53 protein-coding genes and 2 pseudogenes (2 of these 55 running past the window's edge) are annotated in these 57,671 nt (G+C 58.1%); 17 read left to right on the top strand and 38 right to left on the bottom strand.

Going from position 1 to position 57,671, the window contains the following annotated elements:
• Together galE and ACOYW2_RS09885 are read right to left on the bottom strand one after the other, a co-directional pair.
• Positions 1–859: the 5' portion of a UDP-glucose 4-epimerase GalE gene (gene galE / locus ACOYW2_RS09890; RefSeq protein ID WP_482770282.1), read on the bottom strand. 155 nt of this gene lie to the left of the window's left edge; 859 of the gene's 1,014 nt are visible here — the first part of the coding sequence; it begins with the start codon at positions 857–859; its stop codon lies off the left edge, out of view.
• A 62-nt stretch (positions 860–921) separates the two neighbouring features.
• On the bottom strand, positions 922–1,671 hold the full coding sequence (locus tag ACOYW2_RS09885; RefSeq protein ID WP_482422770.1) for a tyrosine-protein phosphatase: 750 nt from the start codon (positions 1,669–1,671) through the stop codon (positions 922–924).
• Positions 1,672–2,127: 456 nt separating this feature from the next.
• On the opposite strand from ACOYW2_RS09885, the gene ACOYW2_RS09880 reads away from it, so the two are divergent.
• The 4 genes from ACOYW2_RS09880 to ACOYW2_RS09865 all read left to right on the top strand — a co-directional run bounded on the left by ACOYW2_RS09880 (position 2,128) and on the right by ACOYW2_RS09865 (position 6,420).
• Positions 2,128–2,907 (top strand): enoyl-CoA hydratase/isomerase family protein, encoded by a 780-nt coding sequence (locus ACOYW2_RS09880; protein ID WP_482422769.1) that lies wholly within the window; start codon positions 2,128–2,130, stop codon positions 2,905–2,907.
• 447 nt (positions 2,908–3,354) lie between these two features.
• Positions 3,355–4,656: a phenylacetate--CoA ligase family protein gene (locus tag ACOYW2_RS09875; protein WP_482422768.1), complete on the top strand. Its 1,302-nt coding sequence runs from the start codon at positions 3,355–3,357 to the stop codon at positions 4,654–4,656.
• A 125-nt stretch (positions 4,657–4,781) separates the two neighbouring features.
• Positions 4,782–5,210: an ACT domain-containing protein gene (locus ACOYW2_RS09870; protein ID WP_482416464.1), complete on the top strand. Its 429-nt coding sequence runs from the start codon at positions 4,782–4,784 to the stop codon at positions 5,208–5,210.
• Between the two features lie 91 nt (positions 5,211–5,301).
• Entirely contained in the window at positions 5,302–6,420 is a 1,119-nt protein-coding gene (locus ACOYW2_RS09865; RefSeq protein ID WP_482770281.1) for a SprT-like domain-containing protein, read from the top strand.
• Between the two features lie 45 nt (positions 6,421–6,465).
• On the opposite strand, the gene ACOYW2_RS09860 is transcribed toward ACOYW2_RS09865, so the two are convergent.
• The 13 genes from ACOYW2_RS09860 to argC all read right to left on the bottom strand — a co-directional run bounded on the left by ACOYW2_RS09860 (position 6,466) and on the right by argC (position 19,335).
• Positions 6,466–6,801, bottom strand: coding sequence for a histidine triad nucleotide-binding protein (locus tag ACOYW2_RS09860; RefSeq protein WP_482416466.1), 336 nt, complete (start codon positions 6,799–6,801; stop codon positions 6,466–6,468).
• Between the two features lie 146 nt (positions 6,802–6,947).
• Positions 6,948–7,643 carry a leucyl/phenylalanyl-tRNA--protein transferase gene (gene aat, locus ACOYW2_RS09855; protein WP_482416467.1) on the bottom strand — a complete coding sequence of 232 codons (696 nt, stop codon included), beginning with the start codon at positions 7,641–7,643 and terminating at the stop codon, positions 6,948–6,950.
• Between the two features lie 12 nt (positions 7,644–7,655).
• Complete coding sequence (gene clpA, locus ACOYW2_RS09850) at positions 7,656–9,893, bottom strand: ATP-dependent Clp protease ATP-binding subunit ClpA (protein WP_482770280.1); 2,238 nt, start codon at positions 9,891–9,893, stop codon at positions 7,656–7,658.
• Positions 9,890–10,210: an ATP-dependent Clp protease adapter ClpS gene (gene clpS / locus ACOYW2_RS09845; RefSeq protein ID WP_180146447.1), complete on the bottom strand. Its 321-nt coding sequence runs from the start codon at positions 10,208–10,210 to the stop codon at positions 9,890–9,892. The genes clpA and clpS overlap by 4 nt, the downstream gene beginning before the upstream one ends.
• A gap of 171 nt (positions 10,211–10,381) precedes the next feature.
• Positions 10,382–12,907 (bottom strand): preprotein translocase subunit SecA, encoded by a 2,526-nt coding sequence (secA, locus tag ACOYW2_RS09840; protein ID WP_482770279.1) that lies wholly within the window; start codon positions 12,905–12,907, stop codon positions 10,382–10,384.
• 48 nt (positions 12,908–12,955) lie between these two features.
• Positions 12,956–13,762 (bottom strand): M23 family metallopeptidase, encoded by an 807-nt coding sequence (locus ACOYW2_RS09835; RefSeq protein WP_482770278.1) that lies wholly within the window; start codon positions 13,760–13,762, stop codon positions 12,956–12,958.
• 628 nt (positions 13,763–14,390) lie between these two features.
• Positions 14,391–15,677: a TRAP transporter large permease gene (locus ACOYW2_RS09830; RefSeq protein ID WP_482770277.1), complete on the bottom strand. Its 1,287-nt coding sequence runs from the start codon at positions 15,675–15,677 to the stop codon at positions 14,391–14,393.
• A complete protein-coding gene (locus ACOYW2_RS09825) occupies positions 15,667–16,179 on the bottom strand; it encodes a TRAP transporter small permease (RefSeq protein WP_482770276.1) in 513 nt (170 codons plus the stop codon). The genes ACOYW2_RS09830 and ACOYW2_RS09825 overlap by 11 nt, the downstream gene beginning before the upstream one ends.
• Before the next feature lie 101 nt (positions 16,180–16,280).
• Positions 16,281–16,523: a hypothetical protein gene (locus tag ACOYW2_RS09820; protein WP_482770275.1), complete on the bottom strand. Its 243-nt coding sequence runs from the start codon at positions 16,521–16,523 to the stop codon at positions 16,281–16,283.
• Entirely contained in the window at positions 16,514–17,110 is a 597-nt protein-coding gene (locus ACOYW2_RS09815) for a TRAP transporter substrate-binding protein (RefSeq protein ID WP_482771010.1), read from the bottom strand. The genes ACOYW2_RS09820 and ACOYW2_RS09815 overlap by 10 nt, the downstream gene beginning before the upstream one ends.
• A gap of 54 nt (positions 17,111–17,164) precedes the next feature.
• Entirely contained in the window at positions 17,165–17,413 is a 249-nt protein-coding gene (locus ACOYW2_RS09810) for a hypothetical protein (RefSeq protein WP_482770274.1), read from the bottom strand.
• 133 nt (positions 17,414–17,546) lie between these two features.
• Positions 17,547–18,167 (bottom strand): TetR/AcrR family transcriptional regulator, encoded by a 621-nt coding sequence (locus ACOYW2_RS09805; protein WP_482770273.1) that lies wholly within the window; start codon positions 18,165–18,167, stop codon positions 17,547–17,549.
• Positions 18,168–18,324: 157 nt separating this feature from the next.
• Positions 18,325–19,335: an N-acetyl-gamma-glutamyl-phosphate reductase gene (argC, locus tag ACOYW2_RS09800; protein WP_482770272.1), complete on the bottom strand. Its 1,011-nt coding sequence runs from the start codon at positions 19,333–19,335 to the stop codon at positions 18,325–18,327.
• Positions 19,336–19,985: 650 nt separating this feature from the next.
• Here argC and ACOYW2_RS09795 point away from each other — a divergent pair.
• The 3 genes from ACOYW2_RS09795 (at position 19,986) to ACOYW2_RS09785 (ending at position 21,877) form a co-directional block, all read left to right on the top strand.
• Complete coding sequence (locus tag ACOYW2_RS09795) at positions 19,986–20,342, top strand: hypothetical protein (protein ID WP_180146430.1); 357 nt, start codon at positions 19,986–19,988, stop codon at positions 20,340–20,342.
• Positions 20,343–20,474: 132 nt separating this feature from the next.
• On the top strand, positions 20,475–20,732 hold the full coding sequence (locus tag ACOYW2_RS09790; RefSeq protein ID WP_482416476.1) for a hypothetical protein: 258 nt from the start codon (positions 20,475–20,477) through the stop codon (positions 20,730–20,732).
• A gap of 80 nt (positions 20,733–20,812) precedes the next feature.
• Complete coding sequence (locus tag ACOYW2_RS09785; RefSeq protein ID WP_482770271.1) at positions 20,813–21,877, top strand: CapA family protein; 1,065 nt, start codon at positions 20,813–20,815, stop codon at positions 21,875–21,877.
• 95 nt (positions 21,878–21,972) lie between these two features.
• Here the strand turns inward: ACOYW2_RS09785 and ACOYW2_RS09780 are convergent, their stop codons facing one another.
• The 6 genes from ACOYW2_RS09780 to ACOYW2_RS09755 form a co-directional block, all read right to left on the bottom strand.
• A complete protein-coding gene (locus ACOYW2_RS09780; RefSeq protein WP_482422757.1) occupies positions 21,973–22,350 on the bottom strand; it encodes a NifB/NifX family molybdenum-iron cluster-binding protein in 378 nt (125 codons plus the stop codon).
• Positions 22,351–22,780: 430 nt separating this feature from the next.
• Positions 22,781–26,860: an AAA family ATPase gene (locus tag ACOYW2_RS09775; RefSeq protein ID WP_482770270.1), complete on the bottom strand. Its 4,080-nt coding sequence runs from the start codon at positions 26,858–26,860 to the stop codon at positions 22,781–22,783.
• Positions 26,861–26,862: 2 nt separating this feature from the next.
• A complete protein-coding gene (locus tag ACOYW2_RS09770; RefSeq protein ID WP_482422755.1) occupies positions 26,863–27,723 on the bottom strand; it encodes a serine/threonine protein kinase in 861 nt (286 codons plus the stop codon).
• Positions 27,724–28,066: 343 nt separating this feature from the next.
• On the bottom strand, positions 28,067–29,023 hold the full coding sequence (locus tag ACOYW2_RS09765; protein WP_482770269.1) for a tRNA dihydrouridine synthase: 957 nt from the start codon (positions 29,021–29,023) through the stop codon (positions 28,067–28,069).
• Positions 29,024–29,273: 250 nt separating this feature from the next.
• On the bottom strand, positions 29,274–30,137 hold the full coding sequence (locus ACOYW2_RS09760) for a rhomboid family intramembrane serine protease (RefSeq protein WP_482770268.1): 864 nt from the start codon (positions 30,135–30,137) through the stop codon (positions 29,274–29,276).
• Positions 30,138–30,412: 275 nt separating this feature from the next.
• Positions 30,413–30,730, bottom strand: coding sequence for a DUF6951 family protein (locus tag ACOYW2_RS09755; RefSeq protein ID WP_482416482.1), 318 nt, complete (start codon positions 30,728–30,730; stop codon positions 30,413–30,415).
• Positions 30,731–31,033: 303 nt separating this feature from the next.
• Between ACOYW2_RS09755 and ACOYW2_RS09750 the strand changes: the two are divergent.
• From ACOYW2_RS09750 to ACOYW2_RS09720, 7 genes and pseudogenes are all read left to right on the top strand, one after another.
• A pseudogene (locus tag ACOYW2_RS09750) lies at positions 31,034–31,465 on the top strand (hypothetical protein); the annotation flags it as partial.
• A 23-nt stretch (positions 31,466–31,488) separates the two neighbouring features.
• Complete coding sequence (locus ACOYW2_RS09745; RefSeq protein ID WP_482771119.1) at positions 31,489–31,734, top strand: hypothetical protein; 246 nt, start codon at positions 31,489–31,491, stop codon at positions 31,732–31,734.
• Positions 31,735–31,748: 14 nt separating this feature from the next.
• A complete protein-coding gene (locus ACOYW2_RS09740; RefSeq protein ID WP_482422754.1) occupies positions 31,749–32,309 on the top strand; it encodes a sodium-dependent transporter in 561 nt (186 codons plus the stop codon).
• On the top strand, positions 32,282–32,491 hold the full coding sequence (locus ACOYW2_RS09735) for a hypothetical protein (protein ID WP_482422753.1): 210 nt from the start codon (positions 32,282–32,284) through the stop codon (positions 32,489–32,491). Before ACOYW2_RS09740 ends, ACOYW2_RS09735 begins: the two co-directional genes overlap by 28 nt.
• A gap of 78 nt (positions 32,492–32,569) precedes the next feature.
• Positions 32,570–34,072 (top strand): sodium:solute symporter family protein, encoded by a 1,503-nt coding sequence (locus ACOYW2_RS09730; RefSeq protein ID WP_482770267.1) that lies wholly within the window; start codon positions 32,570–32,572, stop codon positions 34,070–34,072.
• A gap of 487 nt (positions 34,073–34,559) precedes the next feature.
• The gene (locus ACOYW2_RS09725) at positions 34,560–35,186 is read left to right on the top strand and encodes a hypothetical protein (protein ID WP_482770266.1); all 627 of its coding nucleotides are present in this window, start codon (positions 34,560–34,562) and stop codon (positions 35,184–35,186) included.
• Between the two features lie 43 nt (positions 35,187–35,229).
• Positions 35,230–36,510, top strand: coding sequence for a M28 family peptidase (locus tag ACOYW2_RS09720; RefSeq protein WP_482770265.1), 1,281 nt, complete (start codon positions 35,230–35,232; stop codon positions 36,508–36,510).
• 374 nt (positions 36,511–36,884) lie between these two features.
• Here ACOYW2_RS09720 and ACOYW2_RS09715 read toward each other — a convergent pair.
• The 10 genes and pseudogenes from ACOYW2_RS09715 to nifH all read right to left on the bottom strand — a co-directional run.
• Positions 36,885–37,538, bottom strand: a pseudogene (locus ACOYW2_RS09715) (flavodoxin family protein); the annotation flags it as partial.
• Positions 37,539–37,807: 269 nt separating this feature from the next.
• Complete coding sequence (locus tag ACOYW2_RS09710; RefSeq protein ID WP_482771009.1) at positions 37,808–38,260, bottom strand: GNAT family N-acetyltransferase; 453 nt, start codon at positions 38,258–38,260, stop codon at positions 37,808–37,810.
• Between the two features lie 4 nt (positions 38,261–38,264).
• Positions 38,265–38,498, bottom strand: coding sequence for a (2Fe-2S) ferredoxin domain-containing protein (locus ACOYW2_RS09705; RefSeq protein ID WP_482770264.1), 234 nt, complete (start codon positions 38,496–38,498; stop codon positions 38,265–38,267).
• Positions 38,499–38,667: 169 nt separating this feature from the next.
• On the bottom strand, positions 38,668–39,993 hold the full coding sequence (gene nifB / locus ACOYW2_RS09700) for a nitrogenase cofactor biosynthesis protein NifB (protein WP_482770263.1): 1,326 nt from the start codon (positions 39,991–39,993) through the stop codon (positions 38,668–38,670).
• Between the two features lie 312 nt (positions 39,994–40,305).
• On the bottom strand, positions 40,306–41,682 hold the full coding sequence (gene nifK, locus ACOYW2_RS09695) for a nitrogenase molybdenum-iron protein subunit beta (protein WP_482770262.1): 1,377 nt from the start codon (positions 41,680–41,682) through the stop codon (positions 40,306–40,308).
• Between the two features lie 40 nt (positions 41,683–41,722).
• The gene (locus tag ACOYW2_RS09690; RefSeq protein WP_482770261.1) at positions 41,723–42,121 is read right to left on the bottom strand and encodes a nitrogenase component 1; all 399 of its coding nucleotides are present in this window, start codon (positions 42,119–42,121) and stop codon (positions 41,723–41,725) included.
• Entirely contained in the window at positions 42,019–43,368 is a 1,350-nt protein-coding gene (locus ACOYW2_RS09685) for a nitrogenase component 1 (protein WP_482770260.1), read from the bottom strand. The genes ACOYW2_RS09690 and ACOYW2_RS09685 overlap by 103 nt, the downstream gene beginning before the upstream one ends.
• A gap of 60 nt (positions 43,369–43,428) precedes the next feature.
• Entirely contained in the window at positions 43,429–43,809 is a 381-nt protein-coding gene (locus ACOYW2_RS09680) for a P-II family nitrogen regulator (RefSeq protein ID WP_180146375.1), read from the bottom strand.
• Positions 43,806–44,162: a P-II family nitrogen regulator gene (locus tag ACOYW2_RS09675; protein WP_482416491.1), complete on the bottom strand. Its 357-nt coding sequence runs from the start codon at positions 44,160–44,162 to the stop codon at positions 43,806–43,808. The genes ACOYW2_RS09680 and ACOYW2_RS09675 overlap by 4 nt, the downstream gene beginning before the upstream one ends.
• 63 nt (positions 44,163–44,225) lie before the next feature.
• Complete coding sequence (nifH, locus tag ACOYW2_RS09670) at positions 44,226–45,125, bottom strand: nitrogenase iron protein (protein WP_482422742.1); 900 nt, start codon at positions 45,123–45,125, stop codon at positions 44,226–44,228.
• A 679-nt stretch (positions 45,126–45,804) separates the two neighbouring features.
• Between nifH and nifE the strand changes: the two genes are divergently transcribed.
• The 3 genes from nifE (at position 45,805) to ACOYW2_RS09655 (ending at position 49,979) form a co-directional block, all read left to right on the top strand.
• Entirely contained in the window at positions 45,805–47,160 is a 1,356-nt protein-coding gene (gene nifE / locus ACOYW2_RS09665) for a nitrogenase iron-molybdenum cofactor biosynthesis protein NifE (protein ID WP_482770259.1), read from the top strand.
• A 73-nt stretch (positions 47,161–47,233) separates the two neighbouring features.
• The gene (locus ACOYW2_RS09660; protein WP_482416493.1) at positions 47,234–48,592 is read left to right on the top strand and encodes a nitrogenase component 1; all 1,359 of its coding nucleotides are present in this window, start codon (positions 47,234–47,236) and stop codon (positions 48,590–48,592) included.
• A gap of 259 nt (positions 48,593–48,851) precedes the next feature.
• On the top strand, positions 48,852–49,979 hold the full coding sequence (locus ACOYW2_RS09655; protein WP_482770258.1) for a homocitrate synthase/isopropylmalate synthase family protein: 1,128 nt from the start codon (positions 48,852–48,854) through the stop codon (positions 49,977–49,979).
• Between the two features lie 399 nt (positions 49,980–50,378).
• On the opposite strand, the gene ACOYW2_RS09650 is transcribed toward ACOYW2_RS09655, so the two are convergent.
• The 7 genes from ACOYW2_RS09650 to ACOYW2_RS09620 form a co-directional block, all read right to left on the bottom strand.
• Positions 50,379–51,263 carry a hypothetical protein gene (locus tag ACOYW2_RS09650; RefSeq protein ID WP_482770257.1) on the bottom strand — a complete coding sequence of 295 codons (885 nt, stop codon included), beginning with the start codon at positions 51,261–51,263 and terminating at the stop codon, positions 50,379–50,381.
• A gap of 47 nt (positions 51,264–51,310) precedes the next feature.
• Positions 51,311–53,041: an amidohydrolase family protein gene (locus ACOYW2_RS09645; RefSeq protein ID WP_482770256.1), complete on the bottom strand. Its 1,731-nt coding sequence runs from the start codon at positions 53,039–53,041 to the stop codon at positions 51,311–51,313.
• A 252-nt stretch (positions 53,042–53,293) separates the two neighbouring features.
• The gene (locus tag ACOYW2_RS09640; protein ID WP_482422736.1) at positions 53,294–54,055 is read right to left on the bottom strand and encodes a hypothetical protein; all 762 of its coding nucleotides are present in this window, start codon (positions 54,053–54,055) and stop codon (positions 53,294–53,296) included.
• A gap of 96 nt (positions 54,056–54,151) precedes the next feature.
• Positions 54,152–54,466 (bottom strand): hypothetical protein, encoded by a 315-nt coding sequence (locus ACOYW2_RS09635; protein WP_482770255.1) that lies wholly within the window; start codon positions 54,464–54,466, stop codon positions 54,152–54,154.
• 127 nt (positions 54,467–54,593) lie between these two features.
• A complete protein-coding gene (locus ACOYW2_RS09630) occupies positions 54,594–55,592 on the bottom strand; it encodes an FAD-binding oxidoreductase (RefSeq protein ID WP_482770254.1) in 999 nt (332 codons plus the stop codon).
• The gene (locus ACOYW2_RS09625) at positions 55,589–56,953 is read right to left on the bottom strand and encodes a hypothetical protein (protein WP_482770253.1); all 1,365 of its coding nucleotides are present in this window, start codon (positions 56,951–56,953) and stop codon (positions 55,589–55,591) included. Before ACOYW2_RS09625 ends, ACOYW2_RS09630 begins: the two co-directional genes overlap by 4 nt.
• A gap of 22 nt (positions 56,954–56,975) precedes the next feature.
• Positions 56,976–57,671, bottom strand: partial view of a hypothetical protein gene (locus ACOYW2_RS09620; protein ID WP_482770252.1) — the 3' portion only. Its footprint extends 3,783 nt past the window's final position; the window shows 696 of its 4,479 coding nt (coding positions 3,784–4,479); its start codon lies off the right edge, out of view — the gene reads right to left on this strand; the stop codon is at positions 56,976–56,978.

Below are 57,671 nucleotides of genomic sequence, written 5' to 3'. Positions count from 1 at the left end.
CCACGTAGGGAACCGCTCTCCCCGAGGCGGCCTCAAAGGCTGCCACCATGTCCAGAACGCTGTATCCCTGGCCGGTGCCCAGGTTGTAGACATGAAGCCCCGGGGCTTCGTCGGTGGGCTTCAGGGCGCACAGATGGCCCTTGGCCAGATCCACCACGTGGATAAAATCCCTCACTCCGGTGCCGTCATGGGTGGGGTAATCGCTCCCGAAAACGCTCAGGCACTCCAGTTTTCCCACGGCGACCTGGGCAATATAGGGCATGAGGTTGTTGGGGATGCCATTGGGGTCTTCCCCGATGAGCCCGCTCTCATGGGCACCCACGGGGTTGAAATACCGAAGGAGCACCACGCGCCAGGAGCTGTCCGCCACCAAAAGGTCTTCGAGCATCTCTTCGACGATGAGTTTCGACCGGCCATAGGGATTGGTGGCGCTTCGCGGAAAGCTTTCGTCCATGGGGACCGTCTCCGGCTCTCCGTACACCGTGGCCGAAGAAGAAAAAATGATGTTCCTGACATCGGCCCTGTCCATGGCGTGGAGCAGGTTCAGGGTGCCGGAGAGGTTGTTCTGGTAGTAGGCCAGGGGCATCTCCACGGACTCGCCCACGGCCTTGAGCCCGGCAAAGTGGATCACAGCATCAAACCGATGGGAAGAAAACAGCGTATCCAGAACGGCTTCGTCCAGCAGGTCCCCCTCCACGAACTCCAGGGACTTGCCCGTCAAGCTCCGGACCCGGTGCAGGGACTCTTCCGAACTGTTGGACAGGTTGTCCACCACCGTGACCCGGTGGCCGGACTCAAGCAACTCCAAACAGGTGTGGCTGCCGATGTACCCGGCACCGCCTGTGACCAGTACATGCATAATCTATCCTCTCTGCCGTTGCCCCAAAGGCAAGGGCGTATCCGTATGGTTGATAAAGTAGGCTACAGCGCCCTGACAACGGAGGGAGAGCGGCCCTCCACAGGGCAATCTTCCACCACGGCCAGTGGGTTTTCCCTGACCAGCCTCAGGGCGGCCTTCTCACCGATAACCTTGGAGGCCGCCTTCACCCCGTCGCTCATATCCGGAGTCCGGTAATTCTCATCGTGGGCGTCCGAGCCCATGATATCCACCACGCCCTTCTTAAGAAGGTAGCGGGCACACGAAGCGATCTCCCGGCCAAAGGTTCCGGCCACGCTGTCTGCAGTAACCTGCACCAGGGAACCGGTCTCGGCAACCATCTCAAAGAGGCGATTCGGGTCCCTGATGATGCTCGGGTTTCGTTCCGGGTGGGCGATGATGGGATGAAGCCCCCGGTCAAGGTAGGCCCTTAAAATAGGCACCGCCACCCGCGGAAGATGGCTGCTGGGAAACTCCACCAGAAGGTACCGCGACCCGTTGATGGTAAAATCCTCCAGGTTGTCCGGCATGAAACCGGCCACCACCTCGGCCCCGGGTACCAGGGTCACCCCGATGCCCTCCTCCCGGAAGCGACGGTTGAGCTTGTCGATGAGGGGCCGATAGCAAAGGGCATCCAGAAGGTCCACCCCGGCGTGAAAGGTGGCGGCAATACAGGAGGTGCCCCCTTTGTCTGCCTGGGCAGCCATCACCAGGGTTTCGGCCATATCATCGGAGCCGTCGTCCACTCCGGGTAGTATATGGCAATGTATATCCGTCCAACGGGTATGCTGCATTGGGTAATATCCTCGTATCTCAACTGAAATCGCCGGCTGGCGTCAAGGCATGGCTCGGGCTGTCACAATAAATCAACACGAATGCAGGCGTCCCAAGCATCTGCGGTGCGGTCCACATGGCGGGATAGGGTCGTTTTCAAGGGCCGACCGTCGTCACTTCTGTACTAAATCCACCACGATTCAGTGTAACCACAACTTGCGATTACGGCAATACATTTTCTCCGAACAGCCCCGACTTTCGTGGGTTCGAACGACTCCCCCCGGTTCCCGCTCAGCTGTCGCATCGCAATATTTCTCTTTTCATGCCTCATAGTTTCCCTTATAGTCATACGTTGTTCAGGGTAAGGAATTGATGTCATGCCCATCGGACGCGTCCCGACGCAAAACACCGTATCTTTCGGCTCATGACTGAAACATAGTGCTACTCATCTTATCTATATCTTTCGGAGGTTCTTCATGTCTTACGAAACCATTCTTGTGACAGCGGAAAAAAACGTCGCCACCATCACCTTCAACCGCCCCAAGGCCCTGAACGCTTTGAACGACAAACTCCTCACCGAACTCTCCGCCGCCCTTGACGACATCGCCGCCCAGCAGGACATCCATGTGCTCGTGCTCACCGGGGCAGGGAACAAAGCCTTTGTGGCCGGCGCGGACATCACCGAACTCGCCACCCTGGACGCCGCACAGGGCAAAGCCTGCTCTGAAAAAGGCCACAAGGCCATCGGCAAACTCCAGGAGCTGGAAATTCCTGTCATCGCAGCCGTCAACGGGTTTGCCCTGGGCGGAGGCAGTGAAATGGCCCTGGCCTCTGATTTTATTTATGCGTCCGAAGCGGCAAAATTCGGCCTTCCGGAAATCACCCTCGGCCTCATCCCGGGCTACGGCGGCACCCAGAGACTCCCCAGAGCCATCGGCGCCAACCTTGCCAAGGAGATGATCCTCACCGGAAAGATGATCTCTGCAGCAGAGGCCAAAGAGATCGGCATGGTCAACAAGGTCGTGGCCCCCGAGGCCCTCATGGACGAGGTGATGAAGACCGCCGAGGCCATTGCGTCCAAGGGCCGCGTTCCGGTCCGTGCAGCCAAGAAAGCCGTCAACGAGGGGTTGAACGTGGACCTGCCTTCAGGGTGCGCCATTGAAGTGGAGGCCTTTGCTGCCTGCGTTTCCGGCAAAGATGCCAAAGAGGGCACCAGCGCCTTCCTTGAAAAACGCAAGCCTGTGTTCAACGCCTGATCCAAACCGGGCGGCGGGTCCCAGGCCCACACGCCCCTGTCGCGTCCTCGCCCGGCGGCTGTTCTCCGGCTTCCGGGCACCCACGCTCCAGAATCGGCCTGTTTCGCCCGGCAGCCCGCATGCCGCCGCCACCCGCCCTTGCCGTCCCCAGGGAACACCCTTTTCCCCCGTCCTTTAAGAAATACCCTCCATCCCGTTGTATGTGTTCATATTTCGGCCGTCCGATTTTATATTTGAAAAGTTTTTTTAAGTGACATTTGCAGGTGAATCATTTATGACCTGTTAACTGTAACGATATGATTGACACACACGGCCGTGACCCCATGGGACCCCGCCTTCCACACCAGCATCCGTCTGCGTACTTCTTACGGATACCCTGTGTTGTGATCCGGTTTTTTTGACGTCACGGTCACCACCCATACCCACCGTCGGGAGAGGACAGCTCGCATGATTTACGATATTGATTTTGAAACGATGCCGAGGGAAGCCTTGGAAGCGATTCAGCTCAGGCGACTTCAAACCACCCTTGAGAATGTCTACGCAAAGGTTCCCTTTTACCAGAAGCAGTTCAAAGAGGCAGGCATCGTCCCTGCGGACATCCGCTCTCTCAAAGACCTCTCCAAGCTTCCCTTTACCACCAAGCAGGACCTCAGGGACAACTACCCGTACGGGATGTTTGCCGTGCCCATGGAGAGCGTGGTACGCATTCACGCCTCCTCCGGTACCACCGGCGCGCCCACCGTGGTGGGATACACCCGTCGGGACATCGACAACTGGTCCGACCTCATGGCCCGTGCCCTCTGCGCAGGGGGCGCCACCCGAGGCGACATCATCCACAACGCCTACGGCTACGGACTGTTCACAGGCGGCCTGGGGGTCCACTACGGCGCCGAGAAACTCGGGGCATCCGTCATCCCCGTCTCAGGCGGCAACACCAAGCGCCAGATCGTCATCATGAAGGACTTCGGCCCCACCATCCTCACGGCTACGCCCTCCTACACCCTGCACCTGGCCGAAGTGGCCCAGGAGATGGGCTTCTCCTTTGCCGATCTGAACTTCAAGTTCGGCATCTTCGGTGCCGAGCCCTGGAGCGAAAGCATGAGGCGCGAGCTGGAAGAGACCCTGGGCATCGATGCCGTGGACATCTACGGCCTCAGCGAAGTGATGGGACCCGGTGTTGCCATCGAATGCCACGAAGCCAAAAACGGGCTCCACATTTTCGAGGACCACTTCATCCCCGAGATCATCGACCCCGTCACCGAAGAGCCCCTGCCCTACGGTGAGACCGGGGAGCTGGTGTTCACCTCCATCACCAAGGAGGCCTTCCCCATCATCCGTTACAGGACCCGGGACATCACCTCCCTGCACCCCGAGCCCTGCGTCTGCGGCCGAACGCACATCCGCATGAAGCGGGTCAGCGGCCGAACCGACGACATGCTCATCATCCGAGGGGTCAACGTCTTCCCCTCACAGATTGAAAGCGTTCTCATGAAGAGCTCGGATACCACTCCCCACTATCAGCTGGTGGTGGATCGCGAGAACACCCTCGACACCCTCACGGTGAAAGTGGAGGTGAGCGAAACCCTCTTTGCCGATGAGATCAGAATGCTCCAGACCACGGAGAAAAAAATCGCCAAGGATATCAAAGAATACCTCGGCGTGTCTGCCAAAGTGATGCTGGTGGAGCCGAAATCCATTGCCAGAAGTGAAGGAAAAGCGGTAAGAGTTATTGATAACCGGAAGCGATAAACCGATACGGACGGAGATAATCGGAGATCGGCCGACCCGGTATTCGGTTATCCCGGCCACACAGGTTGATCGACATAGCCATCACGTATTTTATTCATTACGATGCTCATGAAAGGAGGCCTTTGATGCGCGTTGAACAGATATCCATTTTCTTAGAGAACACCGGCGGGCGCATTGCCGAAGTGACCACGATTCTTTCTGCCGCCTCTGTGAATATCCGCGCACTCTCCCTGGCGGACACCACAGACTTCGGTGTGCTCAGGCTCATTGTCGACGACAATGAAGCAGCGGAAAAAGCCCTGAAGGAAAGCGGTTTCTCCGTTGGAAAAACCAGCGTGGCAGCCGTGGCTGTCGAAGACAAGCCCGGAGGCCTCAACCGCATCCTGATTCTCCTTGCCGATGCCGACATCAACGTGGAGTACATGTACGCCCTGCAGCAGAGCGGGGACCACGCGGTCATGATCTTCCGTTTCGACAACATCGACGACGCCGTGAAAGTCCTCGAAAAAGAGGGGATCCGCGTCTACAAGGCAAGTGAGGTCGCCTCGCTGTAAGCACGCAGGAGAGACACCCCGCGTTCCATGATTATTAAAAAAAGCGGCTCCCCTTGGGGAGCCGCTTTTTTCATTTGGAGTTACCCGCCCCATGGCTGAATCACATTCCCAACAGCCCTCGGCTGACCTTGAGCGCAAACTGCTCCACGGCCTTCACCTGGAGTGGACCTCTGCCCGCGATTGCAACGGAGACCCGGGGATCCTCAGCCTGCTCCCCCCGCTGTTTTCCCTCAACGATGCCAGGGGCACCCTGGCCCACTGGAACCTCAACCGCCGCGAGATCTCCTTCAGCCGCCATTTTATCCTCCACCATCCGTGGGATGCCGTCCGGGAAGTGCTCCTGCATGAAATGGCCCACCAGGCAGCCCATGAACTCTTCCATGCCAGGGAGGAGCCTCCCCATGGCCCGGGATTCCGCAAGGCCTGCGTGCTCCTCGGAGCCAACCCGAAAGCTTCGGGCACCTACCCCACCCTGCGGGAGCGGCTTGTTGCGGGCCACGCATCCCCGGAAGAGGCCCTTTCGCGACGCATCGAAAAGCTCTTTGCCCTGGCCAAAAGCAGCAACCCCCACGAGTCCGAAGCGGCCCTTGCCAAGGCCCAGGCTCTCATGGAAAAGCACCGCATCGACACCCCGGAGGCTGCCGAGCCCCAGGACGGGTACACCACCCTATTCCTGGGAAGCCCTGCCCTGCGCCACCACCGGGAGTTCTATGCCCTGGCCAACCTCCTTACCGAGCACTACTTTGTCCGCTGTGTCTGGGCCATGGCCTGCGTGGTGGACAAAGGGAAGATGGGCCGGGTATTGGAGGTGAGCGGGGCCCGCTCCCACGTGCTCACGGCGGAGTATGTCTACACCTTTATCCTGGACTTCATCGACCGCAGCTGGACAGAGCTCCAGAAAGAGAGGGGGCAAAAACTCGGGCGGCTACGCAAAAGCGACTATGCGGAAGGGGTTGTGGCGGGATTTTCACAAAAACTGGGGGCCGAGAAGATAAAACGGCCCACCTCTCTCCTCCCCGAGGTGGTCAAAGACCCGGTACTCGACGCTTACATCGAACAGCGCTACCCGAGGCTTGCCACCCGAAGCCGGAGGGTCCGACGGGTTGATACAGAGCTCATCGGACGAGGCAGGGAAGCGGGACGCCGCATGACCATCCGCCCGGGGCTCAACAAAAAAAGGGCACCCAAAGGTGCCCTTCTCACCGACTGATAAGCCGGTGCCGCTGTCTATCCGACGGCGGCACCGCATAAAAGATCAAGCGCGGTCAAACCCTCCCACGAGGTGCAGGTGAAGGTGGAACACCTCCTGGCCGCCGCCCTTCTCCACATTGAAAAATACACGGTATCCGGACTGGGCAGTCCCCTCTTTTTCGGCCAGTCCCCTGGCCACGGTCATCATCCGTCCGATAAGCGCTTCGTCACACGCCTCGATGTCATTAATGCTCCGGATGTGCTTGCGGGGAATAATGAGAAGGTGCACCGGGGCCTTGGGGTTGATGTCCCGGATGGCGATCATGTCCTCGTCTTCGTAGATAAACTCCGAAGGAATCTCTTTGCCGATAATTTTACAGAAAATGCAGTCAGCAGCCACAGCCTCTCCTTTCTCGTTTCCATTAGGATCATGCCAAGATTAAAAAGTACACATGACGAATTTGAGGCAGAGTTTCGTTATGTATCATTATTCGCAAAAAACGGCCCTGCAGCGCCTGAAAGACGCCGCCGCGCCGTTATGACAGGTCAACGTTCGTAAAACATATCCGCCCATGACCCGATGAGGTCATCGGCGGTGAGGGCCTCGTCCAGCTCCCTTAAAAACCGGCTCCTGGGAATCTCTTCGGCACCGAACCGCAGGAGGTGATCTGTGGTCACCTGGCAATCCACGAACCGGAACCCCTCCGCCTGCAGGAACCGCACAAGCCGGACAAAACAGACCTTGGACGCGTCTGATTTGCGGGAGAACATGGACTCCCCGAAAAAACCCCGCCCCAGGGAAACACCGTAGAGCCCGCCCACCAGTTCATCCCCGTCCCAGGCTTCCACGGAATGGGCATAGCCTTCGCGGTGAAGGGCCAGGTAGGCCGCCTGCATCTCGTCAACGATCCAGGTCCCATCCTCATCCCCCCGGGGCACCGACGCACAGTTTGAAATCACCTCGGCAAAGGCACGGTCCATGGTGACCCGGTACCGTCCCCGCTTCAAGGTCTTGCGCAGGGAACGGTTCACCACGAGTTTTTCGGGATAAAGGACCAGCCTGGGGTCGGGAGACCACCAGAGAATGGGTTCACCGGGACAATACCAGGGGAAAATGCCCATGGAATAGGCAAGGATCAGGCGTGGCACCGTCAGGTCACCGTCCAGGGCCAGCAGCCCGTCCTCACGGGAAAACTCAGGGGGTGGAAAGGTCAACTGCTCGGACAATTGGAACAACGGCATGCATCGTCACCTTTACGCGTAGCTGAAGGTGAGCTCATCACGCCGGAACCCGATGGTCACGGTGCCGCCCTTGGACAATTTGCCGAACAGCAGCTCGTCTGCCAACCGATCCTTGATGGTGGTCTGGATCAGGCGGCCCAGGGGCCTTGCCCCGTAATCGGGGTCATACCCCTTGACGGCGAGCCAGTTCCGCGCCTTGGGCGTCAGCTTGAGCTGCACTTTTCGCTCGGCGAGCTGGCCTTTCATCTCGGTCATGAACTTGTCCACGATCATCTCCATCACCCTTTCAGACAAGGGGTTGAATGTGATGATGGCGTCCAGGCGGTTGCGGAATTCAGGGCTGAAGATCCGTTCGATGGCCGAACGTCCCTTTCCCTCAATCTCGCTGTCCGGGCTTCCGAAGCCGATGGTCTTGGTGCTCATCTCCCGGGCCCCTGCGTTGGAGCTCATGAGGATAATCACGTTGCGGAAGTCGGCTTTTTTGCCGTTGTTGTCCGTCAGGGTGCCGTGGTCCATGACCTGAAGCAGGATGTTGATGAGGTCCGGATGGGCCTTTTCGATCTCGTCCATGAGCAGGACACAATGGGGGGTCTTGCGGATGCGCTCCGTAAGGAGCCCGCCCTGCTCAAAGCCCACATACCCCGGAGGGGCCCCGATAAGGCGTGCCACGGCATGTTTTTCCATGTACTCGCTCATGTCGAAGCGCAAAAACTCCACGCCCAGGTTAAGGGCCAGCTGTTTGGCCACTTCGGTTTTCCCGACGCCGGTGGGGCCGGAAAAAAGAAAGGAGCCGATGGGCTTGTCCGGAATGGAGAGCCCGGCGCGGGAGCGCTTGATGGCGGTGATGAGACCGCCCAGGGCTTCATCCTGACCAAAAATGGCGTGCTTCATGCGCTTGTCGAGGGTCTTGAGACGATCCCGATCGGATTTGGAGACGCTGCGCGCCGGAATCTTGGCGATGACGGCCACCACCTTCTCCATGTCGGAAACACGCACCTTGTGGGTGGCGTCCGCCTCGTCGAGGCGCTTGATCACCCCGGCCTCGTCGATGACGTCGATGGCCTTGTCCGGGAGATGGCGGTCGTTGAGCGTCAGCAGATCGGCTGCAGCCTCAATGGCCGCGGGGGTATACTCCACCTGATGGTGGGCCTCAAAGCGGTCCTTGAGTCCGTTTAAGATCTCCACGGTCTCGGCCACGCTGGGTTCGCTGATATCGATTTTTTCGAACCGGCGGGACAGGGCCCGGTCTTTTTCAAAGTTGTTCTTGAACTCTTCATAGGTGGTGGAGCCCATGCAGCGCAGCTCTCCGTTGCCCAGGACCGGCTTGAGCATGTTGGAGGCGTCGATGGACCCGCTGCTGGTGGCCCCGGCCCCCACAACGGTATGGATCTCATCGATATAGAGAATCACATTGGGAATGGCCTTCAGGGCTTCGATGACGCCCTTCATGCGCTTTTCAAAGTCTCCCCGGAACTTGGTGCCGGCAAGGACCGCAGGCAGGTCCAGGGAAAAAATACGCGTATCTTTCAAAGGCTCGGGCACCACACCTGAGGCCACCATCTGGCCGAGGCCTTCGGCAAGGGCGGTCTTTCCAACCCCGGGGTCCCCCACGAAGATGGGGTTGTTTTTCCGCCTGCGCAGCAGGACCTGGATGATGCGCTGCATCTCCTTGGTCCGCCCGATGAGGGGGTCCAGGCGCCCGTCAAGGGCCCGCTCCACAAGATCGACGGTGTAGAGCTTCAGGGGATCAGTCTCTTCCTTGTCGTCACGGGCCTCACCGCCTTCGGAACCGGGCTGTCCGTCTCCGGCCGGTGTCTGCTTCTGCTCCTGTTCATGGGAGATATAGCGAAGCACGGAGAGTCGGGTCACCCCTTCGGTTTCCAGGAAATAGCTGGCATGGGAGTCCCTCTCCTGGAAAATGGAGGCAATGACATCGCCCACCTCCACCTCTTTTTTCTCGGCAGAGCGCACATGGGATACGGCCCGTTGTATCACGCGCTGAAACCCTAAGGTCTGTTGGAGCACATAATCTTCGGAGCCTGCGAGTTTCTCGATCTTCTCCTGAAGGAAGGTGTCCACCTTGCTTTTGAGTTCAATGGTATCGCCGCCACAGCTTTCGATGATATCTATGCCTGTGGGATCATGGAGGATGGCAAACAGCACATGCTCTATGCAGACATATTCATGGCGTCGTTTTTTGGCTTCTCGAACTGCAAAGCCCAAGGTTGCGCTGAGTTCTCTGCTTATCATAGGTCGTTATTCTCCATAACGCTTCGCAAGGGGTAGCCGTTCTCCTCGGCCAGTTCATGGACGGTATCCACCTTGGTTTCAGCTACCTCGTACGTGTAAATACCGCACAATCCCTTGCCCTGGTGATGAACATGAAGCATGATCTCCGTCGCTTGTTCCTGCGATTTACGAAAAACCGTCATCAGGATATCCACCACAAAATCCATGGGAGTATAGTCATCGTTCACAAGGAAGACCCGGTACATGGGAGGCTCATTCAGCCTGGTGTCCCTGTCGACATCCAACTCTTCGTGCAGATCGGGATGATTCTCGGCCATTGGTCACTCATTCCCCCTGAAATCCTATGGTTAAAATTATAACACAGAACAAGGCAAAAAAGCATCGACGATCGCGAGGGCCAGGGGATCGGCTGAAGGGTAAAAATCCCCGCATACCTTTGCCCTTTAAGGGAATCATCGATGCTTCCGTTGAAAAAAATACCGCGAGGATCAGGACCTGCCACAGCATTTTTTGTATTTCTTGCCGCTTCCGCAGGGACACGGATCGTTTCGACCCACCTTGCTGTCCGCGCTGCGCGCGGGCTGCTTTGCAGCGCCGCTGTCTGTGTGGGAGTACGAAAGGTTGGCCTGGGTCCGCTCCGGATTGACCTCTTCCACCTGCTCGGGTTCGGCGATCTGAATCCGGAAAAGGATGGCCACCACCTCCTCCTGAATCCTGTCGATCATGGCCTGGAACATCTCAAAACCCTCTTTCTTGTAGACGATCAGCGGGTTCTGCTGGGCATAGCCCCTGAGGCCGACGCCCTCCTTGAGGTGGTCCATGGAGAGGAGGTGGTCTTTCCAGTGGTTATCCACGGTCTGGAGAATCACGTAACGCTCCAGCTGACGGAACTGATCTGTCCCGATGAGGGCCTCTTTGCCGTTCATGATACCCATGGCATGCGCCAGGACCTCTTCGGCCAGTTTCTCTTTGGTCAGGCCGTTGCCGGAGGCATCCACGGTGAGGGTGGTGTTGAAATGGCTCCCCATGAGCTGGGCAAAGGTCTCCCAGTCCCAGGATGCGGGGAGGGATTTTTCCACGGCGATGGCCGAGGCAATATCCCAGGCGATTCCTTCCACCATGCGCTCCACATCTTCATGGAGATCTCCGCCTCGCAACGCATCGCGTCGCTGACGGTAAATTACCTCGCGCTGTTTGTTCATCACGTCGTCATATTCGAGGATGTGCTTTCGAATATCGAAGTTATGGCCTTCCACTTTTCTCTGGGCGTTTTCAATGGCCCGGGAGATGAGCCGGTGTTCGATGGGCTCTCCGTCTTCGAGGCCGAGGCGCTCCATGATGGTGGTGATACGCTCCCCGCCGAAAATGCGCAGGAGGTCGTCCTCCAGGGAGAGGAAATAGCGGGAGAGACCCGGATCGCCCTGGCGACCGGAACGGCCCCTGAGCTGGTTGTCGATACGTCGACTGTCGTGGCGTTCGGTGCCGAGGATGTAGAGCCCCCCCAGCTCGGTGACGCCCTCGCCGAGGACGATGTCCGTGCCTCGGCCGGCCATGTTGGTGGAGATGGTCACCGCCCCTTTCTGGCCCGCCATGGCAACGATTTCCGCTTCCTTGCCGTGGTGCTTGGCGTTGAGGACCTCGTGCTTGACGCCCTTCTTGCTCAGTTTCTTGCTGAGCTGCTCGGACATGTCGATGGAGATGGTGCCCACAAGAACGGGCTGCCCTTTTCTGTTGACGCTGATGATCTCTTCGATGACCGCATCGAATTTTTCTTTGCGGGTCTTGTAGATCACGTCCGGCATGTCCTTGCGGAGCAGGGGTTTGTTGGTGGGGATCACCAGGCACTCGAGGCTGTAGATCTTCATGAACTCTTCGGCCTCGGTCATGGCCGTACCGGTCATGCCGCAGAGGGTGTCGTACATGCGGAAGTAGTTCTGGAAGGTGATGGACGCCAGGGTCTGGTTCTCGTTTTCGATGCGAACCTTCTCCTTGGCCTCCAGGGCCTGGTGAAGGCCTTCGCTGTAGCGGCGCCCTTCCATGAGACGGCCGGTGAACTCATCGACGATGACCACCTTGCCGTTTTTGACGATATAATCGGTATCGCGCTTAAAGGCCACATGGGCTTTCAGGGCCTGGTTCACGTGGTGAAGGATCTCGATGTTGGAGGGGTCAAAGAGGTTCTCCACATTGAGCTTCTCTTCAGCCTTCTGAACCCCCTCCTCGGTGAGGGTCACGCTGCGGCTCTTCTCGTCCAGGGTGTAATCCACCTCGTTTTTAAACAGGGGCATGATGCTGTCCACCAGCCCGTAAAGCTGGGTGGACTGCTCGGCAGGACCGGAGATGATAAGGGGCGTCCTGGCCTCGTCGATGAGGATACTGTCCACCTCATCCACAATGGCAAAATTAAGATCCCGCTGGACCAGCTGTTCCTTGGTGAACTTCATGTTGTCGCGGAGGTAATCGAAGCCGAATTCGTTGTTTGTGCCGTAGGTGATATCGGCGTTGTACGCGGCCTTTCTCTCGGCATCGTCCAGGCCGTGGACGATCTTGCCCACGGTGAGCCCCATGAAGCTGTAGAGCTGCCCCATCCACTCGGCGTCTCGGCTGGCCAGGTAGTCGTTGACGGTGACCACGTGGACCCCTTTGCCGGTGAGGGCATTGAGATAGGCCGGAAGGGTGGCCACCAGGGTCTTGCCCTCCCCTGTTTTCATCTCGGCGATCATGCCGTTGTGAAGGGCCATGCCACCGATGAGCTGGCAATCGTAGTGCCGCATTTCAAGGACCCTGCATGAGGCTTCCCTGACGGCTGCAAAGGCTTCGGGAAGCAGATCGTCCAGGGACTCTCCGTCGGCATACCGCTGCTTGAAGGCGGGGGTCAACGCCTGGAGTGCTGCATCATCCAGTGCTTTGTATGTGGCCTCGAAGGCGTTGATCTGCTCAACCACCTGGGCAAGGCGCTTGACCACACGGTCATTCTTTGTTCCAAACAGACGGGTCAGTAGTTTTATCAGCATCGGCTGCATTCCTCTCTCAGCGGGAAACCGTTTTCAATTTCACGATCATCAATTGATGGCCTTTCCACACGGACGGTTGCCATGTGTGGGACCGGGGGACGTCATGGGAGGCCCATGACGATGGGGGGACCTTCGGTGGCGGCTCACGTTGATCCTGTCAGCACGAGGGAAGCCCATGGACAGCCGGGATCCGGCATCCGCCACATAGTTGTACAAAACGGGGATAAAATCAAGGGAAAGGCGGTGGGGAACCCGGCAAAAAAAGTGAGCCCGGCGGGGATCTCGGTCAATCGAGGATATATTTCTCGGGATTAACCGGCATGCCGTTGAGATGCACCCTGAGTTAATGCAGGTGGGAGCCGTTATTCGCCCGGTATTTCCCATAAGGGCGATCTTGTCCCCACGCTTTACATGCTCCCCTTTTTTCTTCAAGGTTTTGGAGAGATGTCCGTAGCGCGTCAGCATGCCATGCCCATGGTCCAGGGAGACCATGATGCCCATGGAGCCGCGGGCCCCGGCGTAGGTCACCACCCCGTCGGCAGGCGCATAAATGGGGGTACCCACATGATTGGCGATGTCGTAGCCTTTGTGAAACCTCTTCTTGCCGGAGAAAGGAGAGACCCGAGGCCCGAACCGCGACGAAATCCAGCCCGTGGTGGGGCTGATGGAAGGCGTGGACTCCAGGATGGAGCGCTTTTCATCCAAAATATCGTACAACGAAGTGAAACGCCCCAGTTCCTCTTCGGCGGCCAGGCTCGTCTCCTGGATCTGCTCGGCCATTTCACGGACCAGGGCCTCGCCCTGTTCATGAATAATCAGGTTTGTATCGATGTCCCGGGGTGTTGCACCACCCACACCAAAAAGGCTGTCCCCCTTGGACGGGCTGCCCAGGTTGGCGATAGCGCGGTTTCCTGGAAGGTATGGGCCATGGCGACCCCTGAGCCGATGATCTCCGCAGGCAGAGGGCAGCAGCTGCTCTCTCGGCCTTGGCTGGACTCGCCTTGCGCTCCATGGAGAGGGAAAAGGCGTCGACGGATTTCTGGTGGCGAAAGGAGGCCCACTGGGAATAAAGGACAACGGAGAGCGTTGAGGAGAGTGCCGTAAGAAGGACGAGAAAGACAAGGATACCCCGTCCGGTCAAGGCAAGCTGGCGGAAGGGTTTCTTTCCGGAACCGACTATATAAAAGGTATAGCTGTGTTTCATAGACTCCACGGTGTCAACAGCCAGAAGCGAAACAAAACGCCCTGGAATAAGAATACTCTGGCAGGCCGAAGCCCTTGCGGCAAGATGTGCAGGGAGAGCGCACATCATTGTTATCAGGCTAATTTGCTACCATGGAGAGGTTCGGCTGTCAAGCATGGCGGACGGAAAAGCCGGACCGAGCCCCCCCTTTCCGTCCGCCGGAACGGCTTGTCCGGGCAAATCGTTTACTTCGTATATCATATGTTTTCAGGGACTTTATCCAAAGGCACCCACCGCAGGCTACCGAAGCAAACCGGGCAGCCACATCACAAGGCCCGGCACAAAGGTAATAAGAAACAATACCGCCAGCTGAATGAGGAGAAAAGGCATCACCGCCCGGGACACAAACACCAAGCCCCGGTTTGCAATGGAGCCGGTGATAAAAAGACTCACCCCCATGGGCGGCGTGCAGTATCCGATGGCCAGGTTCACGGTGAGGACCAGACCGAAATGCATCGGGTCCACGCCAAAATGCGGAAGCATGGGAATCAGGACCGGCCCCAGGATCAGGGTGGCAGAGATAATATCCATGAACATCCCGGTCACCAGCAGAAGCAGGTTCATCAGCAGGAGGAACCCCCAGCCCGACGAGACCGTCATCATCACCCCTTCTGTGATGCGCCCCGGGATGTTTTCAAAGGTGAGATAACGCCCGAAGCAGGTGGCTCCTGCCACGATGATCAAGAGGGTTGCCGAGGTCACGGCAGAACTGACGGTGATCTGCTTCAGCTCAGCAAGGTTCATGGACCGGTGAATGAAAAGCTCCACGGAAAATGCGTAGACACAGGCCACCACCGCCGCTTCATTGGCCGTGAAGATCCCGGAAAAGATTCCGCCGAATATGATCACCGGAAGCATAAGGGCCCAGAAGCCCTCCCTGAGCGCGCCCAGCACCTCCCTGGTATGGGGAACGGCACGCCGCTCCACCCGCCCGCCGCGACGGTGCAGGATCCCGGTGTAGAGACAGATCCCCCCCACAATAAGCACCCCGGGGACAAAGCCTGTGAGAAACAAGCCTTCCAGGGAGACATTGCTGATCATGCTGTACAGGATCATCCCGATACTCGGAGGGATAATCACCCCAAGATTGGGAGAGGTGGCCATGAGCCCCACCGTGTAGGACTCATCGTAGCCGTGATCCATGAGGGCCGGAACCATGAAACCACCGATGGCCACCACCGTCGCCACCGTGGAACCCGAGATGGCCCCAAACAAAGCGCAGGCCACCACCCCAGCCATGCCGAGCCCCCCGGGAAGCCAGCCCACCAGCACATCGGCCACCCGGATCAGCTTGGAGACAATGCTTCCGGCCGTCATGATGTTTCCGCAGAGAATAAAAAAAAGGACCACCACCAGGGCAAAGTTGTCCAGGCTTTTAAAGAGGGTCTGCACAAGAAGGAGCACGGGCAGATCTGTGAACAGGAGAAACCCTGCCGCCGCTGTAAAAAAGAGCGAAATTGCCACGGGAATATATGCAGCCATGCACCCCAGGAGAACAGAGAGGATGATCAGTTCGTTACTCCCCATGGTCACCTCCGGTCTCCCCTTTCCGGGGTCCCTTGAAAAGAGCCAGGGCCTGGGCGCAGGCACGAAGCCCCATGAGCCCGCCGGAAAGGGGAAGGATCCCGTAAAGCCAGGCCATGGGGATCTGCATGATAATGGTTTTCTGTCCGGTTCGGGCCTGAAGCCCCACCATCTTGGCACCGTACACAATAAGCACCCCGGCAAACACGAGGACGGCTGCGTATGAAAAGAGCAACAACGGTTTCTTAATCCTGGGAAAAAACTGAACAAGGGCGTCGATGCGTACCATGGCCCCGTTTTTCACGGCCCGGCTGCACCCAACAAAGGTGGTGTAAACGATGACCAGCCTGACCAGCTCTTCGGACCAGGCCAGGGAGTGGTTGAAACCATAGCGCAGGAACACGCTTGCAAAAAGCGCCCAAAGGGCCGCCATAACGGTAAGAAAGAGGGTCCACTCCTCAAAGGAGGTTACCACGCGGTCGATTTTATTCCACAAGGCAGTCATTACATATCCAAGCAAAGGGCTTAAGGGCTAAGGGCTAAGGGCTAAGGGCTAAGGGCTAAGGGCTAAGGGAAAAAACCAAAGCCCTGAGACCGGGGCAAGGGTTAGTTGGTGGTGTAGCCCAGGTGGTTTCGGACTTCGGAGAGGTAATCCTCCGGGCGATAGGTATCCCCGTCGCCCAGGCGGTTGATCTCCTCTTTCCATGCCTGGTGCACGGAATCGCCCTTCTCCTGGAGAAGCGCCATCTCCGCTTCAGGCAGGGTATAAAACGTCACCCCCTTTGCCCTGGCATCGGCAATCTGAGCCTCTTCCTGGCAACCGGCCCCTTCTCTGGATCTCAGCGGCATCCTCGGCGGCAACCACCTCGATAAAGGTGGCGCGAAGGTCCTCGGGCAGGCTCTCCAGCCATGCAGTTTGAACACCCTCCAGAAAACAGCCCCTGGGCGTAGTTGACCTGGGTATAGTGCTTGGCCACCTCGAATTTTTTCGTGATATTGCACACCATGGGGGTATGGTCCAGCCCGGTGATCACCCCCTGCTTGAGGGACACGGGCACATCCGGCCAGGGCATCACCACAGGGTTCAGGCCCCAGGCGTCGTACAGGGATTTGTTCACGCCGGCTTCGGCGATGCGAAACTTCACCTTTCCGGCCTCGGCAAGCTGCGTCACGGGGGTGGTGGTGGCCCAGCCGTAGCTTCCGTAGCCGGTGATGTCCAGTCCCGTGATGCCCTGATGGGCCATGGCACGCATGAAATGATCAAAGAGGGGCCCGCTTTTGATGAACCGGTCCAGCTTGTCAAAGCTGTTCACCAAAAAAGGAAGGTTGACCAGCCCGAACCGCGGCCCTAAGTTTGTGGCGGCCACCGAACTCACGGCCATGCCCTGTATGGCGCCCATCTGAAGCTGCCCCAGGACCTCTACCTCCCCTCCCAGAACCGAAAGGGGCCGGTAGTCGAAGTAGATCTTTCCCCCGGTCCGCTCCCAGCGTCACAATGGCAAACCCGGCAGATACTGCTTCATGAACGGGACGGAGTATTTGGATACAATGCAGCGGTATGTGGCCGTGGACGGGTCGAATCCGGGCTTCCATTGCTCCAGGGGCGAAGCGGCCTTGGTTGCCGCGGCCTTTTCCGGGGCCGCCTTCTTCCCGCCCCCGTTGTCCCCACTGCACCCCACCAGCACAAGCACCCCAAAGAGAGCTGCCATTACCGTCCACCCCAGACCCATTGCCTTCATTCTCTTCCCCACGCTCATTCTCCTTCGCTTTCCTGTATCGTGATTGCGCCCAAACAGGCTCGTGACCGTCGCCCACTTTATGACCGCCGGTCATTCACAGGCACAAAAAAGACAGGCGTTGCCGGCAAAAGGATCAAATCCCTCTGCCCCGCCTGTCTCGTTTTATGGATTGTCGATGTGCAGCACCAGAAGAACTGCATGGCCGGCGCAGATCCTCTTTGTCGATGCTGTTGGAGCCCAACAGGATCTGGATGAGGAACCCTTCAAAAAGGGCGGTAACAATGCCGCCCAGTTTCTTCGACGGGTAAACAGGCGCCCTGCGATGGGGGGCCACGATATCTGCAAACAGATCGCTGGAGAGGCGGTAAAAACTCTTGTTGAGCTCTTTTCTCACCTCTTCGTTGCCCGATGCGTGAATGGTGAACTCAAGAAAAACCCGTGCCCATTTGCCGTCGTCAAGGATCTGTTCAAGAAAATCGATGATGACCCCGATGACATCGTCCATGCTGGACGCCTGGTTCAGGGAATCCACGCGGCGTGACCTGTAGAGCCGGTACTTCTCTTCCATGATACTCAGGAAGAGATCGTCTTTGCTCTTCCAGTACCTGTAAAAGTTCCCCTTGGCATAGCCCGCGTGCTCGGTGATCTCAGAGATGGTGGTCGTGTTGAACCCCTTTTCCCCGAAAAAATGAATCGCCGAGGCCCTGAGCTCGTCATGGGTCTCCATGGATTTTTCCTGCTGTCGTCGCGCCATCTCACCACCTGTCCGTTCTTCTGGAAAACCGGCACACAAAATCGGTTCATTTTCTGACCGCCGGTCACATTTCGCTGATTATGAAAGACAGCTACCTGCCTGTCAACGAAAAAGAGGACAATCCGGCGCATCGCCCTTTGAATCGAGGGCCGCCACGCTACAGAAGCCCGGCCCGTTCATCCAGGCCAGCCATGATGTTCATATTCTGAACGGCCTGCCCGGACGCCCCCTTGAGAAGGTTGTCAATGGCAGACATGACCACCAGGCGACCGCCGCGGGCATCGGATGCAAGGCCGATATCGCAGAAGTTCGTGTGCTGAACATGAAGGATATCGGGCACCCTGCCCTTCTCGCGCAGCCGGACAAAAGGGCTCGCCTCGTAGGTTTCGGCAAGGACCTTTCGGGCATCCTCTTCGGTTTTGCCGTCTTCAAGGGTGCAGTAGATGGTGGACAACATGCCCCGGGTGGCGGGGATCAGGTGCGGGATAAAGGTAATCTCCACCTCGTCCCCGTGTGCTGCGGAAAGCACCTCTTCGATTTCAGGCCTGTGGCGGTGTCCGTCAACCTTGTAAGCTTTGAACGACTCGTTGGCCTCGCAGAAATGGGACCCGAGGGAGAGGCCCCGGCCCGCCCCGCTCACCCCGGACTTGGAATCGGAAATGATCCCTTCGGCCCGGATGATACCGGCTTTCAGCAGCGGCACAAGGGCCAGGAGAATGGTATGATGCTGGGGCTTTGCACCGCGCGCGTCACGGATCTGATCCCGGTAGAGTTCGCACAGGCCGTAGACCGCCTGCTCGGAGAGTTCGGGGGCAGTATGGGGCTGGTACCAGGCTTCGTAATCCGCCACATTGCGGAACCTGAAGTCTGCGGAGAGGTCCACCACGCGAACCCCGCCCTCCAGGAGGCCGGGCACGATGTCCATGGGAATTTTATGGGGAAGCGCGGTAAAGGCGATGTCCACCCGGTCGCAGAAGGTTTCGAGGTCAAACGCTTCACAAACCAGCTCGCACCGCCCGGAAAGGGAGGGGTATACGTCGCTGATGGGACTTCCTTCGTATTGACGTGACGTAATAACGGTGAGTTCCACATCCGGGTGAGCCGAAAGCATACGCACCAGCTCGGCTCCGGTGTATCCCGTGGCCCCGATAATTCCTGCCTTTATCATAAAAATCGCCTCCAAACTGTCGGTAATGGGTATCCCTGTCGTTTTATTTCGTGTTCCTTATACCCCCTGCCCCGCATTTTTTCAACAGACCGTTTGGTCTTGATATGGCTTCTCCTGAAGCCTTGAACACGCCCGGAAAACCCATTTTACATGGATGAATCGCTTGCGGGCATTTCCATCATATCGTGTTGACAATACATCCTTTTACCTATATCATTTGTCACTAAAGCTTGATACTGCACGTGATCTCCGCAAGTCACCGGGTCTTCACCGCACCATGATCCGGTACTCAACAGTATTCCACTTCAGCTCAACTCGTTATATCTCTGACTTACGATGTTTTTCAGCCGGTATTGGTACGGCTTGTCGTTTTCAAGGACCCTAAATTTGGTGGCATCGCAAAAGGTTATTCCCTAACCGAAAGAACGCTACACGACAAGAACCGCCTTTCCGAGATACCGTGGGGTTTGCCACAAAAGGCGCTTTCGGCAATACCTTTTTACGATGACATCATCGTTGCGCATACCAAACATCCCGCGTGTGCCTGATTACCTGATCGACACCGATCGTCGGACATCGGGCCATTCCGGTATCAGGTGCGTATCACCCCAAATCACTTCAATGCATGCCCCGCCCTCAAGGAGGAACCCATGAACCAGGCTTTTACCGACATGATGAAAGGCTTTGACGTATGGAAGAGTTGGGATATGTCAAAGAACATGGAGATGTTCAACACGTCCGATGCCGCACGCATGGGAGTCCGATTCATTGACTTCCAGAAAAGTGCATTCAACACCACCTTCGACACCATGCTGAAGATGCAGGAACAGTCGCAGAAGGTCACCACGGCGTTCATGGCGGGTAACAAGGGAATCCCCGATTCCGGTCGCGCTTTCCTGGATGAGTGGCAGGCCCAGCTCACCAGCAACCAGAACGAGTTCCGAAAGTACGTCACCGATCACTACGATCGGCTCATCGACATGTTGCAGCCCAAAGATGAGAAGTAACGACTTGGAGGCCATGTTTTCAAGCTTTCCAAAGACTCAAAGGCGCTACCGAACCGGCAGCGCCTTTTGTGTTTTCCAACGGTCACCCAATACTTGCGCACAACGACAACCCCACAACCAAAGGATCCTCCCATGAACCCTCTGAACCTGATGCAGCAGATCATCCAGTTCCAGAAAACCCTGACAGACAACAGTTTCCGATCCATGAACCTTCTTATAGAACACGGCGAGCGGCTCCAGTACGCCTGGCTCAACAGCGTCTCCGTACTGCACGGCCCCGCACAGGAGACGGCAGCCCTCTGGCTGGATGCGAGCAAAACCTCCCGGGCCTGTTGGCATTCAGCCGCCAACGCCGTCTTTGCGCCCTTCAGCCCGTGGGAAATCTCCTGAAGCTTTCCTTTGCGTTATCCGCCTGATAAGGCTACACTCTCCATTTTCAGACAAACGACACCACGATTCACGAGGCCACCATGACATGCCGTCCACACGCTAGCGTTCTCATCCTCCTGCTGATCTGCATTTTGTGCCTACCCGCACCGGCCGTTGCGGAACGGGCCGGGCTCACGATCACAGCGGTGGGTGACATCATGCCGTCGAGTTCGTTTCCGGACCCCAAATACCTCTCCACGATCCCCGACGAGGTCTTCGCCACCACCTTTGCCCGGATCCTGGGGGATGCGGATGTCCGCTTCGGAAACCTCGAAGGCACCATGGCCGGGGACGCGCCCTGCCTCAAGGCCTGTAAAAACTCAACCACGTGTTACGCCTTCAACATTCCCTTCGGGTATGCCGACATACTGAAGCGCGGAGGGTTCAACCTGTTCAGCCTTGCCAACAACCACATCAGCGATTTCGGGGAGCCGGGCCGCAGGCGCACGGTTGCGCGGCTCGGGAAAAGCGGGATTGCCTGTGCCGGAACCCTGGAAAAGCCCTGGGACATTCTCTACGCCAACGGACTGTACATCGGCTTTGCAGCCTTTGCCCCCCACAAGGGGGTGGCGGACCTTCTGGACAGAGATGCCGCGGTCAGGCGCGTCCGAACCCTCAGCAGCATCTGTGACATGGTCATTGTCTCCATGCATGGCGGGGCTGAGGGAAAGGGAGCAGAGCATGTGCCCCGTGCGACGGAGACCTACCTCGGGGAAAACCGGGGTGATCTCCATGGATTTGCCCATGACGTCGTGGACGCGGGCGCCGATCTCGTCATCGGCCACGGGCCCCATGTGGTCCGCGGCATGGAGCTCTACAAAGGGCGTCTCATCGCCTACAGTCTCGGAAATTTTTTTACCTGGGCACGCTTTAACCTGGAAGGCCCCAAGGGCCTGGCCCCTGTCCTCAATGTCTCCCTCGCGCCCGATGGCCGGTTTGTGGAAGGACGCATCCGCTCCCTGCGACAGCCTTACAAAAGCCTGCCCGTTACCGACCCATCCCACGGGGCGGCCAAGGAGGCGGCACGCCTCTCCCTGGAAGATTTTCCGGAAAGCCCCCTTCACATCTCGGATCAAGGCGTCTTGTCGGTACGTGACAAGGGCTGAAAAACAAAAAACGGCAGCCCTTACAAACCAGGACTGCCGTCAGTTATCTGTATCATGCCTTCCCCATGCCTTGCGGGCTCGGGGCACGGCCCGCATTAGTGATGGTCGCAGGCATCTCCGTGACCGCCGCACACATCAATGGGCATAAACTCTTTGAGCTCTCCCTTGTCCAGCTTGGCGAGGTTCTCCCGCACCGTCCCCTCCACGGCTTTATAAACAGGTACCGCCTTGTGCTTCAGTTTTCCGAGGGCGCTGCCACCAATGCCCCCCACCACCACCGCATCCACGGAACGCCCGCCCAGGGCCTTCAGGGGCTGGCACTTGCCGTGCTGATGGTCCAGGTCCTGGTTCAGCACCTTTTCACAGGTTTCGGTCTCCGTATCAACAATCACGAAAAAATTTGCTGATCCGAAATGGTTGTATACAGGGCTCTCAAGTTCGTCGAATTTTTCTGTCGGGAACGCGATCTTCATGGGAACAAACTCTCCTTTGACGTCTGTGGTCGGGCTCAAAAACGATGAATGCAACGGCAGGCGTTGCGTCAAAGCGGCGCTGAAGCGTTTGGTGCCTGTGGCGCCCCATCATAAAACAGTCAAAGAAATATAGGGATCGAATCTGCCGTTGTCAACGGGAAGGGAACACAGTGAGAAAGGAGGGACCGGGCTCCCTACGCCGCGGAGAGCAGCGTTAATGCCAGGGAGCCCGAGGGTGAAAAATAGTCTCTTGATCATGTAAGGTCTGACATCGGGAATTATCGATTTCTTGTGAGGTGGGATAGGGTTCCTGGATTCGCCTTGTCAGATGAGGCGTCCGAACCGAAGGTAACACAATCTTTAGCAGATTCATCGGGAATGTGTTAACCGTAAAAACACGGTAAAAATACGGTAATCCATACCGTGTTGATTACATCTGCATCAGATAAACCTTCAAGTTCACCCCACTTTTCTTAAGCCCCAATTTTTCCCGAATACTGTCCCGGTAGGCATCGATGGTCCTGGGGGAGAGGTTGAGCAGGTCGGCGATCTCCTTTGTGGTCTTTCCGCTGCGCACAAGCTGGGCGGTCTGGATTTCGGCCGGGGTCAACCGAAAATAGCCGGCATTGATGTTCCGCGCAAAGGGAGAGAGGATGTCCTCGATGTTCTTCCCCAGCATCTCCACAAGGTTCTCCTGGGCCTTTGTCAGATGGGTCCCTTTGAGCCTTTCGATGTAGGGTAAAATCAAGTCATCCACATTTCTCATCATGTTTTCCTGGATCTCACTCATGTTTTCATCGCTCTTGCTCAACATCTGTTTCAAGGAGATGTTGGCCTCGGACAGCTTTTCACCGGACTCTTTGAGTTCCCTCTCCTTCTCTTTGAGTGCCGCTTCCTTGGCCCTGCGGTCCGTCACCTCGTTTTTCAGCACCCGGTTCACCATCTGGAGTTTTTCGGCCTGGTCCTTCAGGCTTTCATACAGCCGGGTGTTCTCCATGGCCCCGGCCATCTGAGAGGCAAGGGTTTTTAAGACGCGCAGGCGCCGCCCGTCGAAAAGATGGTCCAGGGTCCGGTTTTCAAGGTAGAGGATACCGCATTGCCGGGATTGAACCATGGACGGAATACAGATGGCACTGCCGCACCCAAAGTCATCAAAGTAGGGATCATAGACCACGGGGGTCTCACCGTGGTTGTACTGAATCAGGCTGCCGGTCCGGGCCACGTAATGGATCATCGCCACCGGCAACCGGGTCTCCTCAGAAAGAACGGAAGACCCGCAAAGGGAGACCTCCTCCGCACCAAACCCCTTCCACGCCTCCAGCCGAACCTGGCCGTCATCCGTGCGGCAGACCGCCCCGGCCTCGGCCCCGCCGTACTCAAGGGCTGTGTCGACAAGCTTCCTGACGAGCCGGTCGTAATTTCGTTCCGTGGACAGGGCCTCAAAGGCCCTGGAGAGTCCCTCCAGATCGAGAACCCCCTCACTTGAACAGCACGCCTCGCCGGAATACCCCCTGCGGGGCAACCACCGATTCTTCCCGGCCATGGAGGGGAGGCGCCAGAGCACCTGCTCGTAGTCTGTCTCCAGTTTGCGGGCTTTGGCCTCGGCCCCCCAGAACCGCCAGAGGTTCACCGCATCGGTGAGGCACACCCTTGCCAGGCGCTTCCTCCCCATTTGCAGATAGCAGGCACCGGCCCTCTCCGAGGCATACGCCTCGTGGAACGTGAAGTTGTTTTTCTTGGCCTTTTCAGCGGCCAGTTCAAAATGAAAAACCGCCTTCTGGACATTCTTCCGGGCCAGGAATCGTTCTCCCCGCACCATGTCATGGAGATGAGCGAAGTTACACGGCGCATCCACCGCCGCTTTGCCCAGTTTTTTCTCGATATCCCGGACCAGCTTCATCCATCCGTTCTGCCGGAATGGGAGCCCCCCTCCGCCGTGCCGCGCGCAGATCGCCGCGGCAAAGGCCGAAAAGACCGGAATGGTGTACGTGCTGGTCACCATGTCGATGAGGGCTGCATACCGACGCATGATGGGCCGGGCATCGTGCCAGAAGAGAAAAGCCAGGAGGCCTTTGGTGATATGGTAGTTCAATGCGGCGATATGGTCGTTGGGCATGTCACCCCCGCGGGGGCGCTCATCATCGGTAAAGAAAGGCCCGGAAAATGATACGGGCTGGGCTTTGGCATCCGTGAGATTGGCCACTGTCTGCTGAAGGTTACGGACGGTCCCTGTAAAGGGAAGCCTGAGGCGCTCCATCTCCTCCCCGTAGGTCACCATGTCCCGAGCCAGCTGGTGCAGGTCGTCGGAGCCGAAAAAGCGGGTGTAAAACCATGCGGAGACAGCCCCTCCCGCATACTCTGTGTCCCCTTCGGCCAAAGACTGCTCATAGGCACGCAGGTACACCGGAAACAGGTCCTGAATGGGCTCTTTCCAGTGCTGGACAAGGCAGACCGTCAGGGACAGGGTCTTGCCCCGGACCCCGGACTGCTCCTCTTTTTCCAGGAGCGAAAGGGCGTTGTAGGCATGAGCCGTTCCCTTCTCCACCTTGTTGTCGACCCGAAGGCAGATAAACCCGTAGGCAGCCAGGAGAAACGGTGTGTGTTTGGAGCGGCCGTGCTTCAAGCTGTAGCGCAGGGCCGTGAAGATAATCAGCGGAGACAGCTCGCTTCCGGAGAGATAGGCAGCCATGGTGGCCGAGAAGAAAAGCTCCATGATGGAAAGATGCTCGGCATCCGTCATCACAGGAACCTGTTCGAGTCCCTTTCGCCCCAGTCGCGCCAGGGAACTGCGAATGCGCAGGAGCCCGGCCAGCTGGTGCAGCCGGGAGGCCCTCTCGGGCAGGCGAAAGCCGAACCGGCCCAACGCTTCCCTTGAAAAGGCAATGGCACCCGTCAGGTCGTTGGCGGCAATGGCTCCGCGTATTCGCATGCGCCAGACATTCACGCAGTCCCAGTCGTTTCTCGCCTCTTTCTCCACGGTGGCCACATGGGCCTCCATGACCGCATACTCCCCCAGGGCATACGCGGCTTCGGCAGCGGCCGAGGTCATCTCCAGGCTCAGGGAGTACTCCCGCTCCCACCCGTCTTCCCCCAGGAACCTGAGCCCGCACCGAAAGCACTCCAGGGCCTGGCCGAAAGAGGAGGTCTCCATGGCCTGCTTGCCGGCATCGAGGTTCAACAGGACCAGCTCCTTGCGGTAGCTCTCCCGTATGGGCACCGACCCCGAGGCATTGAACTGGTAGACAATATCGAAAAGGTAGGGACCGGGACGATGCTTGAGCCCCTCATAGATATGCATTCCTGCGCTGAAGTGGGCCAGTTCCCGCTGACCTTGCGTCATGCGCTCATAGGCGGCTTTCTGCACCAGGTCGTGGGCAAAACAGTATCCCTCCCGGGTACGCACCAGGATTTTTTTATCGCAAAGGACCTCAAGGCCTTGCCTGACCTTCTCTTCCGAGCGCTGAACCACCATGGCAAGGAGTTCGGGAACGACCTTGTGCCCCAGCAGGGAGGCCGACTCCACAAGCCGCCTCATCTGCATGTCCAGGCCGTCCACCCTCTCGGATATCCACTGGGCCGCCGAGGTACACATGGGAAGGGCCTCGAGCTTTTGCTGGTTCCAGTGCCAGGTCTCCCCCTCGGGACCGTGGGCCCTGACCAGCTCGCCGCCGGAAAGAATCCGTTCGAGAAAGGCGTTCACATGATAAGGAATGCCGCCGGTCTTGGCATACACCAGCTCGGCCAAAGGGGCGATCCTCTTTCTGTCCTCGCCGAGGCACATGGAAAGAAAGGTCTCCACAGCAAGGCTGTCCAGCCCCTGGATGGGCATCACATCCACGATGCCCTCTTTCTTCATGGTCGAAGCCTGGAAAAACGATTCCACCAGAACGCTTTTGCTCTCACTGGTTCGAAAGGCGGCAAGCAGCCCCACCTTCTCCCCGGAGATACCTGTCAGCAGGTTGAGAAAGAGGCGGGAGTCTTCATCGGCCCACTGGATATCATCGATGAACAGGATAAGGGGGCGTCCCATCTGCCTGAACACCCGGAAAAAGTTGGCCATGGCCATGTGAATGACGTTGGCCTTGGCCGATGATTCCAGGTCCAAGGTGGTGTCACCCTGTTCCGTATCCAAAAGCAGGGAGAAATCGGGCACCATGGACAACAGGACGGCCACCCCGTCCCCCATGAGGCGCTTGATGACCTTTCGCCACTCCCGAAGCTTGGCGTCCGGCTCCCCCAGCAGGGTGCTCACCACCTGCTGCAGTGCACCGACAAAGGCGGCACCGGGCCTCTCCACACTCTGATCAAATTTGCCGGAGGCCACGATCACTTCGGGGTGATGCTGGCGGGCATACCGACAAAGCCACTCGGCCAGGGCTGTTTTACCGCATCCAGCCGCCCCGGAGAGCACCATCACACCGGGCCGTTCAAAGGCAGCGGCACCGGCTTCGGCGATGCCCTTGACCCATTGCGCCAGCTCCCGCTTCTCGTCATCCCTGCCGCAGAGCACACCTAGCCATCCGGCGAGGACCACAGGCTGAGGTAGTCGGCCGACTCACCGGTGCGCATGCCCGCCTCTATGGCCTCGATAAGGGCCTCGGCAGAGGGAACGCGCCCTTCCGGGTTTCGGTTCATCAGGCTCATGATGATTTCATCGAGCCACCGGGGAATCTCAAAGCAGAGCGTGCAGGGTCGCGCGGGTGTCAGGGCCACCCGGGAATGAATCATCCCCCCCACGGTCTCCATGTCAAAGGGGAGGCGACCGGTGAAGGCCTCGTACATCACCACGCCCAGAGAGTAAAGATCGCTGCGGTGATCCGGTTCCCCTTCCCTGGCGACGGTGAGTTCAGGGGCACTGTACGCAAGGGCCGTGAGCAGGTGATCCACCTCCTGGAACTCGTCGTCCCTGATCACCCCGGGCTCGTTGTTAAACCCGCCCAGCTGAACCCGACCCGTATCCTGGTTAACGATGATGTGTGAAGGGCTGATGTGACCGTGAACCACGCCTGCCTGATGGCAGTATGCAAGGGTTCGTGAGAAATCGAGGAACCATGAGATGAGAACCTCACGACCGGGAAGTCCCGTGTCGTAAAGTTTTCTGAGGGGCTCGCCGTCGATATCTTCCAGGATGAGGGTCAGCCCAAGGGACGTCTGCTTCAGTCCAAAGGTCTTGATGATCCCGGGGTGAGACAATTCCCTCAGCATGGCGTATTCATGCTTGACCATCTCCACCTCGGACTCCCCGGGGCGTTCACGCTTCAACACCTTTAAAATGACTTTTCGGCTGTGCGCCGTGCTCCATGCCCTGTAGTACCCGGACACCCGATCCTGAAAAACCAACTCCGGCTGAACAAATTCGTCGATAACAGCCATGCGCCCCCTCCATCTCCGCGGCAGCCTGAGAACCCGCCAACGGACGCGCACCAACCCACCAGTCATCGTCTTCCCCGGCATCGTCTCCACAAGGCATGCCGAGCACCTCCCTGAAAGGCCATCGACACCCCCACCCACGTTCGCAAACGATATCATCGCTGATTGAACGTGTTATCCACCGGTATCATCGTCGGTTCTACCCATCACATCGCCGGAAGTCAATACAGATCACAAGGAACGGCAAGGAGGAAAAAGGGAAGGCAACGGGCTGCAGACCATCGCCATGGCGAAGGGAAAAAGGCCCGGTATCCTGGCGACACCGGGCCTGGAAATAGGATGAGGATCAGCCTGCCACCGTGGGTCGTCCGGCAAAGAGCTGCTCCACGGCCGCTTCATAGGCTGCAAGATCGGTGAGGCGGCGCAAGGGTTTGAAGAGACGATCGCCGTTTTCAAAGGCGTCCTTGAAATAGACCCAGAAGGCTTTCATGACGTTGGTCACATGCCCGGGGCCATCGAGCCGTTCCACCTGGCGGGTGTAGATGGCGTCATGGAATGTCTTGAGCAGCCTCAGTTTCGTCTCGTCATCAAACCGGCCGCCCTTGATCTCAGCCGGGAGAAAGGGGTTGGAGATCACCCAGCGCCCGATCATCCAGTCCGAGATGGTGGGAAATCGCTTTGACAGCGCCGTGAACCGATCAAGGGACCACAGGTCTCCGTTATAGATCACGCGATGCCTGATCTCGGGGAGCACGGACTCGAAGAAATCGAGGTCCGGGTCTCCCTTGTACATCTGCACACCGGTGCGGGGATGGACCGTGAGGTCTTCCAGGGGATACCGGTTGTAAATCTCAATGAGGGTGTGGAACTCGTCCCGGGTGTGACGCCCCAGCCGGGTCTTGACGGAGAGGCGCCCTTTCATGCCGCTCACCAGGCTCTCCAGAAGGGCATCCAGTTCATCGGGAAAACAGAGAATCCCCGAACCCTTTTTCTTTTTGGCCACCATTTTATAGGGGCACCCGAGGTTCAGGTTCACCACGGGATGGCCAAGGTCGTAGAGACGGTTGGCAAGCAGCACGATATCATCGGCCACACTGCCCATTACCTGGGGGATCACGGGCATCTTTGTGTTGAGTTCCGGCAAGACGTCGTTCCACTCCCGGTCCTTGGCGCGCCCTTCGGGAAGCGCAGAGATAAAGGGAGAAACGGCAACGTCGATGCCGGAAAAAATCTCGGCATACACGTCCCGGAAAAGCAGCTCGGTGTAGCCCTGCATGGGGGCCAGCCAAAGTCGATGTGTCATGATCTCACCATAAAAAAAGTGACCGTTGCTGCATGGAGCGCGGTCACGAGATATGTGTTGCCGATGCGGGCCAGGGGCCCGCAGCCGGATATGGAATACATCTGTTTTTTTTGTAACTATTCAGCTCAAACAAGCCGTTCCAGGCTCCGCCGAAATAATGTCCACTTTTTCACATTAGAAACGTTTTTTGCGGAGCTTTTTATCAAAAAAGCGACCCGCCGGAGGCAAGCTGAATAGTTACTGTTTTTTCCTACCTGATATGCACATGCATGGTGGTGGCCGCGGTAAAAATCCCCAACAGGATACTTACTGCGGTCACGCCCCCGCACAGGAGGGCCAGGAACTTGTCTCTCTGGGACTCCCGCTTGCGCTCAAGGTAGCCAAGGGCCCAAGCCAGGCCCGCCCCTGCGATAATGCCGCCGCCGTGGGCCCAGTTGTTGATCCCCGGCACGATAAACCCGAAAAGGGCAAGGCTCACCACCCACCCGCTCACCTGGCGGTAGACGGCGTTGCCGTAGGCCCCTCCCCGGTTCTTGCCAAAGTAAAGAGCCGCCCCCACCAGGGCACAGACAGCCCCTGAAGCCCCGATGGTCAAATCCACTCCGGCCAGATACGACACCAAATAGCTCAGGGTCCCGCCCAGCGTAAAAATGATCACCAGACGATAGGTGCCGAACTCACGCATGACAAAGGGCGCAAGGTTCCGAAAGGCGAGCATGTTGAACACAATGTGCAAAATGCTGCCATGGAGCCAGTTGGCCGCCACAAGGGACCACCAGTACCCAAGTCCGTTGATGGGTGCCACCCCCGAGGCCCCCAGAAACAGCAGGGTTTCATTGGACGGAGAAAAAAAGCTCAAGGGGTTGCCCGTCAAGCCCACGCTCTCCCCCCTCAACACGCTGACCACAAGGGAGGCCACATACATCACGACATTGATCCCGATGATTACCTTAAAAATAAGGTCTGGATCGGACATGCCGCGGACCATGGCGTTGTTCTTGAGCCCCGAACCGGGCTTGCGGATTCCGCAGTAAGGACACGACGGCTCGTCATTGCTGATCAGGCGCCTGCAATTCGGACAAAGCAGGGATGTTCGGGAAGGTTTTCTGGTCATGGGGCCTCATTGGATAAATGGATACGAAAGAGAACACGCCAACCGACGTGGAGGGACGGCTACGGAAGCTCAGGAACACAGCCACGGAAGATTTCCGTGGGCTTGTGCTTGCACGGCACCCATCATAAAAGATCCGCGCCACAGCTTCAATAAAAACCGAAACGAGCCATGGCAAAGGACCGCAGGGACCGGAGACCCGTTATGAACCGGTCAAAAAAAGCCGCCCGGAACACCGGATGCGCATCCGACACGCCTCCAGACGGCTTGAAAACAATTCACTTCCTGAAGGTAAGGACCGGATCCGCGGGCAGGGCCAGCCCGACACTCACTTCAAGGGTCTTGAGGATGGCTGCGGGCACGGGACAGGAGACATGGGGAAGATGTGCCGTACAGAGGGTAATCACCTTGGATTGTCCTTTGGCAAACAACTCGTTCATGACATCCAGGGGCTCGTCCCCCAGAGCCTCGGCCACCTTTTTCAGATTCGGACACCCTGTTTCAAGGGTACAGACCGCCTTGTATTTATCCGTCGGGTCGGCCGTGATCACCGTCTTGAACCCACACACACCTGCAAACACTTCCATTTCCGTCATGAGACACCCTTTCTAACAAGGGGGGACGCCTCGAAAGGCTCCCCAAAAAACATAATACGCCAGACAAAAACAAGCCCATGGCACCCCCATGGCCGCCCCTTACCATAAAGACAGGCGGCCGGAGCCCATATCAAGCGCCAAGAGTATAGGACGATTCACAATCAAACACAAACCAGAAAAAATCGAGCAACCCAACCCCGCACAGCCCCCTTGCTTCCCCCGCTTACACAGGCCCCTCATTGACACGCGGAAGAGCGTTACTGTATAAACGTCCTTTGCCCATGCCACGCCTTACTGGGTTCGATGGTAAAAGCAATCTGTGCCACCGCACATATGGGGCCGGGGTACCCGATGTTATTTAGGTATCCGGCCTCTTTTTTTGGGCCTTTTCGCCCGCAATGTAGATTTGGAGAATGCGAAGGTATGCAACAGAAAGGAAAGAGGGACCAGTTCGGAAGCCGACTGGGATTTATTCTGGCGTCCGCAGGGTCCGCCGTAGGGCTTGGAAACATCTGGCGATTCCCCTATGTCACGGGTGAAAACGGAGGGGCTGCCTTTGTTTTTATCTATCTTCTGATGGTTTTTTCCTTAGGGTTTACCGTCATGCTGGCTGAGTTCACCCTGGGGCGCAACACCCAGCGCAACAACGTGGGCGCCCTCATGCGCCTGGGGGGCAAGGCCTGGTCCATGGTGGGATGGCTGGGCATCATCGCCTCCATCATTATTCTTTCATTTTACGGCGTCATCGGGGCTGGACCATGTGGGACCAGCTTGTGTCGGTGTTCCAGGGACTGCCCACAGGAGCAGATGCAGCGGCCCAGGCAGGCCAGGCCTTTGAAGGGTTCATCACCAACTCACCCTCGGTCATCTTCTACCAGGCCCTGTTCATGGGAGCCACCATCTGGGTGGTCTCCAAAGGGATCGGCCAGGGCATCGAGCGATTCTGCAAGGTCCTCATGCCCGCCCTGTTTCTCATAATCTCATCCTGTCCGTGCGTTCCCTGACCCTGGACGGGGCCATGGCAGGCATTTCCTTTTATCTGAAACCCGATTTTTCCAAGGTAACCGGGGGCATGTGCCTGGCCGCCATGGGGCAGGCCTTCTTCTCCCTGAGCCTCGGCAACGGCGGCATGCTCACCTACGGGAGCTACCTGAAAAAAGAGGAGCCCCTCCCCTCCTCGGCCTTCCAGATCTGTATCCTGGACAGCCTGGTGGCCTTCCTCTCCGGCCTCATCATCTTTCCGGCGGTTTTTGCCTTCGGGTTTGAACCGGCCTCCGGGGCGGGCCTCTCCTTCGTGACCCTGCCCGCGGTCTTTTCCCAGATGTTCGGCGGTGTTTTCTGGGCGGGTCTCTTTTTCCTCCTGCTCGTCATCGCCTCCCTCACCTCGTCGGTGAACATGCTGGAAGTGGTCTGCGCCCATTTTATCGATGAAAAGGGATGGTCCAGAAACAAGGCGCCCTGGGCCATCGGCTTCGGCATTTTCCTGCTGGGCGTGCCGTCGGCCATCTCCCTTGCAGGCGGCCTCAACGTATCAGAGGGTTCCTGGACACCATGGACTTCATCGCCTCCAACCTCATGATGCCCCTGGGCGGGTTGTTCATTGTCCTGTTTACCGGCTGGGTCATTGCGGATATCGCCAAAAACGAGGTCACCAACGGCGGCGACGTCTCCTTTTCCCTCCTGCCCGTATGGCAGGTGGCCTGCAAGGTGGTGGCCCCCCTTGCCGTGGGATACATTTTCTTTCAGGGACTCACCTGGTAACAGCGAACGCCGGATCCCCCGGCCAGGATGCCGGGGGATAAACCGCGCAACGCGCCGGACACTCAACGCGAGGGTATCATGAGCGACTACTCTATTTTCATCGGCCTTCTGGCCCTCTACATCGGCAGCCTCATCGGCATCGGCATTTATTACAACAAGAAACAGAAAACCAGCGTAGACTTTTTTCTGGCGGGCCGGGAGCTTAATGCCCTGTCCATCGGCTTTTCCGCCGCAGCTTCCTGGCTTACGGCAGGGGCCCTTCTGGCCGTTACCGGCTTTTTCATGCTCCTGGGCATGGGGTCTATCTGGGGCTTTGTGGCCCCCAACATCATCGCCCTGGTGGTCATTGCCCTTTTCGTCAAAAAGCTGAAACGCCTTCCGGCCATCACCCAGCCGGAGCTCCTTGAGATGCGATACGGCGACTCCCTCAGGGGGCCGGTGGCCATCATCATCACCATTGTCATGATCCTTTTTGCCGTCTCGGACATCAAAGGATTCTCCATGGTGCTGGAAATTTTCTACGGCTTGGATTCCCTCTACTCCGTGCTTATCGTGGGGGCTGCCGTGGCCCTTTATGTCAACTTAGGGGGCTTTTCCGCGGTGGTTTTCACCGACCGCATCCAGTTCACCCTCCTCTTTCTCTTTGTCATGGCCATGGCCGTCATGACCACGGGAGCCGCCACCGACGCAGACACCACCTTGAGCTTTTCCAAGATGGTAAGCGACGTCCCCGGGACCTGGTACAACCCCTTCTCTGTTGGGCTCCCCATGGTCCTGATCTTTACCCTCTCCATCGTTCCCGGCTGGATCACCGAGCAGGACCCCTGGCAGAAAGTATGGGCTGCAAAGGACGACAAAGCCGCGCAAACCGGGATGATCATCGGGGCCGTGCTGGTGACCCTGGTATTCGGCGGATGCGCCGTCATCGCCATCGCCCTCAACCGCCTCTACCCGGAGATTGCCGCCGCGGGCTTTCCCGCAGGCATGGCCAAGGCAGAGCCCGCCCTTCTCGTCTTCATCACGGAAAGCGGCTTCTCCAAATTCGGCCTGGCCCTCTGCGCCATCGGCCTTGCCACCGCCGCCATGTCCTGTGCCGACACCTTTGCCACCTCCGGCGCCTCGTGCATCTCCCGGGACATCTACCAGCGATACATCAACCCCGATGCGGATGAAAAGAGCATCATGCGCATCAACCGCCTCTCCGTCCTTTTCATCATCGGCGCGGCCACCCTCTGCTCTTACTTCATCCACAACATCATCGAGGCGATTCACATCGCCACGTTTATCGCCAGCGCCTCCTACTTTTTTCCCCTCATGGGCGGCCTCTTCTGGAAACGGGCCACCCGTAAGGGTGCTGTGGCGGGCCTTGTCTGCGGGGCCACAACACAGATCGCCCTTGTGGCCATCGACCTGGTAAAAACCCCGCCCATGGCACCCGGTTACCTGGAGTCCCTCTCCCCGATGCTCTCCGGCCACGGCGTCATCGCCGGGATGCTCATCAGCGGCATCGCCTTTGTGGTTGGCTCGTATACAGACAAGCCCGTGGACCAGAAACGACTCGATCTCTTTTTTACCCCATAAGCTTTAGTATCCATCTGAAAAACAGGGACGCTCTTGCAAAAGAGCGTCCCTTACCGGCCCAATACCAAACCCACATTCCTTCCCCAAAAGATCTTACTCACCCTTTTTGCCTGCTTCGAAAATACCTCTCTTGCCAACACCACGGAACAGAATATCTCTTTTATTCCTGAACCATCTTTCCATGGTTTAGAGGCCACCGTTCGGTGACATGGAGCCCTTTCCATCTCCATTGACAAACCATTTGCATGGGTACATCAATAAAGTTTCCCGATATTTCACGACAATCCATGATCTCGCTGTATTCCATTTCTGCGTGCCTTTCCTTTGCGTAAATCAACCGAACAGAGATGATATCCCCAAACTTACATCGCAATTCCGGAATTGACTGAGCATCTGCCCTGTGGCGTCCCCTCACCCCCGGTTTTTCGCCACCACGCAACGGGCAGCCAACCCCATCGTATCCACCCCAACAAAAAGGAAGGACACCATGACACCACGCAACGTGAAAACCACGTTTCGCTGCATCTGTTTTTCCCTGGGCATCGCCCTGCTCATCGCGGCCTACGCCCACGCATCCGCATCGGCTCCACCCATAACGGCATCACGGGGCACCCTGCCCGATGCCGTGGAGCTTCACTGGCAACCCGTCAGCTGGGCAACGGGGTACCACATCCTTCGCTCCGGCAACTTCAACGGGCCCTATTTTCCCGTGGGATGGGCGGACGACGGAAACGAGACATATCGAGACGAAAAAGCGGAAGGCGGGGTGTACTACTGGTACAAGGTCAAACCCCAATTCGGCATCATTGCCGGAGGGTCCACCCCGAGGGCACAAGGCTGGATCACCCCCAGGGAGCCCGGTGGCATGGTGGATACCACGGAAAGGATTCCGGGGCTTCTCAAGCAGGTCCCCCATTTTCACAACGTCAGGAACCTGGCGAGAAAAAGGGAAAAGTCGCTTCCGGTACCGACGCTGACAGACGGATTCATCCCCTCCAACGAGGAAGAGGACCATTGGGTGGAGGGAATCTGCGCCACAGAACACCGCCGCATCGGCTCACCGGAATCCCGCATCGCCATTGCCACCCTGACCGGGTGGCTGGAAAGAATATGATCGGGCCCCATATGTCTATGATCAGCCCTTTGCCCTGGAGGCCGTGTACACCGCAACGGACTGGGGCCTGGACATCGACAGGGGCGACGGCTTCAAGCCCTTTGACGCCTTTTACGCCGTGAACACGGGCATGACCCTGGACAACCCCAACGGCTCCATGGTCACAGGCCCCATGGTGTGGGCCGGGGACGGCAGCCCCGAGTCCTTTGACAAACTTGGCAATATCCAGGGCAAGGTGGTGGTGGCCGAATGCGAGTTCTCCAACCTGCCCCTGGGGTTCATCGACATGCTCTACAACGGAGGCTACGCCAAATCTGACCCGGAGAACTGGATCAACCTGTTCACCTCCCTTCCCATGACCTTTACCCGCTCCAATTTTCCGGCGGAGTACCTGGACGAGGATCATTACGATGAGGCGGTGTACTGGCAGGCCTTCGACAGGGGCGCTGCCGGGCTGGTCCTCATCATGAAAAACCACCCCGGTGACCTCAATACGCACTGGGGGCCCTACGACGGCCGCATGCGACCCATGCCCTGCATGTGGGTAAGCAGCCACAAGGGAGAGGAGATCAAAGAAATCGCCGAATCCGGCGCCACGGCCAGGGTCCACATTACAGGGGAGGTCAAACCCGGAGAGGGCCACAACATCTACGCGGTGCTCCCGGCCACCGAGCCCGTGGACGGAAAGCTCTCCGATGAGATCATCCTCATCAGCACCCACCACGACTCCTGCTTCAAAGGGGCCACCGAAGACGGCACAGGCGTGGCCATGGTCCTTGCCCAGGCCGCCTACTGGAGCCGGGTGGAAAAGCGGGAGAAAAACATCGTCTTCATCTTCACGGACGGGCACCACTACCGGGGCCTGGGCGCCGAACTCTTTGCCCATGACCACCTGCACGACATCATGGAGCACACCATCATCAACATCAACCTGGAGCACCTTGCGGCAAGCGGGGTAAAGGAAAACAAGGAAGGAAAACTCGTGGTCCAGGACCACGGGGCCCTGACCACCATCTTTATCAATGAAAACCCCACAGCCATTGCGGCCACGGCCCGCATGCTCGAAGCCGCTCAGCCCGACCGCACCGTGGCCATCCACTCCACCCTTTTAGGCAACGTGCCGCCTGGGGAATCCGGTCACTTCCACGTGGTGGCGGGCATCGACTTCATCCACTGGATCGGCTACCCGGTCTACCTCCTCACCTCGGAAGACACCCTGGACAAGGTGGACCAAAGCATCCTCAGCCCCCTGGCCCGAGCTGCCACCGAGCTCACCGCCACCTTTATGATGCTCCCGGACGGGTACTCGGACTACGCTGAGTAATGTAAGGTATGTCGTAACTATTCAGCTTCCAAAAAAACCTCCGGCAACTCTGCCGGAGGTTTTACGTTTATTTCAGATTGCCTCCGGCGGCGAGGTGAGCCACCTCGAAAGCTGATTGCCCTTGCGCTTTGCCCCTCGTTCCTCGGGCCAAAGCGCAAGGGCCTTCTACTCGGGCTTCGCCCGACACAAACGCTAATGGTATGTGCGAGCTGGATCACACGCTTCGACGTAACAGGATACGTTATCGATACTTGCCCATTATGGATTTAATCGCACTGCCTCCGGAGGCTTCTTTTTTCGCACTCCCAGGCTCCGCCTTGCAGGTATGAACCATAGAGGGTGTAGCGACCTCAAACGTGAAGGCCGAGCCCGTACTAGGCTGTCTGCTCGCGATGGTGAAACAGGAATTTTTTCTGGTTTTTGGCACTCGCCCCAGAAGGATATCGGAGCCTAAAAAGCGCGGGCTCTTTGGGAATGGGCTGGGCCACGGCCGCGGCCATGGTCTCCTCGCTGATCTTGCCGTCCTTGACGAATTCCCTGCCGGCCTGCCTGATGGCCTCATGGATGGCGGGCACCTCTTTGGGAAGGAGTTCTTCCATGGCCAGGACATAGGAGTTGGGACGCAGGAGTTCCCCTGCGTACTCGGCCTGGAAGTTCTTGCAGATTCGCTTGACGTGATCCACCAGCCCGTCGAAGTTGTCCATCTCCCAGAACCCGCAGACGCTCATAAGAAAAAGGCTCGGAATGTTTGAAATGCGGGACTTGTGGCGATAATGACCGTCCACCATTTCAAACTCGGGCTCCACCAGGGGAATGATCCGGTCGGTGAAGGTCTTCATCTGGGCTGTCATCCCGTCCACATACAAAGGCGTTGCCAGAATAAGCACGTCCGCTGCCGCCACCTGATCCAGAATGGCCGGCATGTCGTCTTTATGGATGCACTCCCCGGGGGTGCGGACCCAGCAGTTGAAGCATCCGTCGCAATACCTGATCTTCTTGTCCACCACATTGAACCGTTCCACCTCTGCCCCCGCCTCTGGGCTCCCCTTCCAGAAACAGGTTCAACATCAGGTGGGTCATCCCTTTTTTCGTTGTCGGGCTTCCGTTTACAGCCAGAATCTTCATGCTCGCTCTCTCCTTATCAAAGCAATGGGATTGAAAATCCTGTCATCCGCAAACGTCACCAGCAAAGGCACAATCAACGGAAAAGACAGGGTTTATGCCTGTCAGGCTGCCACAAACCCTGCCAAATAGCAAAGAGATGTCCCTTAAAAAACAGCAATACGTAAAGAGCCATTCAGCTCTTTCGCCTGCACACCATGCGGGTTTCAGCCCAGCCCATGCGCGAGTAAAAGCCCAAGGCGTTTCGGTTGGTCTTGTCCGCAAGGAGCTGGAGCCTGGATGCGCCGAGCCCACGGGCCCAGGCTTCCACCCCAGCAAGGAGCATGGCCCCTAGACCATGCCCCCTGTGGACCTCTTCCACCACCAGGTCCTCCACCAGGGCGGAGAGCCCGCCTTCGGCCGTGGAAACCAGGCACTGGGCGCTGCACATGGCCACAACGCGGGCCCCGGCTTCCACGCACAGGATCACCGAGTCGTCCCGGGACAAAAGCATGCGCAGCCCCCGTGCCTGTTTCTCCGGATCAATGGCAAAATCCGCTTCCAGGGCGAACAGCACAGCAAGAAGTGACACCAGCCCCTGGATATCCTCCTGCCCTGCCAGTCGGAGGACGTAGGCGCCATCAGTCATCACCTCAGGCCTCCACGGCCGTCAGGAGATACGCTTCGGCTGCGGTGCCTTCTTCGATGGCGTCGAGGACCGCGTCCACAGCCTCTTCGGAGTCGATGCCCCCGTACCAGTGATTTTCCGGGTACACCACCACCACGGGCCCCCGCTCGCACTGCTTGAGGCACCCGGTGCTGGAGAGCAGGACATCGCTCATGCCCCGATCCAGGATTTCCTCTTCAAAGTACTGGAGAAGAGACACCGACCCTTTTTATGGCAGATCCCCTGGGGTTCCCCGGAGACACGGTAACTTGCGCATACAAAAATATGATGTTTCGGACATTCCATGATCTGCTCCTTTTCTCTTAAAATCGCTTTAGATTCATTCTTCGATGGTGCGCAAGCGCACCCTACAACCTGGCCGATAGCCATTAACCGCACCCCATGCCCATGCCCATGCCGGAGCACATTTCGCCCCGCCGCCTGGCTGGCCTTTTTGCCATGGCGTCCAGGCTTCGGCCCTCGAACACCGCCCCCAGGGCTTCGTCAATGAGCCCTTCGATGACGTGCACATCCACCCCGCTCTCTGCCATGGCTTTGCGGGGCGCGTCCCCAATGCCGCTCACAAGCAGGGTCGAGCAATCGGCCAAGCGCTCTGCAAGCTCCCGCCACCTCTCGGCCCCGGTACCCGCTGCCGGTGTGGGCCGGGTCTCCAGGTGCAAGAATTGGCCCTTTTTCTTGCCGAAAATCTTCAACTCCATGGCCTCGCCAAGGTGCTGGTTCACCAGCAGGCCTTCCATGGAGGCCACGGCCACAAAGGGCCGCTCACTGTGGGTGGTCCGGCAGCTCTCTTGGGGGGACTCCCAGACGGAATCGGGCACTTCGGGCATGAGCTCGCACGCCTTGAGCTTGGCCATGAGGCCGTTGTCCTGGGCATCGCCCAAGCACCCCACGGCATCGGCACGGCACCGGGCACAATGGGTCATCTGCCGGATATACACCCCGGCCTCTTTCCTGACGGCGGTGACTTCAGCCGCCGACGGCTCCGGGATATGGGAAAAGGCAGAGCCCTTGTTTTCATGGAAGGGCAGGCAGTTGAAGATATCCACCCCGAGGCCTGCCACGGTCTTTGCGATCTCCACGATGTGGTGATCGTTGATCCCCGGGATCATGATGGCGTTGACCTTCACCATGACCCCCGCCTGCTTCAGGGCCCTGATGGCGGCAAGCTGGCGCTCCATAAGAAGGGCCGCCCCTGCCTGGGAGCCGATGACCCGCTTGCCGTCCCGAACCCAGGCATACACCTCCGCGCCCACGGCCGGATCCACGGCGTTGACCGTGACGGTCACATGCCCTGTGTCCAGTGCGGCCAGATCATCGATGAAGGGGGCAATGCCCAATCCGTTGGTGGCAAGACAAAGGATCACATCGGGATAGGCCTGCCGGACCAGGCGCAGGGTCTCCATGGTCTGGGACGGGTTGGCAAAGGGGTCCCCGGGCCCGGCGATGCCCACCACCGAGATGTTCTTCTTGGCCTCGAACACATGCTCCAGGTACACCAGGGCCTGATAGGGCGAGAGCACACCGCTGGTAACCCCCGGGCGGCTCTCGTTGACGCAGTCGAATTTCCGGTCACAGAACCGGCACTGGATGTTGCACCGGGGGGCCACGGGCAGATGGACCCGCCCGAAGCGCTTGCGGGCATTGACGTTAAAACAGGGATGGTTGACGCTGTTGATATCCTTATCTGGTTTCATTGGCTCTCTCCTGAAAATAGCTGTAAACATCCCGCCTGGAGCAAGATGATCCGCCGTGGGCACATGTGCGAATGACGAGCCGTTCACACATCTTTGATTGTAACTATTCAGCTTATGTTTGCCTCCGGCGGCCCTGCCGGGGGCCAAACTTTTGCCTGATTTATGAAACGCAGGTTTGACAAACAGGTCTTGACAGCTTTGGCATGAATTCAAGCGATTTTGACTGCTCTAATCCTTTTACCGGAAAGTTTTTTGCGGAGCTTTTTTTCAAAAAAGCGACCCGCCGGAGGCAAGCTGAATAGTTACCCTTTTTTACATGACCAGCTCGAAGCTCTCCTCTGAGGAGTCGCGATCCTTTCGGTCGAGGAGGGCGCTGAGTATCTGCTCCAAAAGCCTCAGGCCGCCCCGGTAGCCCACTGTGGGAAAGTAGGAGTGCCCCACCCTGTCCAGGATGGGAAACCCGTGCCGCACAAAGGGGATGTCCTCGTCCCGTGCGATGTACTTGCCGTAGGTGTTGCCCATCAAAAGGTCCACGGGCTCGTTTTTGATCCACTGGTGCAGTTGGAACATGTCCCCGTGGGATTTGATGTTGACGGGCACGGGGGAGTCCCTGGTGAGTTCGGCGATGGTGGCTTCGAACTCCTTGCCCGGGGTGCCGGTGACGATGTGCACGGGCACCATGTCCAGGGTCACGAGAAACTCGGTGAGGGCGATGAGCTGGTCCGGGTCTCCGAACAGGGCCACCTTTTTCCCGTAGAGGTACTGCTGCATGTCCGTCATGACGTCCACGAGCTGGCCGCGCTCAAAGGTCAGGGAGTCCGGCACGGTCACCCCGGCGAATTTCCGCAGGGTGTCGATGTAACGGTCCGTGGCCACAAGCCCGATGGGCAGGGGCAGCACCCGACACGGCACCTTGAACTTGGTGTCCAGGAACTTGGCGGCAAGGGAGGAGGCAAAGGAGCCAAGGGCCAGGGTCCCCATGCTGTCCCCCGTGGACTTAAGCTCCTCCACGGTGGTGCCCCCTTTGGGGAACATATGGTACCTGCCGGTCTGGGGGCCGTTGAGCACCCCGGAGGTATCGGGAAACAGAACGGTTTTCACCCCCATCTCCTCTGCCAGGCGCTTGACCTCGGCCATGTCCGACGGCTCCACAAAGCCCGGGATGATGTTCATCTGGTTTTTCTGCTCACCGGTCTTTTCGGCAAAACCGCTGACGATGCCCTTGCACATGTTGGAAAAGCCCGTCACATGGGAGCCCACGTAGCTGGGGGTCGGGGCGTAGATCACGTGCTTTCCCTCGGGCACCTTGCCGTCGTCGTAGGCTTTCTTGACGATCTGGGTCAAATCGTCCCCTATGGTTTCCGACAGGCATGTGGTATGAACGGAGATGATGTCAGGCTCGTACACGGTAAAGATATTGTCGATGGCCTGAAGCATGTTGGACTGACCGCCGAACACCGACGATCCTTCGGTAAAGGAGCTGGTGGCCGCCACCACCGGTTCCTTGTAATGCCGGGTCAGGGTGCTTCGATGGTAAGCGCAACACCCCTGGGATCCGTGGCTGTGGGGCATACAGCCATGGATCCCCAGGGACGCGTACATGGCGCCGATGGGCTGACAGGTTTTGGCCGGGTTGATCATCAGGGCCTTTCTGTCCGTAATCTCTGTGGGTGTGTGTCTCAGTAGCATGATGTGTCCTTTTTTGTCTGGTTGATTCCGTCACCGCGCCTCACGCCGCTGCATAGGTCGCCGTCAGCTCCGGCTCTTTCTCCCAGGGCGCCTTCACATACGACCACACCTTGCTGTTGGTCATCCGCGCGATTTCCCGGTAAAAGTTGATGGCTCCCTTGAACCCCGCGTAGGGGCCTCCGTAGTCGTAGGAGTGAAGCTGCTTCATGGGCACCCCGCTCTTCTGGATGATGTACTTCTCCTTGATTCCCGCGCAGAAAACGTCGGGCTTGATGGCCTCGATGAGCTTTTCCGTCTCGTACTGGCTGATGTCGTCGATGACAAAGGTGTTGGGCTTCATGTCCGCGATGAGGCCGTCGTACTCGCGGTAGATCTGGCCCGTGGACGTGAGTTCCTCCTCGGTCTTTCGCAGCCGGTACTTGTCCGGGTCCTGCTCCACGGAGAGTTCTCGATGCTGTCGATGCACGATTTCCAGCCCTTGATGGAGGAGGCGCTGCTTGCCTGGTAGATCATCCCGATCAGCGGCTTCCTGGCGGCCATGGTCTTCATACCGAGCTCGCTGAAGAGTTCCTGGTAGTGGTGGGCCCTGGACCCGCCCACAAAGAGCATGGCCAGTTTGCCTTCGCACAAGGGGCGGTTCGCCTCCATGGCCTCGTTCACAGCGGGCATCTCCCGGGCGATGACCTCTTCCACCCGGGCGGTGAGTGAATCATCTTCAAAGTACTGAGCAATTTTTCTCAACGATTGGGCGGTGGCCCGGGCTCCGATAAAGTTAATCTTGATCCAGGGCATCCCGTACTTCTTCTCCATCATCTCCGCCATGTAGGTAATGGAGCGGTGACACATCACCACGTTCAAGTCGGCTGTGTGGGAGTTGGCAAACTGCTCCATGGTGGAGTTGCCGCTGAAGGTGGAGATAAGGGAGATCCCGCACTCATCCAGGATCCGTTCGATTTCAAAGGCGTCCCCGCCGATGTTGTACTCGCCCAGAAGGTTGATCCTGAACTCCCCGCCCCGGATGGTGTCGTCCAGGCCCACCACATGTTGAAAAATTCCGTTGTTGGCGATGTGGTGACCCGCGGACTGGCTCACCCCCTTGTACCCCTCACAACTGAACCCGAAGATGTTGATGCCCAGGGTCTCCTTCATCTCCCGGCACACCGAATGGATGTCGTCCCCGATGAGCCCCACCGGGCAGGTGGAAAAGACGCTGATGGTCTGGGGATGAAAGATGTCGTACGCCTCCTGGATGGCCTGCTTGAGTTTCTTTTCTCCGCCGAAGACGATGTTTTCGTCCTGCATGTCCGTGGAAAAGCAATAGGGCATGTAGTTCGGGGAGTCATCGGAGGCGGGCCGGGTCTGGTTTCGCCGGGTCAGCCAGGCGTAAAAGCCGCACCCGATGGGGCCGTGGACAATGTTGATCACGTCCCGGGTGGGCCCCAGGATCACCCCTTTGCAGCCTGCGTAGCAGCATCCCCTCTGGGTCAGGATACCGGGCACGGTTCGCACGTTGGCTCCGATCTCGGGAATGTCGGTGCCTGCGCCGCCAGGCTTTACAAGGATCTGCTTGGCCCGTTTCCGGGCGACCTTGGTGGGATACTTGGAGAGAATCTCGGACCTGACCTTGTCAAGGTCCACATCGTGGGTGCTCTCGGTTCGGTTGGTATCTGTGACTGGTGCTTCCATGGTTTTCCTCTCTTGATGTTCGTGTGGGTCTTGCAATCACCCTGTGCCGGTTGCCCGGGTTCACAGCTCGTCGAGCACCGCATCGCCATGCTCTCCCGTGCGGATACGAATGGCGTCTTTGGAGGGCAGGACAAAGATCTTGCCGTCCCCGGACTTTCCCGTCTGGTTCACCCGGATCAGGGTCTGCACGGCCGTCTCCACGAGGTTGTCGGGAAGGGAGATGAGAATCAGGCGCTTAGGGATAAGCCGGTCGGTCTGTCCCAGCCGGGAGACCGCCTCTTCGTAGCCGTGTTCGGCCCCTTCCAAAAGGTCCAGGTCCACAATGCCCTTTCCCCTGCCCAGCACCTCCCGGGCGGTCATGGAGGAGATCCCGGCGTCCGACAGGGCCCGCTTGGTCTGGTTCATCATGTTCATCCTGATGATGGCGATGACCTCCTTCATACCGGCACCTCCTCAAGCTCCCCGTCAGCGTTCTGGCGAATCCCAGAGCTGATGGTGTAGCTCTCCTCTACAGGGGTGATGAAAATCTTCCCGTCCCCGAAGGCACCTTTTTCACCGGAGCGGGCCGCCTTGATGATGGTCTTGACCACGTACTCCCGGTCGGACTCCTTCACCACGGTGAAGAGCAGCTCCTTGATGATTTCGTCGTAGGTCACTTCGCCGATCTTGATGCCCCGCTGCTTGCCGCGGCCCACCACGGAAAACCGGGTGATGGCGGGAAACCCCGCGGCCATGAGGGACTCCAGGACATGGTTGACTCTTTCAGGACGGACGATGGCGCGTATCATGATCATGGTAACGGTCTCCTTTGCGTATTTTTTCTGTCTCTATTCAGTTAATCTGCATTGAAAATACGTTTACCCGCCCAAGCCGTAATCCATCAAAAGGCTTTCGAGCTCTTCAATTTCAATGGGGGTCGGAATCACATGCAGGGTGTTTTCCGAAATCTTCTTGGCCAGGGTACGGTATTCATCGGCCTGGGGATCTTCAGGCTCGTATTCGATGACCGTTTTCTTGTTGATTTCGGCCCGCTGAACCACATTGTCCCTGGGGATAAAGTGGATCATCTGGGTCCCGAGCTTTTTGGCCAGCTCTTCGATCATCTCTTTTTCAAAATCCACGTTTCGCGAGTTGCAGATGAGCCCGCCGAGGCGCACACCACCGGACTCCGCAAACTTGACGATGCCCTTGCAGATGTTGTTGGCCGCGTACATGGCCATCATCTCGCCGGAGACCACGATGTAGACCTCTTGGGCCTTGCCCTCCCGGATGGGCATGGCAAACCCGCCGCACACCACGTCGCCCAGGACGTCGTAAAACACGTAGTCAAGCTCCTTGGAGTCCGAATAGGCCCCCAGCTGCTCCAGCAGGTTGATGGAGGTGATGATGCCCCGGCCCGCGCACCCGACGCCTGGTTCGGGGCCCCCGGATTCGGTGCAGACAGCGTTCCTGAAGCCTTCCTTCAGCACATCGCTCAGTTCCACGTCTTCGCCCTCTTCACGCAGGGTATCCAGCACCGTCTTCTGGGCCAGCCCTCCCAAGAGAAGTCGCGTGGAGTCGGCCTTGGGGTCGCACCCCACCACCATCACCTTTTCACCGCTCTCCGCCAGGCCAGCCACTGTGTTCTGGGTTGTCGTGGATTTTCCGATGCCGCCTTTCCCATAGATCGCAATTTTTCTCATGGTGTGTCTCCTTAAGGTGTTGAGTCGTTGGGTAGATGCCGGGTGCCCGTCCCTTTCGGGGCCTTCAACGGGCAAACCCGGGAAATCAAAATTCGTCGTTCGCAGAGCTTACGTAGCAACAGCCATGCCATGGCGAGTAATCCACAGCATCAAAAACCCTCAACACATTGATAAATCGTTATAAAACGCCATAAATCCCACATCCACCCCACGCGATACCCGAGGAATTTCACCTCCACCTTGCCAACAAAATTGTAATAACAATTCAACGACACAACATTTTTGTAGTAACACTGTTCAATACCCATCCCCCAAGCCAGAACCAGACCCGACACCGCTTCCCCACCCCCCACCTATATCCGGCTGTATCAGTAACGGCTTAGCCTATAGCCCCCCCACCCATAACCCCATTGTTTCAGACATATCGCGATAAAAACGAAGCCCCGCTCAAGATCCTTTTTTCTGCCGTGTCACAGGAGTCCTCCGCTTCGTGACTGTGGAATCGATCCGCGACAGCGTCGCCCCCCAAAAAAGAAACATCGATGTTATTTCTCAACATCAAGTCAACAAAATTGTCATTACGAACACAACGTAGCGTGAACCCACGCGCACACAATCCATCAAGAAAATCCCGCAAAGCCTGACATTACGGCAAATTACCCACGCAACCTCACAAAACAATCTCCGACTGGCACAGTCATTGCGATATTATCGCCATGATATTCGTCAACCCACCCACCAAAGGAGCCACAGCATGACGGAATTGAACATCCTTAAAGAGAGAGAAAAACAGGTCCACAGAAATGACCTCACCACCTTTCAAATGGACTGTGAAACCAAAAGCGCCGCAGGCTCGGTCAGTCAGAGGGCCTGTGTCTTCTGCGGCTCGCGGGTTGTTCTCTACCCGGTGGCCGACGCCCTTCACCTGGTCCACGGTCCCATCGGATGCGCGGCCTACACCTGGGACATCCGCGGTGCCCTCTCCTCGGGGCCCCAGCTCCATCGCCTCAGCTTTTCCACGGATTTGCGGGAGGAGCAGGTGGTCTTCGGGGGTGAGAAAAAACTCCGCCAATGCCTGACGGACCTCATCGATCGCCACGCACCGGCCGCGGCCTTTGTCTACGCCACGTGCATCGTGGGCATCATCGGAGATGACGTGGACGCCGTTTGCAAAGCCGTGACCAAAGAAAAGGGGATCCCCGTGATTCCCGTGCACTCGGAAGGATTCAAGGGAACCAAAAAAGACGGGTACAGGGCGGCCTGCAAGGCCCTTTTCCAACTGGTGGGCACAGGGGACACAAGCGGCATCCCACCGGTGAGCATCAACATTCTGGGGGAATTCAACATCGGCGGGGAAGCGTGGATGATCGAAGAGTACTACCGGAAGATGGGCGTGGAGGTGGTCTCGGTCCTCACCGGGGACAGCCGGGTGGAGAAGATCAAACGGAGCCACGGCGCGACCCTTAATGTGGTGCAGTGCTCCGGGGCCATGCTCCAGCTGGCCGAGATGATGGAAGAGGCTTACGGCATCCCTTACATCCGGGTCTCCTACTTCGGCTTAGAGGACACGGCCCAGGCCCTCTACGACGTGGCCGCCCACTTCAGCGACCACCCGGACGTGATGGAAGCCACCCGGGCCCTGGTAAAAACGGAAATCGAGGCTGTTCACCCGGACCTGTTGGAGTTCAAAAAGGTGCTCCACGGCAAAAAGGCCGCCATCTACGTGGGCGGCGCTTTCAAGGCCTTTTCCCTCATCAAGGCCCTCCGGTACCTGGGCATGACAACGGTCCTGGTCGGGTCCCAGACCGGCAACACCCAGGACTACGACCTGCTCAAAAAAATGTGCGACACCGACACCATCATCGTGGACGACTCCAACCCCCTGGAGCTCTCCACCTACATCACGGAAAAGGAGGCCGACATCTTCATCGGCGGAGTCAAGGAGAGGCCCATCGCCTACAAGATGGGCATCGGGTTCTGCGACCACAACCACGAACGAAAAACGCCCCTGGCGGGATTCAAAGGAATGCACAATTTCGCCAAGGAGGTATACACCACGGTCCGAAGCCCGGTGTGGCAGTTTGCACCGGCACGAAACCGTGTGTATTGAAGGCATTTTTTTAAGACATCCCCCTCCAGCACCGGAGGGACCATTTCCCATTTATCCACCCAAGGAGAGAGACATGGACGTCACCTACAACGACTCGGCCACAACCAACGCCTGCAAACTCTGCACGCCCCTGGGGGCGTCCCTGGTATTCAAAGGAATCCGAGGCTCCGTGCCCCTGATGCACGGGTCCCAGGGATGCGCCACCTATATCCGGAGATACCTCATCAGCCACTTCAGAGAGCCCGTGGACATTGCCTCCTCCAACTTCTCCGAAGACACGGCCATTTTCGGAGGGGGCGACAACCTGAAACAGGCCATCACCAACGTCACCCGACAGTACAAACCGGAGCTGGTGGGCATCTCCACCACCTGCCTGAGCGAGACCATCGGCGATGACGTGGGCATGATCTTAAAGGAGTTCAAGGCTGAGCAGTCCGGCGGTCGCCTGCCGGAAATCGTCCACGTCTCCACCCCGAGCTACCGGGGCACCCATGTGGACGGCTTCCACGACGCCGTGGCCGCCCTGCTCCACGCCCTTGCGGACAGCCTGGGCGGGAACAACGGGTGCATCAACATCCTGCCCGGCATGGTCTCTCCGGCGGACATGCGGCATATCCGGGAAATTTTGGATGACTTCGACACAGGCTGCTTCATGCTCCCGGATTACTCAGAGACCCTGGACGGCGAGCTGTGGGACAGCTATCAGAAAATCCCCACAGGGGGCATCGGCATCGACGAGATCAGGGAGATGGGCGGGGCCCGCGCCACCATCGACTTGAGCCGCGTCTGCAGCGAAAAACGAAGCGGTGCCCAGGTCCTCAAGGCCCGATGCAATATCCCGGTCCATCGCACGGGCCTGCCCCTTGGCATCAAGGCCTGCGATCACTTTTTCGCCACCCTGTCGGCCCTCACGCGTCGTGACGTGCCTGAAAAATACACCCGGCAGAGGGGGCGCCTTCTGGACGCCTTTGTGGACGGCCACAAATACATCTCAGGCAAACGGGCCGTAGTCTACGCAGAAGAGGATCTGGTGGTGGGGCTGGCGGGTTTTCTCTGCGAAATCGGCATCGTCCCCGTGGTCTGCGCCTCAGGGGGCACCAGCGGGCACATGCGAGATATTCTGGAAAAGACCCTGCCGGACAACATGAAAGAAGACGTGACAATCATCGAAGAGGCAGACTTCCAGGACATCGAAGAGGCGGCCCTGAAGGCGTCTCCGGACCTTTTCATCGGCAACAGCAAGGGCTACTCCATCACCCGGAAACTGGGGATTCCCCTGATCCGAGTGGGCTTTCCCATCCACGACCGTTTCGGCGGTCAGCGGACCCTCCACGTCGGCTACCGGGGAACCCAGCGGCTCTACGACAACATCGTCAACGCCGTTCTTGAGGCCAGGCAGACCACCTCGGATGTGGGGTACAGCTACATGTAAGGCTGCAAGAAAGAGCAAGAAAGCAGCCTCCGGCGGCAAGGTGTGCCACCTTGAAAGCAAATTACCGCCGGGCTTTACCCCTCGTTTCTCGGGTCAAATCCCAGCGGTGTTCTGGCGAACTACTGTGTGATTATTTGTTTCCGACAGCCTAACCCGGATATTTCATGAGTCGCGTGCACCCAAAAGCCGCACAGGAGTACGGCGCTCCTCCTGACACATTGGAAAACTCTTCATATACAGATTAAGTGGGATATCAACCATGGACACAAAATATAAGACATCGGGACGCGTCATCCTCTCCGATACCACCTTGCGGGACGGGGAGCAGGCACCGGGCGTGGCGTTCACCAGAAAAGAGAAGATAACCCTTGCTGCGGCCCTTTCGGACGCCGGGGTCGATGAGCTGGAGGTGGGGACCCCGGCCATGGGAGCCGAAGAGAGACACACCATCCGGGAAATGGCGAGATTAAAGCTCAAATCTCCCCTCACCTGCTGGTGCCGGGGAACGGCCGAGGATCTTGAGCTGGCCATGGGCTGCGGAACCCAGGGCGTTCACCTGAGTTTTCCCGTCTCAGACAGGCTCCTTGCGGCAACGGGCAAAGAGTCGGAACAGGTGCTGGAGGCGCTCTGCGCCCTCGTTGCCCGGGCAAAAACAGCCTTTGACACCTGCACCGTGGGCGCCATGGACGCGTCCCGGGCTGAAAAGAAAACCCTCGACGCCTTTGTCCGCTGTGCACGGGAGGCAGGGGTAAGCCGGGTGCGCCTGGCAGACACCGTGGGCATCTTCACGCCCCACGCGGTGAGCCGCCTCGTCACCGACCTCAAGGCCTCGGGCATGCCACTGGAATTCCACGGACACAACGACCTGGGCATGGCAACGGCCAACAGCGTGGCCGCCGCCGAATCCGGTATCGATGCCCTCAGTGTCACCGTGGGCGGCCTGGGCGAACGGGCAGGAAACGCAGCCCTGGAAGAGGTTGCAGCAGCCCTTGCCTGGGGCACCCCCCTGTCCACGGGCATGGACCTGACCGCCCTGCCCCGGCTCTGCGCCCTTGCCGAGCAGATCACCGGCATATCCCCCGCCCCCACCAAACCCATCACCGGGTCTGCGGTCTTCACCCATGAATCGGGCATCCACGCCCACGCCATGCTCAAAGACCCAACAGCCTTCCAGCCCTTTGCCCCAGACGCCGTGGGCCGGGAAGCCCCAACCATCGTGGCGGGCAAGCACTCCGGCACCTCCGCCCTGGCCCATATTCTGGCAACCGAAGGGATTCGCATGAGCCGGGAAACACTCGCCGCGTCCATCCCTGCCATCCGCAGGGAAGCCGAAGTAAAAAAGCGGGGGCTCACCCCACGGGAGGTCACAGCCATCTGCCTTGGATAAGGACAAAATAGGTCAAAAAAAAGGCCTCCGGCGGCGAGGTGTGCCACCTCGAAAGCAATTTGCGATTGCTTCGCTCCCTGGCTCTGCCTTAGCTGCAACGAAACCGCGCAGCCCCGCGCAATAAAAAAGGCTACACAAACAGCCCCTTGCATGGGCATAACACGAAGCCGACGGTGTAGGAGTGTGAGGTAGGGTGGTGCTGCGATGCCCGAAAAATCGTAACGGTCATGATAATCCATGGTCGGGAAACTGTCTCACAGACAAATGGCAAAAGGTGTCGGTTTTCCGGACACATGGTGCGCAAGCACACCCTACAGGACGTCACATAACAAGCGGTTCAAATCATCCTGACAATCTGAGACATATAGGCATGAGTCACTAATAGGCGACCTCTGAGAGTCATAAGACAGGCAGGGTCACACCCGCTGTCACGACCCTCTCATCGGCTGAGTTGGGTGGGATCCGTCCGTCTGCGTACCGGATGAAAAAAACCGGGTTCTTCAAAACCCATAGAGTCATGGTGCTGCTGTAGGTCAGGGCGGCGGCCAGATAGGAGACCTCGTCCTGGTCTGCCGCCTTGAGTTTGTCGTCCATGTCCCAGGCCCTGTTGTACCGTCCGTCCAGACGAAGCCCAAAGGGCATCAGGGCCTTGTGATCAAACAGCAACTCGCCGAAGGCACACTTGAGCGATGCCTCCGCCCGGAACCGGCCGTAGGTGTCTTCCTCGATGTCCGATGCCACCCCGTTGACGTACTCCCCAGCAACGATCACTGAAGGGATAAAGGAGAAGAGCCCTTCGGTTCGTATGTTGATGTAGCCGGCTTCAAAACCTGCGGCAAGGTTCTGCTCGTCAAAGGACTGGATGGTTTCGTGCCGGGCGTTGAAACCACCGTAGATGTACCCCCAGTTGCTTTTGTCTTTGCTGTCCCCCACGCCCGCATTGGGATCCATGCCCGGTGAAAAGTCAGGGGAAACCGCCTGACCGCCGAGGAGGGAAAACCCTGCGATCACCTGAGACACAAGGGCCTCGTTATTCAGGTCCTTGTCTTCAAGGACCGTGCCCTTGAGCTGAAGCTGAACAAAGGACTCTGCTTCGCCCAATTGGTGAGATTGCAAATCGGACCACGGGTAATTCACATCGTAGGAAAGGCCCAGGGTCCAGTCGCTGGAACTTTCATCGGTGGCTATTTTCGGTGAAATCTCAACAAAACGGTCCTTAGGTGAGGCATAAACAAAACCTGATACAGACATCACAAGCAAACAGGCAAGCACATATTTTTTCATCACAGATCAGCTCCTGTCGGTTATCGGGTTGTGCGCGGGCTTGAACATCAGGCCCCTTCAGTTGAAAAGTTGTAGAGTTCATCGCAAAGGGAGGCCAAATCAACAAAGACGCTCCCCTCATCGACAAGGGCTGCAATCAGCTTCTGTACGGCCATGGCGCGGTTCGCCTTCTCTTCATACGTGGCCTTGCTCTCTCGAAAGTACCGATCCATGCCTTTTGCCAGCGCTTCACATTTTCGGTAGAAAATCGCCGATGATTCAAACCCCTTGTTCCAGTACTGCAATCGGGTAACGGAAAAATAGGCGTCGGTGTAAAAATCAGCGGACGTCCTGTCTTTCTTACCCATCTGATTGTCCCTGAGATACCAGAAAAGCCGGACATGGGCCTCATTGTTGGCATTCCATCGGGCGTTGGATGTTGTGGTCGTCCAGTTCACGTCGGCGCCTTGCGCCTGCAGTTCGTCTTTGATCCAGTTTGCTGCGGACACAGGATTCATGGCCCCACGGTGGTCCTTAATGAACTGGATGTAGTGGCGCATGTTCTCCCCCCCTGTGCCGGGGGCATCGCCAAACCCCAGAAAACCACGTGGGTTGGTTGTGGTGAGCTGCCTGAACAGGCCCTCGTCATCCAGGGCTTTCTCGAAGTACTCCCAGTGACTTGCCTCGGACAGTGCTGTACGGACCAGCCAGAAATCCGTGCCGAAGAGTACCCTGCTGCCGAGGACCGGATCGCGAAGGAGCTCTTTGAGGTGACCGATGTAATGCGCCTGGCCGTTTCCCCCTTCCATGGGCTCAGTGTGAAAGGAGATGTCCGCATACACGCCCGTGTTGTCGGGATCGCGCATCAAAGACAAAATCTGGGAGGTCCAGGAGTCGGTTGGAATCTTGGCACCGCAGAGGTTTTCACCGCCGCCGAAGTGACCAAAACAGACCTTGAGCCCCTTATACTTCTTCAGGATAGGCTCCCACAATCGGGGCTCGCTGTTTCCTTGAAACGACTCCTTGGCGTAGAAGCCTCCGGGGGTACAGTGCATAAGGATCGGGATGCCGCGGGGATGACAAAAATCATACACCGCGTGCATCTCAGGAGAATCCACATCATAGCCCAATGATGGGTAGAGCTTAACCCCCACAAACCCTCGGGAGAGCAAAGCCCGCTCCATAATATGCCTATGGCCGTCCCGCAGGGGGTTCACGGCGATAAAGGGAAGGACCCGGCCCGGATACCTCAACACCTGGTCCGAGGTATCCTGTACCTGGCGCTCAAAGAGCTCCACATCGTTGCTCCCTCCGCTGGTGATATCCATCATCAGAGCAACGATGAGGTCGTCTTCGCCTAATTGCTCCATGATGTGGGCCGTCACAGCGGAGATGCCGGGCTTCAGACCGATGAGAACAAAGTCAAGGAGATCCCCGATGGTATTGTGGCGCCCGGCATCATCCCTTGAGAGGGCTTTTTTCAGTTTTTCAACAATGGCCAGGGCCCCTGCCTTGGCGATCTCATCCGCGCCAAGGAACTCAAGGGCCATGCTGTTCCCTGTATCAAGGGCCTTGAGTCGCTCTGCAAGGGCCGCCTTTTTCACGAAGGCATCTACCAGGGATTCCACCTCAGCGTACCCCCCGGCCTTTGCCAGGGCCTCTTCCAGGAGACTGCGCAGGTCGTTTTTGAACACCTCGGGAACATCCACCTCCGTTACCCGCCGCAAAAGGATCTCCAACGTCTCGCTTGAGAAAACCGATGCGAGATTGAAAATGTGGGTGTGTGCATTGATTCTCACGGTGTCTCCTTATCCCGGATATTTCATGAAAAAACAGCCAGCCAAAAGAAAAATATCATTACTTCGGATAGCTGCAATAAAAATGATAGTTATTTTCAAAATGCAAAATGTAAACCGACGTTTGCTGTTTGATTTTCTCACCCTTCGAGCGAGCTGAGTGCACCCATCTTCTGCGTTATCAGAGCTTCGAGGTAAAAAACTACATCTGCAGCTCGACGCCGAACGGCGGACCCGACTCGTGAAATATCCAGGCTATAAAGTTAACTTGTATCCGGCCAGATAGGAAACAACCTGACCTGTTTCGGGAACGGGAAGGATTCCGCATTCCCACGTATAATCATTGTCAAAGGCGCCATGAAGCGCCGAAAGCTCTGCCACCGAATAGGTCCGAAGGTGGGACACCATGCCGTCCCACAGATAGACAAGGGGCACCACCGGGACACAGAGAGTCCAGAACAGTCGGTCCAGGGACACAGGCCTGATCCTCAAGGTGAGGACCAGCACCACCAGGGGGGAAAAAAGCATCCCCGCCAGGGTAGAAAACCGTCGCCGGGTAAACTCGAACAGACAAACAGCCCGCCCCTGGGCCACCGCCTGTTCCAGGATGGTGACGGCGTCCCGAGGGGGAAAGTGATGGAAACAGGTGAAAAGGGTGAGGTCGCCCTTCAGGGACGGCGGAATGCGCAGCGCATCCACGGGGCCTGGATAGGCGATTAACCCCGGAGGAAGGGTGCCTCCCCCTTCCGCACTCGGATATTTATCCGTAAGGATCACGGATCGCCCCTGGAGCTTCTTGTCTGCCATCCAACGTTTCCACGGCCCCGACGATCCCGAGCAGAGGTCGATCACCGGCCCTTGGGGGCGATGCGCCAAAACCCGGTTGAGCATGGGGAGCACCACATCGTAGGTGCCGTCCCAGTCCATTTGGCACTGCAAGAGGTCCGTCAGGTAGTGCCTGAGCCGTCGGGGCAGCCACCGCTGGTCTGAAAATTCAAAAAGATGGCGACGTTTCATCAGGAAAACTCGTATCGGCCGGGGGAGAGAATGTGGTTGGGATCGAACACCCCCTTCAACGCCCTTGCCAGGGAGGCGTTAAGCGGTGACGGTGTCTTATCCCATGCTCTGGATACCCAGCCTGTAGGGCAGATAGCCGTGCTCATAAAGTGAGGCCAGAAGCGCGTCGTAACAGGCCATGGCCTTGTGGTCTTCACCGGCAATATCCCGGTCGTAGACGATGCCCGCCATGACATAGAGGTACCGGGTACTCATGAACCGAAGGGTCACCCCGGCCTCGAAGCCGTGGGCTGTCACCACGTTTTCCACGATATCCAGGCAGAGCCTCACATCCTCGTTGCGAAACGGCACCACCGGAACGCACCAGATGGTGCCGCACCAGTCGGCATCCGGGTCCGGGTCATGCGGCATTGTTTTTTTCCTCCAGTAAAAACGACCTTGAAGCCGGTTTGCATCTCCGGGTTATAAAAGGCATTCAGCTCATTGACCTCGCCGATGAAAAATCATGGTGTAAGGGAAAGCTCACGCATCACCTCCGTCAAGCTGTCTTTTCCGTCCGCTTCGTTAAAGGCCTCGATGCAGCTCTCCGTCCGCTCCCTTCCAGGCGCCTCTGGATCCCGCTTCGGCACGCCCCGGGCAAGGGCGTCCGGCCCCCGGCCTCCTGCCACGGGTAGGTGTCCAAAAAGGAGATCAGGCGCAGGTCGTTGAACAGGGTGCAGCAGCCCCCGAGGACCTGCCGTTGCTTAAGCTGCCGGATGCGGGTGAGGACCTTCGGGAAATCGGCGCTCTTCGGCAGTGAAAACGCCAAGTACCTGAAGTGCTCGGGGAACGGGTCCACATACAGGGTCATCTCGGTGACGATGCCGTAGTTGGACTGGGTAAACAAGCCGCCCATGGACGGCCCCAGCCCGTGCCGATAGAGTTTTCCGGTTCTCACATCCCCAAAACGGGAGTGGCCGCCATGGACCCATGTGCCGTCGGCCAGCATCACCTTAAGGTTGGCGATGTTCTCCCACATGTCGGGCCGGGGACCGGGCACCAGGCCGCGCTCCATGGTCACCCCGGTGATACTGGCATGGGCCGTGTTGCCCGGGCAGTTCAAAAAATGGGCGGCACCGTGGGCCTTGAAAAAATCGTTGAGCCGGGCAAAGGTCACCCCCGGTTCCACGGTAACGGTACCTAACGCTTTATCGTAGTCGGTGATGGCCGTCAGCCTGGAGAGCCTGATGACCGTGCAGTTGTCCGATACTGGAGCCCCCGAGCCGTACCCCCAATTTTTTCCGGTGCTGATCACGCTCACGGGGCAGGCATGCCGATGCGCCACCGCCATGCACTGCTGCAGCTCAGCCACACTGCCCGGGCTGACAACGGCAGCAACCCTGTTGGGCTGGGGAAAGGTGGCCCAGGCCGCGCGTCGGAGCGCTTTTTCCTCGGTCTCCACATGCGCGTCGCCGACAATGGCGCGCCACTCGTCCAGGGCCCGATCCAGGCCGCCTGGGTGACCGGATGCCGTGTGATGTTCCGTAAATCCTCTCAACGCATTGTACCCCTTTGCTGCCTTCGTGCATCGTTGAGCTTATCCTGGGCCGCGGTCCGTTTGGCGGCGGCGTCCTCATGGGCCCTTCGGACCATCTCCTCTGCCTGCTGACGCTTGGCTTCGATATGCTGGTTTTTCTGTTCCCGGGCCCGGGCCACATCACGGGCAGCGGCCCCTTGCGCGTCCGCACGTTTGCGCATGTTCTCCTTCCTGGTCGCTGCAGCCTGCGTTCCCGCGTCTTCAACGGCTTTCTGCGACGAACGGATCTTGTTCTGCTTGTCCTCGTGGGCCGTGGCAATACGTTCTGATGCTTGCTGATCGGCAGCTTTCTTGTCGTCTGCGGCTTTGAGGCGGGCGGCGGCCCTGCCCGCAAGGGCATCCTGGAGTTCAAGGCTTGTGGCCTTGATATTCAGGCTCAGGCCCCACCCCTGGTTGTCGGCTCCCAGGGGCATCACCTCCTCCACAGTGGCGGATTGGCTGTCGCAGCGCTGAAGGACCGTGCCCTCCCCCGCCTTGTTGATAAAATAGACGTCCCCCAGCACATCATCCACGGCCATGCCCTTGTTGATGTACATGGGTTCCACGGCGCAGACCCTTTGCGGGTTGCTGCCGTCCAACCCGGCCTTCATGATCTGCTTAAGCTCTTCATCCATCCAGTAGAGACGTCCCCGCCCATGGTCCAGGGCCACGTAGGTGGGCTTGGGCGACACCTCGGGGGTGATCACCGCCGCCATGTCGTCGTTGCCGGTGGCCTTCATGACCCGATGCCCGTCGGCCCAGTAAAACACATGGGTGCCGTCCTCGCGGGTGATCATGGCCAGCTTCATGTACTTGAGCTCCCCTGAAAACCCATAGATATCCAGGACAGGTCTCATGGCCTGTGAGCCGTTCAGATCGCCCTGCATGATGCAGGAAAAATTGGAAATCCAGAACAGCTTTCCATTTTTTGTATCCAGGGCAAGGGATTGCGGGGTGTTGGCATGGAACACCGCCTGCTTGTCCGTGCCGTCCAGGTTGGCCGACATGATGACGCCCCGGTCCGGTACGGCCCAGTAGAGGCGTTTGGCCCGGCTGTCCGCCACGATGTCGGATACCAGGGTGTTTTCTTCATGGATGGAGGCAGGCGGTGCCTCCGACACGGGTTGCCAGCACCGGACCTCCCGGGACTGGTTGAATCCGAAGGCAAGCACGGGTGCCTGCATCCACTTGGCCTTCCTGTGGGAATCGGCCAGGTCGTCCCGGGCCTTGAGGTGGGCTGCGTCTGTCTCGTTTTTTGCCTTGTCGTGCGCGTCGGCAATTGTTCGGGCTTTATCCTGCGTTGCAAGCAGAACGATTCTCTGGGTCTCTCCCATGGTGCTCATTGTTCGACTCCATCTGCCTGGATCAGTACTTTGAAATTTTATGCCACACTTTTTTTGCCGCTTTTTTCACGGCGTGGGCCACGGCCTCTGCAGCTTTTCTGGCTTCCTCTTGCACTTTTCTGGCGAACTCTGCCACCTCATCCAATATCCTTCTCGCCTCTTCTTCGATCTCGTCTGCGATGCGCTCTGCTTCCTCGGCGATTCGCCTTGCCTCCTCTTCGGCCTCCTGCATCAGTTTCTCTGCTTCCCGGGCTGCCTCCTCGCCAATGTGCGCCACCTCTTCGGCTGCTGCCTGCCCGATATGGGCGATCTCTTTTTCGACGGCCTCAACCTCTTTTGCCACGGCCTCTTCAACCTTTTTCACCTCCTTGGCCGCCTCGTTAAAAACCGCCTCCGCCTCTTTACCGAGTTTTTCCACCTCGGCGGCAGCGGCCTCCGCGATATGGGCCACGGCTTCTTCGCCGGCCTCGGCGATCTTCTTGGCTTCGGCCCCGATTTTTTTGGCCTCTTCTTCGGCTTCGTGGGCAGCGATCTCAGCGGTTTTTTTGGCGTCGTCGATGATTTTTCCTGCTTCCTGGGCAGCGGCTTCCCCGATCTGTTCCACCTCTTTGGCGGCTTCCTTGGCGATTTTTTCTGCCTCTTCCAGGCCCTCTTTCAAAATCGCGCCGAGATCAGCCACCAACGCCTTGAAGATGTGCGCGGCCTCTTTGCCCAGTTG

The sequence above is a fragment of the Desulfoluna sp. CLI2B genome (assembly GCF_056847375.1).
This window is presented reverse-complemented; position numbering and strand designations above follow the sequence as displayed.

Coding starts and splice junctions, on each gene's coding strand:
- aat (WP_482416467.1), bottom strand. CDS start 7,643: ATGCCGTTGTTCCAATTGTCCGAGCAGTTGACCTTTCCACCCCCTGAG.
- ACOYW2_RS09875 (WP_482422768.1), top strand. CDS start 3,355: ATGATTTACGATATTGATTTTGAAACGATGCCGAGGGAAGCCTTGGAA.
- ACOYW2_RS09635 (WP_482770255.1), bottom strand. CDS start 54,466: ATGCCGCATGACCCGGACCCGGATGCCGACTGGTGCGGCACCATCTGG.
- ACOYW2_RS09830 (WP_482770277.1), bottom strand. CDS start 15,677: ATGGGGAGTAACGAACTGATCATCCTCTCTGTTCTCCTGGGGTGCATG.
- ACOYW2_RS09660 (WP_482416493.1), top strand. CDS start 47,234: ATGGACGTCACCTACAACGACTCGGCCACAACCAACGCCTGCAAACTC.
- ACOYW2_RS09710 (WP_482771009.1), bottom strand. CDS start 38,260: ATGACTGATGGCGCCTACGTCCTCCGACTGGCAGGGCAGGAGGATATC.
- ACOYW2_RS09680 (WP_180146375.1), bottom strand. CDS start 43,809: ATGAAGGAGGTCATCGCCATCATCAGGATGAACATGATGAACCAGACC.
- clpA (WP_482770280.1), bottom strand. CDS start 9,893: ATGATAAGCAGAGAACTCAGCGCAACCTTGGGCTTTGCAGTTCGAGAA.
- clpS (WP_180146447.1), bottom strand. CDS start 10,210: ATGGCCGAGAATCATCCCGATCTGCACGAAGAGTTGGATGTCGACAGG.
- nifK (WP_482770262.1), bottom strand. CDS start 41,682: ATGCTACTGAGACACACACCCACAGAGATTACGGACAGAAAGGCCCTG.
- ACOYW2_RS09820 (WP_482770275.1), bottom strand. CDS start 16,523: ATGCCGCTGAGATCCAGAGAAGGGGCCGGTTGCCAGGAAGAGGCTCAG.
- ACOYW2_RS09740 (WP_482422754.1), top strand. CDS start 31,749: ATGGCAGGCATTTCCTTTTATCTGAAACCCGATTTTTCCAAGGTAACC.
- ACOYW2_RS09675 (WP_482416491.1), bottom strand. CDS start 44,162: ATGATCATGATACGCGCCATCGTCCGTCCTGAAAGAGTCAACCATGTC.
- ACOYW2_RS09735 (WP_482422753.1), top strand. CDS start 32,282: ATGGACTTCATCGCCTCCAACCTCATGATGCCCCTGGGCGGGTTGTTC.
- ACOYW2_RS09805 (WP_482770273.1), bottom strand. CDS start 18,167: ATGGCGCGACGACAGCAGGAAAAATCCATGGAGACCCATGACGAGCTC.
- ACOYW2_RS09625 (WP_482770253.1), bottom strand. CDS start 56,953: ATGAGCACCATGGGAGAGACCCAGAGAATCGTTCTGCTTGCAACGCAG.
- ACOYW2_RS09765 (WP_482770269.1), bottom strand. CDS start 29,023: ATGACACATCGACTTTGGCTGGCCCCCATGCAGGGCTACACCGAGCTG.
- ACOYW2_RS09650 (WP_482770257.1), bottom strand. CDS start 51,263: ATGAAAAAATATGTGCTTGCCTGTTTGCTTGTGATGTCTGTATCAGGT.
- ACOYW2_RS09880 (WP_482422769.1), top strand. CDS start 2,128: ATGTCTTACGAAACCATTCTTGTGACAGCGGAAAAAAACGTCGCCACC.
- ACOYW2_RS09825 (WP_482770276.1), bottom strand. CDS start 16,179: ATGACTGCCTTGTGGAATAAAATCGACCGCGTGGTAACCTCCTTTGAG.
- ACOYW2_RS09725 (WP_482770266.1), top strand. CDS start 34,560: ATGACACCACGCAACGTGAAAACCACGTTTCGCTGCATCTGTTTTTCC.
- ACOYW2_RS09785 (WP_482770271.1), top strand. CDS start 20,813: ATGACATGCCGTCCACACGCTAGCGTTCTCATCCTCCTGCTGATCTGC.
- ACOYW2_RS09685 (WP_482770260.1), bottom strand. CDS start 43,368: ATGGAAGCACCAGTCACAGATACCAACCGAACCGAGAGCACCCACGAT.
- ACOYW2_RS09640 (WP_482422736.1), bottom strand. CDS start 54,055: ATGAAACGTCGCCATCTTTTTGAATTTTCAGACCAGCGGTGGCTGCCC.
- nifE (WP_482770259.1), top strand. CDS start 45,805: ATGACGGAATTGAACATCCTTAAAGAGAGAGAAAAACAGGTCCACAGA.
- ACOYW2_RS09745 (WP_482771119.1), top strand. CDS start 31,489: ATGTGGGACCAGCTTGTGTCGGTGTTCCAGGGACTGCCCACAGGAGCA.
- argC (WP_482770272.1), bottom strand. CDS start 19,335: ATGATAAAGGCAGGAATTATCGGGGCCACGGGATACACCGGAGCCGAG.
- ACOYW2_RS09770 (WP_482422755.1), bottom strand. CDS start 27,723: ATGGCTGTTATCGACGAATTTGTTCAGCCGGAGTTGGTTTTTCAGGAT.
- ACOYW2_RS09790 (WP_482416476.1), top strand. CDS start 20,475: ATGAACCCTCTGAACCTGATGCAGCAGATCATCCAGTTCCAGAAAACC.
- ACOYW2_RS09870 (WP_482416464.1), top strand. CDS start 4,782: ATGCGCGTTGAACAGATATCCATTTTCTTAGAGAACACCGGCGGGCGC.
- ACOYW2_RS09655 (WP_482770258.1), top strand. CDS start 48,852: ATGGACACAAAATATAAGACATCGGGACGCGTCATCCTCTCCGATACC.
- ACOYW2_RS09755 (WP_482416482.1), bottom strand. CDS start 30,730: ATGACGGAAATGGAAGTGTTTGCAGGTGTGTGTGGGTTCAAGACGGTG.
- ACOYW2_RS09795 (WP_180146430.1), top strand. CDS start 19,986: ATGAACCAGGCTTTTACCGACATGATGAAAGGCTTTGACGTATGGAAG.
- secA (WP_482770279.1), bottom strand. CDS start 12,907: ATGCTGATAAAACTACTGACCCGTCTGTTTGGAACAAAGAATGACCGT.
- ACOYW2_RS09810 (WP_482770274.1), bottom strand. CDS start 17,413: ATGAAGGCAATGGGTCTGGGGTGGACGGTAATGGCAGCTCTCTTTGGG.
- ACOYW2_RS09865 (WP_482770281.1), top strand. CDS start 5,302: ATGGCTGAATCACATTCCCAACAGCCCTCGGCTGACCTTGAGCGCAAA.
- ACOYW2_RS09885 (WP_482422770.1), bottom strand. CDS start 1,671: ATGCAGCATACCCGTTGGACGGATATACATTGCCATATACTACCCGGA.
- ACOYW2_RS09780 (WP_482422757.1), bottom strand. CDS start 22,350: ATGAAGATCGCGTTCCCGACAGAAAAATTCGACGAACTTGAGAGCCCT.
- ACOYW2_RS09760 (WP_482770268.1), bottom strand. CDS start 30,137: ATGACCAGAAAACCTTCCCGAACATCCCTGCTTTGTCCGAATTGCAGG.
- nifB (WP_482770263.1), bottom strand. CDS start 39,993: ATGAAACCAGATAAGGATATCAACAGCGTCAACCATCCCTGTTTTAAC.
- ACOYW2_RS09730 (WP_482770267.1), top strand. CDS start 32,570: ATGAGCGACTACTCTATTTTCATCGGCCTTCTGGCCCTCTACATCGGC.